A 57,671-nucleotide genomic window follows, 5' to 3' on the forward strand; every position below is an offset into this window, starting at 1 on the left:
AAACTCCTAAAACCGTTGCTTTAAATCCAACAGATGAGGTCAAAGATTTATTTGAAAACGATGTAATATAATTTTGAAAAATAGATATCTTGAAAGATACTCTTTTTGAAAAATGCATGGTAAAATATTTAAAATCTGTATTTTTAAAAATCGAACATAACAAAAGGATTAGATTTTATGCGACAACTCTATTGACAAACACCGTTCTTAAGCAACTATAATATTTTGTTTTGTGAATAACTTGTTAAAAAAGTTACACTTGAGACTATTTTTGAGTAACAGAGCCCGTAGGGATTGTTAGCGACATGAGTCACAGCGTTAGCGAGTAGACGAATTTTATTATAACGAATAGGAAATTATATTCATCTTTAAATTGTGGATAAATATAAATTCCGTTGTGAGTTTCAAAAAAGTCTACATTGAAAATGTACAGAAGGAAGACTTTTTTATATAATAAGATTGTAGGAATATAGACTCAAGGGGTGATAAACATGAAAACAATCCAAAAAATAGATAATGGTAAAATAAAAGTACGAGATATAGGTATTATAGGAGCTATATTGATATTTATAACGCATGTATTTTCTGATTTTTTTATGATACCTATTTATATAATTGAAGAAATATTTTCTTTGAACTCGGATATAGCATTTTATACTGAAAGTATTGGTAGCCTGATAGTTAAAATTATAGTGGTTAAGTGGCTTTTAAAAATATATTCTAAAAAAGAAGATATAGAAGAACAAGAAAATATAAGTATTTCTAAAAAATACTTTGTATATACAATGCTTATAGTATTTTTATTTAGAGTAATATTTGATAATAGCATAGGTGTATTTGTGGATAAAGTACCAGTAAATGAGTCAATTGAAGAAGCCTTTAATGAATTATTTAAATACCCTATAATAGCTATGACGTCTATATGTATAGTAGCACCTATATATGAAGAAATAATTTATAGAGGAATAATACTTAAAGGACTTAGCATTAAGTACAATGATAAATTAGCTGTAATAGTATCGTCTCTTTTATTTGCTATAATGCATATGAATCTACATCAAGCAATTAATGCTTTTTTTCTTGGAGTTGTATTTGGTTATTTATATATAAAAACAAAGTCTTTATATATAACTATGTTTGCTCATTTTATAAACAATGGAATTGGTATAATAGTTTCAGGTATATTAACAGAATCTATTAAACTATCTAATAATGTAGCAGTTTTACAATCTATTATTACTATAGTTGGATCAATACTTATGTATAAGATTATTGTTTGGTTTAAAAAAAATGAAATAATATTGGACGAAGAATGTCAACCAAACTGCTAAAAAAATAATATGCATTTGAATGCATATTATTTTTTTGAGCATAAATCAACCAATTTTATAAAAAATATTATAAAATTAATGTATAATAACATATATGGGCTTTAACAATATTTTATGATTTATATTTCAATTATTAAGACAAAATAATATATAGAAATAAGATAACTATTGGAGGGTATTTATGATAAAAATTATAGCGGATTCAACTTGTGATTTATCTCAAGATTTAATAGATAAGTATGATATTGGGATAGCTCCATTGACGATTAATATAGATGGAAAGCTTTGTAGAGACAGAATAGATATAAAACCAGATGAATTTTATAGTATAATAGAGAATTTAAATGAAGAACCAACAACTGCTATGCCGAGTCCTTTGGAGTTTTTAAATATAATGAATGAAGCTGTATCAAATGGACATACACATATAATATGTATATGTATGTCAAGTGGTACAAGTGGATCTTATCAATCGGCAGTTATAGCTAAAGATTATTTTTATGATGAGAATAAAGACTCGAATGTTAAAATTCATATAGTTGATTCAAGGAGTATGAGTCATGGAAGTGGATGGTTAATTTTAAAGAGTGCTATGTTAAGAGAAAAAGGTATGAACTTTGAAGAAATAGTGAAATTTAATGAAACCTACAAAACAAATGTAAAGCACTTTTTATCAGTTGATGATTTAGACCACCTAATAAGAGGTGGAAGAATTTCAAGGTCAAGTGCTTTTATAGGTAAGATGTTAAAGATTAAACCTATAATGAGTATGAAGAAGGGAAAGGGAGCAATAGTAGCAAAAGAAAGAGGGCGTAAAAGAGTTTTAAAGCATTATGTAGATGAATTTATAAGTAGAAATGATGAAGAAATTACAGATTTTATAATAATAGGGTATACATCTGATATTAGTGTGGCTGAAAATTTGAAAAATAAGATAAATAAAGAAACTGATTTTAAGGGTGATATATATATTATGCAAATCGGAGTAGCTGTTGGAGCTCATGTTGGTCCTGGCGGTATATCTATGTTTTATGTAGAAAAAGGAAATAAAAAAGATAATCTTCTTATAAATGAAATGCAAGGTTTAATGGAGAAAAAAGCTGAGATAATGGAAAAAATTAAAAATGCAAAATTAAATTCTTAAAAAGTAGCTACCTAAATTTTATAAAAATGAAATTTAGGTAGTTACTTTTTGTTATTTATGTGGGGGGATAAAAAGTATCTATGAAAATACCGCAAATACAACGATATTTTGAATACAACTAAGCTTTTATCTTATTAACAATTCTAAAATTTACGAACTCCCTATGGTCAAACACGTAAATTTCTTAACGAATTATTAAACACATGAATTTAGTTATACAACCCAATTACCATTTTCAAATATTTGAATTTCTTTTCCATCATAAGTTAGACCAACTATATTCATATCCTCAGATCCTATCATAAAGTCTTCGTGTATTAATGAATCGTTAGCTCCAGCTTTTTTGAGTTCTTCAGGCGTCATTTCAGTACCATTTTTTATACATGTAGGATAAGGCATTCCAAATGCTAGATGGCAAGATGCATTTTCATCAAATAAAGTATTATAAAATACTATATTTGAATTTGATATAGGTGAGTCATAAGCAACTAAAGCTACTTCACCAATGAAAGATGCTCCCTCATCAGTTTCTAATAATTTTTTTAATGTTTCATGACCAACTTCAGCTTTAAAATCTATAACTTTACCTTTTTCAAAGGTCAAAGTAAAGTTATCTATTAAATTACCAGCATAGTTAAAAGGCTTAGTATTTTTAACAGTTCCATTTAGCCCTGTTTTAAGAGGCATTGTAAACACTTCTTCTGTTGGCAAGTTTGCTACAAAGTATGTTTTATTAGCATTGTATTCCCCGCCACCAGCCCATAAGTGGTCTTTTGGAAGATCTATAGTAAGGTCTGTTACACTTGACTTAAAGTGAAGTGATTTAAAGTTTTTATTATTTAAAAATTCAACTCTATCATTTAAGGTTTTTAAGTGATTATCCCAAGCCTTTACAGGATCATCCTTATCAATTCTAACTATTTTGAATATATTATCCCAAAGCTTTTGAACTGCCTCATCTTCTTGTGAATCAGAGAATACTTTTTTAGCCCAAGCTTTAGTTGGAATAGAAACTACGCACCAAGATATAGTACTGTTCATTATGTACTCTCTATAATTTTTTAGAGCAAGAGACCTTGCTTTATTAGCAGCTGCAATTCTCTTTGGATCTACATCCTTTAAAAGTTCTGGATTAGAAGCTGATATAGATATAACTGCAGCTCCATTTTTAGCTAATTCTTCAAGACCGTCAGCTTCCCATTTAGGAAACTCATTAAAGGCTTCATCTGGTGCATTTAAATATTTAATAAGAGCTAAATCTTCGTCGCTCCATCTTACATGAACATTTTTAGCTCCATTTTCATAAGCGCATTTAGCTACTATTTTAGTAAATTCAGCACACTCTATAGGAGAGTTTATTATAAGGGTTTGTCCGTTTTGAATATTAACACCAACTTTAACTGCCAATGAAGCATATTTTTTTAGATTATTATTAAAATTATCCATTTGATCACTCCTTTGTATAATTAAATATAAATTTCGCTACTTATTATTATTTAAATAATATAAATTAATTATACAGAAATGACCAAAAAAAGGGAATGAAAAATTCGTCTATATACCTTAAGCATAAAAAAATTCGTCTACTCGCTAGCGCGGTGACTCATGTCGCCAACGATCCTTACAGGCTCCGTTGCTCAAAAACATTCTCAAGTGCAGTTTTTCTATCAATGTTATCCACAAATTCAAAATCATATAATAACCTATAGCATAAAAAATGCTTATTATATGATTATAATAAGCATTAAAAGAATTATAGATAAAAATCGTGATTTTGAATTGTTTTATAATAAGTTCTATTTAACATTATCCAATTTTCACTTGAGTTTTTTGGATTGAAGAAGTAAAGACATGATGATACATTATTATGTCCTTTAAGTGCTTGTTTTGCAGCTTGAATACTAGAATTTGAAGGAGTATTATATATTTTACCATTAACAACTGGAGTATATTGAATTCCATATTTATTATCAAATATAACGTCTTTTATATTGTTTGGGAATAAGTCGCTATTTTTTCTATTTATTATAACATTAGCAACGGCCAGTTTTCCTTCGTAGGGTTCTCCTTGAGATTCAGCTTCTACTAATCTAGATAGCCAATATAAGTCTTCACTAGAGTTATTTTGGGTTTGAATATTTACTATATACTCATGTTTATCCCAGTCAACAGAACAGTCAAATGTTTCAGCCACAAATCGAATAGGTACGAATGTTCTTGAATTGTATATATTCACAGGTGCATCAAGATTTACAGAAGAGCCGTTTATAGTAGCTGTACTAGAATATATAGGCAATCTAATAATTTTGTCTTCATATTCTAATATAGCTTCTTGTGAACTTTGATTCCAAGATACATTTGCACCCAAATTTTCGGCTATAAATCTTATAGGAACAAAGGTACGCGAATTTTCTATATAAGGATATTGGTCTGTATAAACTAATTCATTGTCTACTTTGATAGATATCGTTTTTTGATTTTGTATAGGTTTAATTTTTATTAAGCTTCCAGAGTAAAGATTGTACTTGGATTGGTTGTTTAATGAAAGAATACTACCTACGTTGACATTATACTCTTTTGCAATAGAAGTATAGGTATCCCCGTTTTGAACTGTATGCATAAGATATGACTGAGAATAGGAAGTAGAATTACCTAGTATAAGAATAGCAAAAATTAAGCTAGATATTAGTTTTTTCATTATGAATTCCTCCTTTGTAAGTCATTCATAATTTTATCATTATAAGGAAAACGTATACAATGGAATAAAAATGGATAGTTAGGATAAGATTGTAAGATAAACAAATTGGAATCTATTTGTAGATATAGGGTATATAGTACATATATATCCTTATAAAATATGAAAATATAGGATAATATTAAAAAAAGTAACAGTTATAATTCTATGTTTTCTGTGAAACTAAAAAACAGATAGATTAAAAATCTATCTGTTTTTTGAAAATTATATTAAGCTACTTTTTTCTCTTCTTTAGCTGATGTTTCGTTATATGATTTGAACATCATTATTGTTGTGTATACAACAACAAATATTAATAACCATTTTAATACAGAAACGTTCATAGACTTAACTAAATAAGCAGCTATTACAACTCCTATTGGACCCATAATACTAACTCCTATTGAAGCTTTAGCAGAATGAGAATCTTCCTTTATAAATTTCATTCCTGCAAAAGGAAGCAATAATGCACAAGAACCCATCATTATAGGGAAGGCTGCTATTGGAGCCATACCTAACAAATAAACCATAGTCATACATGGAGCAAAAAGTCCTATACCTAAAGTATTTAAAGCTCCGAATACGAAGTTACCGATTAAAGCTATAATAAGTTTTGTGCCTACAACCCCTATAGGTACTCCTGTCATTCTTTTAAATGTCACCATTTGTTTTACGACTTTTCCATCTTTAACTTCTGATATTTGTGTGATTTCTTTTATTTTTAGATTAACAACGTTTTCATCTATTTTGATTCCTGATGTTTCTAGAATTTGCTTTATTTCTGAACTTACAGTTTCAGACATTTCTTTGATAACATCTCCATCTTTAACAACTTTGTTATCTTTAAGAACTTTTGATATTTTTAAACTTGAAGCTTGTGACATCTCTTTTGTTTCTTCTATTTCCATAGTTTTATAAACCAGTCCATTTTTAACTCCATCAAATGGTTCTGCTAATGATTTTCCACCAACAGGGAAAAGATTTAGTTGACCAGCAAGTAAAATTATAGCCATAGAGAAAAGTGCTATTCCCATTGCAAGTTGTATAGTTTTTTTTGGAAGTTTAGATATAAGTCCTGCGCCTATAACTGCACCTGCAAGAGCTGCAAATATCATAGAGAATAATGTTAAAGTATCAACTTTAACAGCTGCTATAAATATACAAGCTTGAAATAAAGTTGGAATTGTTGCACCAACATTTAATGTTCCAGGTAATTTTTCATCACTAACTAGATTAAAGTTTTTGAATAAAGATGTTTCTATAGCGAAACTACTAAGACCTAGAGTGTCAAAAAAGTTTGCTAAAGCTCCTATTAAACCTATCTTAATAAAGCTTTCTTCTTCTAATCTACCTTCTGCCTTTCTTTCCATATAAGCTTTAATAAGCATGAAAGTAAATGGTATTCCAGAAGCAATCATGATTCCTAAAAGTATTTTTGCCATTTAAAAAACTTCCTTTCATAATATAATAATGTGAAATAAATAGAAATTAGTCCATAAGCTTTATATAACTTTCATCAGTAAATAGTTATATAATTATCAATTATGCTGTGAACAAATTAGATTATATATTATTTTTAGATCTAAGTCTACTAAAAAAATAAGTATTTTATAAAAAAATCAATTTATCATTAAAATGGCTAAATTTCAATGGGGAAAACGATGTACTTGATGCGAGATACACTTGTTGCTGTGTTTTGAAATATTAAAAAATTACAAAAATAAATTAAATATAGAATTTTATAAAAAATACAAAAATGCAGAAAATGACGCTATAAATGAGAAAGGTATGTTAAAAAAATAACTAATATTATTTTGAAATTTGATATATAATTTAATATATAGTATCTAATGAGGAGGTGTTTATAATTTTTGATAAAAAATATAAAAAGTATATATCTAAAATAGATTTCAAGAAATTTAAAGCTGAGTTTATAAATTATAAAAATATATTAATTGATTATGTAAATAAAACATTGATTAAATTTAGGGAGATTACTTTAAATACAAATGGATTAGGAGTAAAGGATACAAGTATTAAACTTTATTATGAATTAAAGTTTAAGAATAATCTATTACTTGAACAAGGTAGAGATTATTTATTGTATACAATTAAAGATAAAGAATCAATCAACTGGAATTACAATATATTTAGCATTAAATATAACTTAAATATAGACAATAAAATGGCAGATTGTATAACAATAGTGTTTAAAAAAAATAACAATCTCAATATACAAGATATATTAAGTATTTCACAAAAGTTTTTGCCAAATGATATTATTCTTATATATAATAATAAAGAATATATAAAGCTTGACTTAAATGATAAAGGTAAAAAGATAAAATATAATATAAAGTATGAAAGTAAAAAATTAAGAAAAATTACAGGAAAAAGCAATATATTATTAGAGGTATATAAGGTTGTTGAGCCACTTTTATATAATGATGATAGCAGAGAACAGTTTATAAGAGTAAAAATTTCTAATTTAAATTTTTAAATTAGAAATTTTTACTCTTTACTTTATTGAGATGAAGTGGTAAAGTAATAAAGTGACAAAAATAGTTAGGGGAGGAAATTTAATTATGATTACGAATCCAGTTGTAATATCTGTCATATTAATGACAGTACTATGCCTTATAAGGCTTAATGTTATTTTATCTTTGATAATATCTGCTATTAGTGCAGGAATATTATCAGGAATTTCTATTGATGAAATTATGAATGTATTTATAAATGGAATGGGGGGGAATACAGAAACAGCTTTAAGCTATATTTTATTAGGTGCTTTAGCATGTGCTATTAATAAAACAGGGCTTGCAGATATATTAGCTAGAAAAATTGCTAAATTAATAAAAGGAAAATCTGTTTTATTAGTTATTTTAATAGCTGCTATAAGTATTTTTTCACAAAATCTTATACCTGTTCATATAGCATTTATACCTATATTAATACCACCATTATTAGGTGTTATGAATAATCTAAAAATAGATAGAAGAGCTGTTGCTTGTTCATTGACTTTTGGTCTTCAAATGCCGTATATGTGTATACCTGCTGGGTTTGGACTGATATTTCACAATATTATAAGAGATCAGATGAATGCCAATGGAATGAATGTTTATACTAATATGATATGGAAGGCTATGATTTTACCTGGAATAGGAATGGTTATAGGACTAGTAGTAGCAGTGTTTATAAGTTATAGAAAACCTAGAGAATATACATCTAAAGATATATGTGTAGATGAAATTGCGTGTAGCCTAGATGAGGGCATGAGTAAAAAACACTATGTTTCTATGATAGCAGCATTATCCGCTCTAATAGTACAGTTAAAATTGGGATCGCTTCCTTTAGGTGCTTTAGTTGGTATAATTATAATTGTATTATTTAGAGCTATAAAATGGAGAGACATAGATGATATTGTAAGTGGTGGTATAAAAACTATGGGATTTATAGCCTTTGTTATGTTAGTAGCATCAGGTTATGGAGCGGTTATTAGAGCAACAGGAGGAGTTGAAGCCTTAGTTCAATCGGGATCTATTCTTATGGGATCTAGCAAGTTAATAGCAGCAACAACTATGATTTTACTAGGTCTTATAATAACTATAGGAATAGGAACATCATTTGGAACTATACCTATAATAGCAGCTATATATGTGCCACTTGCATCTTCTATGGGATTTAGTTCTATGGCTACTATAATACTTATAGGAACAGCAGCAGCTCTTGGAGATGCCGGATCACCTGCATCAGATAGTACACTTGGACCAACTTCTGGTCTTAATGTAGATAATCAACACGATCACATATGGGATACTTGTGTTCCTACTTTTTTACACTATAATATCCCTCTTATTTTATTTGGAATCATGGGAGCTTTAATATTTTAATCATAAATCCTTAATTAAATAATATTATTTAATTAAGGATTTATCCGAAAGCTAAGAGTTCTAAGACTCCATCCTCTTCAGGTTGGAGTTGAGAACTCTACAGCTTCTGGATAAGTTCAACTAACCTTCAGATGGAGTTACAGACTCCACCTGAAGATAAGTTTCACTTGATTAGATTGGAAAGGAGTTTTTGTATGTTATCTCCAAGTCTTGAGGATTATTTAGAGGAAGTGTATAGACTTTCTTTGTATAATGAAGAAATTAGAATAAAAGATATAGCTGAGTGTTTAAACTTTTCTATGCCGTCTGTTGTTAAGGGATTAAAAAAATTAGATGAGCTTGGATATATAAGATACAAGCCCTATGAAAAAATAAAATTGTTAGATAAAGGAAATAAAAAAGGTAAGTTTTTAGTTGATAGAAATTATATACTAAAAGAATTTATAACTATAATAGGTGCTAAATGTGATATAGATCAAGAAGCAGAAGCTATGGAACATTATTTTAGCATAGAAACTATAAAATCTATAGAAAAATTGATAGTTGTCTTGAAAGAAAATGAAAATATAGTCAAGCAAATAAAGGATAAAAAAATAGATAGTGTATTAGATATATAGCCGCCCATTCAATGGGTGGTTATTTTTATATAGGATATGAGTAACCTAATTTATATCCATTCATATTATATTATGTACAAAAAATTAGCCGTGGCTAAGGAGGTGCGATATGCAAACAACACTTAAAGACCTAGATATAAACAAAAAGTGTATAGTTCTAAATCTTTTGAATCAAGGGATATCTAGAAGAAGAATGCTAGATTTAGGAATAATACCTGGAGCATCTATAGAGGTTATACGAAAAAGCCCTCTAGGTGAGCCTAAGCTTTATAAAATAAAGGGAGCACTTATAGCACTTAGGAAAGAAGAAACAGTTAATATATTAGTAAAAATTATTGAAAAGTAAAGGGGGGAATGATATGGGATGTAACTGCGATACTTGCAGTAAGTGCCAAGATAAAAATCAAATAGAAAATTTTGATATAAAAATAGATTCAAAAGAATTCTTTGTTATAGCACTTGCAGGAAATCCTAACGTAGGAAAAAGTACAGTATTTAATGCGTTAACTGGACTTAAGCAGCATACGGGGAATTGGCCTGGAAAAACTGTTACAAATGCTAGTGGAAGTTATATTCATAAAAATAAAAAATTTACACTAGTTGATTTGCCAGGGACTTACTCGCTTTTATCCAATTCGGTTGAAGAGGAAGTAGCTAGAGATTTTATATGTTTTGGAAAACCACATGCAACAATAGTAGTTGCTGATGCTACATGCTTTGAAAGGAATTTAAATCTTTTATTTCAAGTCATGGAGATTACTGATAACACGGTATTGTGCCTGAATTTATTGGATGAGGCAAAGAGAAAAGGAATATATATAGATATAGAAAAGTTAGAAGAGGAATTGGGTATACCTATAATTGGAACGTGTGCAAGAAAAAAAGAAGGATTAAATGAACTTGTTGATAAAGTCTACGATATAAGTCTTAATAAAGTAAAATATACTCCGAAGAAGATAAAATACTCAAATTTTATAGAAGAAAAGATACAAGATTTGATTCCAAAATTAGATAATATATTGGGAAAAGAAATTGATTTAAGATGGGTTGCTCTTAGAATATTGGAAGGGGATACTTCTATAATTAATTCTTTAAATAAGTATATCTATACAGGAAAAGAGGTGGATTGAATTATGCAGGATATACAAAAGTTATCTATGTTAATAAATGAATACAGTAAAGAAGAAAAACAAAATGTAAGAGATAATATTGTTTTTAGTATATATGAAGATGCGAAACAGTTATCTAATAAAGTAGTTAAAAAGGATGAATCAAAAATAGATATAGATAAAAAAATAGATAATATACTTACATCTAAAATTACTGGATATCCTATAATGTTTATATTATTAGGATTAATATTTTGGATTACTATAACTGGGGCTAACTACCCATCTAGTATGATAGCTAATTTTTTATTTGTAATAGAAGAAAAATTGACAGATATATTTATATCACTCAATGCTCCTAAGTGGTTACATGGAATATTAGTTCTTGGAATGTATAGAACCCTAGCGTGGGTTATAGCTGTCATGCTTCCTCCTATGGCAATATTCTTTCCATGCTTCACACTTCTTGAAGACTTAGGGTATTTACCTAGAGTTGCATTTAACTTAGATAGATTATTTAAAAAAGCAGGAGCACATGGAAAGCAATCTCTTACGATGAGTATGGGATTTGGGTGCAATGCAGCTGGAATTATAGCCTGCAGAATAATAGAATCTCCAAGAGAAAGATTAATAGCAATGATTACAAATAACTTTGTACCATGTAATGGAAGATTCCCAACTCTTATAGCTGTAGCATCTATATTTGTAGGTGGATATTTTTCAAGTAGTTACAAAAGCTTGACTGCATCATTTTTTGTTGCAGGGCTAGTACTGATTGGAATAATAATGACATTAATAGTATCCTGGGGACTAAGTAAAACACTACTTAAGGGAGTGCCATCTTCGTTTACATTAGAACTTCCACCTTATAGAAGACCACAATTTATTAGAGTAATATATACATCTATAATAGATAGAACAATATTCGTATTGTTAAGAGCAATGGCAGTTGCAGCACCTGCTGGTATTGTAATATGGATACTTGCTAATATAACAATAAAAGATGCAAGTATACTAACTCATATGGCACAATGTCTAGATCCATTTGCAAAATTAATAGGTCTTGATGGGTTTATATTAATGGCATTCATTTTAGGACTTCCAGCTAATGAGATAGTAATACCTATATTAATAATGGCATACATGTCAAAAGGTGCGATGCTTGAACTTGATACTTTGAGTAGTATGAAAAATTTATTCATACAAAATGGATGGACATTTATTACTGCGCTTAATGTTATGTTATTTTCACTTCTTCACTTTCCTTGTGCAACAACACTAATTACTATAAAAAAAGAAAGTGGAAGTTATAAATGGATGTTAATATCGGCATTTCTGCCTACTTTAATAGCGGTAATAGTATGCTTTATAACAAAACAAATAAGTATTCTGATATAATCAATTAGCCACCTAGATTTTGTTTGTAAAGAATCTAGGTGGTTAATTTTATACATTACATGTAAGAAAAGACCTTTTAATTGAAAAAATTTTCTGATATATTAAATAATAAAATCTTAAGACCGATAAATAATGAAGAATATATTGGCGGAATTTTTTGAATATTACAATAATATTGAATTTTATGGAAAATTATAATAAAAACTAAGGAGTGATCAAAATGAAGGTGCTATTTACTTACGATTATGGCGAAGAAAAAATGAATGAAATTAAGAAATTGGGGTATGAAATTGTATATATGAATGAAAAAGAAATTTATAATAATCAAAATATAAATGACATAGATGTTCTTGTTTGTTATAATCCTTTTGAAAAAATTGATATGGACAAGTTTACAAAACTAAAACTAATTCAGTTATCAAGCATAGGAGTAGATCAAGCCCCCATTGATTACATAAAAAGAAACAATATAATCTTATCCAATAATAAAGGAGGATATAGCATACCTATTGGAGAGTGGATAATACTAAAAATACTTGAAATATATAAAAATAGTTTATACTTCTATAAAAACCAAGAAAATAGAGATTGGAAGATAAATACGAATTTATTAGAACTATATAATAAAAATGTAGGATTTATAGGAACTGGAACTATAGCTATTGAAGCAGCTAAGAGGCTTCAAGGCTTTGGTGTTAATATATATGGACTTAATACAAAGGGACGAAGTGTAGAGTATTTTGATAAATGCTTTTCTGTTAATGATATGGATGAATTTTTATTAGAATGTGATATTCTTGTAGTATCTATACCATATACAAAAGAAACCCACCATTTGATAGATGCTAAAGTTATAGATAAGATGAAAGATGGATGTGTTCTAATAAATATAGCAAGAGGAAGTATAATAAATGAGATAGATTTAATAGAAAAAATAAAACAAGGTAAGTTCTTAGGTGTAGCATTAGATGTATTTGAGCAAGAACCTCTAGAAAAAGAAAGCCCTCTATGGGATTTAGACAATGTTATACTTACTCCTCATAATTGCTGGATATCAGAAAACAGAAATAATAGAAGATTTGAAGTAATATATGAAAATTTAAAAAAAATTAAAAATAAAGAAGAATTAATAAATTTAGTTAATTTAAGTAAGGGATACTAAAACTTTACAAAGACATTTTCAGCAAAAAAATTGACAGGAAACTACTCAAAATGATAAAATTTTTATAAATAAACGAACGATTTGAATTTCAAATTAAATTCAATTTTAAAAACGTAAATGGGAGGGCTTATGAATAAAAAGATTGGAATTAAGGAAAAGTTAATATCTCTTATTTTATTACTTGTAATAATACCTATGTTAATTCTAGGTATTTCTACTAAGGTTAAAACTTCTAAAATAGTAAATAGCAATTTTGCAAAAAATACCCAGGCATTAAATAAACAAATAGCATATACAGTTAAAAATTATTTTTCGAAATATGGAAGAGGAGCCAATCTATTAGGTCAAAATATTAATTTTAAAGATATAGCTACTAATCCAGAACATGAACCATATTTATATGATTTGCTAAAAGCATATAAAGAAAGTAGTCCGGAAATACTTCATATATATATGGGGACTGAACAAGGAAATATGAAAATATATCCAAGTGTAGATTTGCCGGAGGGTTATGACCCTAGGGAAAGAGGTTGGTATCAATCAGTAAAGGAAAAACAGTCTGAAAATATTTCAAATCCATATCAGGATGCTGCTGCTGGAGGTCTTGTTGTAACATACTCTGTACCTGTATATGACCTTAATAATAATTTTACAGGAGTTATAGGTGTTGATTTACCTATAAAAGAATTGAATGATGAGATATCTTCTATAAAAATAGGTGAAAAAGGATATCCTTATATACTAGATTCACAAGGAAACTTTATAGTTCATAAAAATGAAAATCTTATAGGTAAGGAAATACCAGTTAAAGAAATCAAAGAAGCTCTAATAAATGAATCTGATATAGCATATTATGAATGGGAAGAAAATGGAAAAATATACTCTAAGTTTTCTGTATTAACTAGAATGCCTGATTTAGGATGGACTATACTTTCATCTACGTACTTAGATGAAGTGGATGAAGACGTTAACTCTATACTTTTATTTATTGCGATAGTTGGAATAGGGACAATAATAGTGGCATCTATAATAGGTTATATATTTACAAATAAAATAACTAATCCTATAAAATCTATAGTTGAAGCTATGAAAAAGGTTAGAAATGGAGATTTTACAGTTAAAACTAATATTAAATCTAGCGATGAAATAGGAGTATTGGCACAAAATTTTAATGATATGATAGAAAATGTCGAAAATCTTTTAGTAGATGCAAAAGAAGTTTCTAAAGAGGTTTCAGATGCATCCACTAATTTAGCAGCTGTATCAGAAGAAACTAGTGCATCTGCTGAAGAAATAGCAAGAACTGTTGAAGAAATAGCCTCTGGAGCTACTAATCAAGCTCAAGATGCTGAAGAGGGAGTTCGACTTATATCAAGACTTAATCAGAAATTTGTGGAGTTAAGTGACAATAGTAAGAATATGTTGGAAACTACATCTCAAATATCTGATGTGAATGAAATTGGTATAAAATCAGTTCATGAATTAAAGGAAAGTAACAATTTAAATAATGACTCTATATCTAAAGTAGAATATGCTATAAATCAGCTTAGTGAAAAATCAAATCATATAGAGGGGATATTATTAACTATAAACTCTATAGCAGAACAAACCAATTTATTAGCTCTTAATGCATCTATTGAAGCTGCTCGTGCAGGTGAGGCTGGTAAAGGATTTGCGGTTGTAGCTGATGAAATAAGAAAGCTTGCAGAAGGATCTGGTAAAGCTACTAATGAAATTAAGGAAATAGTAGATGCTATTCAACAAGAAAGTGCTAATACAGTGAACATTATGAAAGAAGTGAAAGATGTATCCTTTAATCAGACTAAGTCTGTTGAAGATGTTAATGAATCATTTAATAAAATATCAACTTCTATAGATGCTATTACTATGAGTATAGAAGCTGTAAGTGAACATATAAATGATGTAATGAATGATAAAAATTCAATTGTAGAATCTATAGAAAATATATCAGCTGTATCAGAGGAAACAGCAGCTGGGTCAGAAGAGGTAACTGCTTCTGTTCAACAACAGTCTATGGCTATTGAAGAGGTTGCAAAGAGTGCACAAAATCTTAATGAATTATCATTAAAGTTAAATAGTCAAATATCAAAATTTAATATCAGATAATATATTGACCCTTAGTATTGTTTATATGCTAAGGGTCAAATTATGATATAATATAGAGTGAAATTTTGATAAGAGGGGGATTTTTTATGGCACTTGTTGAAGTTACTATAGTTCCGCTTGGAAGTGAGAGCACAAGTCTTAGTTCATATGTAGCTGATGTACACAAGGTACTTGAAAAGGAAAAAGATTTAAAACACATGTTAACTCCTATGGGAACAATAATAGAAGGAGAATTAGATTTAATACTTAAAACTATAAAACAAATGCATGAGAGTGTATTTGAAAATGGAGCTATGAGGGTTTCTACTAGTATTAAAATAGACGATAGAAGAGATAAAGTTGGAACTATGAAACAAAAAATAGAATCTGTTGAGAATAAATTAAAATAATATATCCTTAAATTAGGATATATTTTTTTATTGTGTGAAAGTTATAAGTTTTATAATCTGAAAATATAGAAAATTAAGGGAAAATGAATTATAATGACATATAAGGTGGTTTTTTACAAAAAAATGAATGGGGGATTTATTATGAAAACAATAAAAAATAAACTAGTAAGCATTTTTGTAGCAATAGTAATAGTTCCTATAGTTTTATTAGGTTTTTTATCATATTCTAAATCAAAGGATATACTAGAAAATGAATTAAAAATAAACAATCTTAATATATTGAAAGAAGTAAATAAGTTGTATTTAGAAAATTTCTTAGATGGTATCGAAACGGACGTTCAAGCATTAACTGAAAGAATTAATACTAATGAAATATTTGTAAATAAAGAATATGATGAAATTGTATTTAAAGAGTGGGAGTTGTATAGGAATATTAACCCATATGTAGAATATATTTATGTAGGTACTAGGTATAATCAGATGTTAACTAATCCTGTATATGAAATACCAGAAAATTATAAATGCATAGATAGACCGTGGTACATAACAGGTATAAAGAATTTAGGTAAACCTGCATGGACTAAGGCTTATAATGAAGCATCATCAAATGCTGCAAGAGTATCTGCTACTAAAGCATTAAAAGATAGTAATGGAAATGATATAGGAGTTTTTTCTATGGATATTAGTTTAAATGTACTGACAGAAGTAATTGATAAGCTTAATCTTGGAAAAAATGCAAATGTATTTATTATTAATAATGAGGGAACTGTTTTAACTCACACAAATAAAGAAAAAATCAATGAAAATTTAAGTGGTGAAATATGGATAAAAGATATATTGGAAAATAATGAGGGTTCAAATCTAAAAAACATTGATAATAATTATTACTATGTATGTCATGTGACAGTGAAGAATACAGAATGGAAGCTGGTTGCACTTATACCAAGGGAACAATTATCAGCAAAAGTAGCTTCTATTAAAAATATAACTTTATTAATAGGAATTATTTGTACAATAATTTCAATAATAATAGGTATGCTAATTTCCAATAGAGGCTTTACAAAGCCTATTATTTTCTTACGAGATGCTTCAAGAAAATTAGCAAATGGTAATTTAAATCTGGATATGAATTTAAATTATACTAAAAGAAAAGATGAGATAGGAGATTTAGCAAAATCAATTGAAATGATAGGAGATAATTTTAAAATAATTATAGATCAAATATCAAGTAATTCTCAGAACGTTGAATCTTCAGTAAATAAATTAGAAATAACAAGCCAACAATCAGTAGTAGCTGCAGATGAAGTTGCCAAAACAATACAAGAGATTGCAAATGGAGCAAATGAACAAGCAAAGGATACTGAAGAGGCTGTTTGGAATATTAATGAATTGGGATTATTGATAGAAGATAACAAAAATAAGCTGGATGAGTTAAACGAATCTACTAATAAGGTTATAGAATTAAAAGAAGAAGGTATTCAAAATATACAAGAGTTAGTTAAAAAAACACAAATTAACAAAGAGTCAGCACAAGAAATAAAAGGTGTAATTGTTAATGTAAATGAAAGTTAAGAAAATATATATCAAGCTAGCCAAATGATTAAGAATATTTCTGATCAAACGAATTTATTAGCACTTAATGCAGCAATTGAAGCGGCTAGAGCTGGAGAATCAGGAAAAGGGTTTGCAGTTGTAGCAGATGAAATTAGAAAGCTAGCAGAGCAATCAGATAAGTTCACAGAAGAGATATCAAGTATTATTGAAGAATTAAAAAATGAAACAGAAAATGCTGTTAACACTGTTGAAGGAATAACTAAAGTAGTTAATGAGCAAACTCAGAGCGTAGAAGATACTAAGATAAAATTTGAAGGAATCTCAGCATCCATAGAAAAAACACAAGATGATATATATAACTTAAATAAATCAGGAAAAATAATGGAAAATAAGAAAAATAATATTATAAGTATTATTGAAAGTTTGTCAGCTATCTCAGAAGAAAATGCATCTGGAACAGAGCAAGCAACAGCCTCAGTTGAAGAACAGATGGCTTCAATGGAGCAAATAGCTAGTTCAAGTGAAGAATTATCAAAATTAGCAAATGAGATGAACAATAGTATAAAAAAATTTGAATATTAATAGTATGGAAATATTTTATAATTAATATTAGATAATGTCTATGAAAATAATAAATTGCATCAATTATATTTTCGTAGACATTTTTACTGTATAAGAATTATAAAATTAAGGCTTGCATAACAAAATACTATAAAATATAATCAAATAATATTGAAGTATTGAGGGGGGAGAATGTGAAAGAGGTTTTAGATAAGAAGAAACTGGATAACTACCTTATGATAATAGCGACTGTATTTTGGTCAGGTGCATTTATTGCAGGTAAATTTTCGGTATCTGAGTTTCCGGTGTTTTCACTGACATTTTTTAGATTTTTATTTGCAGTTATTGCAATATTTCTAATTATGATTAAAAAAGGTGAGAATTATAAGATTGAAAAAGAAGATATATTTTTATTTGTACAATTAGGTATAATAGGTATGGTTGGATATCATATATTTTTCTTCTTAGCCCTTAAATATACTACTGCTATAAATTCTTCATTAATAGCAGCAACAAATCCTATAATAACTACTATTTTAGCAGCTGTATTTTTAAAAGAAAATATAAAACCAAAGAATATAATATCGATATTAGTATCATTTTTAGGAGTAACTCTTATAATAACAAATGGAAATTTAAAATTATTATCTGATTTTAAGTTCAATATAGGTGATGTATTGATGATAATTGCAGTTGTATGTTGGGCTACATATGCTGTGATGTCCAAGAAAGCACTTAAAAAGTATAAGCCGATGGTAGTTACAAGTTATAGTTTCTTGGTATGTGTAATATCTCTAATTCCATTCGTTATAATGGAAAAACCTTGGATTTATATTCCAAATACTAGTATAAAAGGATGGATTTCAGTTATTTATATGTCTATATTTGCATCTGTAATAGGATATTCAATACAACAAGTATCTATAAAGAAAATAGGCGCTAGTAAAACATCTTTATATGTAAATTTAGTGCCAGTATTTTCTATGATATTAGCGTACTTTATATTGGGAGAGAGTATAAGTATTATAAAACTAGTATCAGCTATGCTTATAATAACAGGAGTGTTATTGAACACAGGTATTAATATAAGAAAAGCAGAAAAAGGAAATGAACAGAAAAACTGATTATTTACTAAATAATCAGTTTTTTGCTCTGTTGACTACAATAAGTATTATAGTACTATATTCAAGATGATAATAAATTGTATAATTATATAGTAATAGTTATAGATTACGATAATAGTAAATTATAAAGAGAAGAAGGTGAAATTATGAATATTAAGGGTAGAATTGAAGAATTAAGAAAGCTTATTGAGCATCATAATGATAAATATTATAATCAAGATGATCCAGAAATTAGTGATTATGAATATGATAAACTTACACGAGAGTTAAGAGAACTTGAACGAGAACATCCTGAATTGGTAACAGAAAATTCTCCAAGTAAAAAGGTAGGAGGAGCAGTAAAGCGTGAACTTAGAAAAGCACAACATGATGTTCCTGTTATTAGCTTACAAGATGTATTCTCAAAAGAAGAAGTATATAGTTTTGTAAACAAAATGAGAGAAGGATTATTAAACCCAAGTTTTGTAGTCGAAAAAAAAATAGATGGCTTATCTGTTGTATTAAGATATCATAATGGTGTATTAACAGAGGGAATAACAAGAGGGGATGGATATACAGGAGAGTCAGTTTTTGAAAATCTTCTGGAGATAGATAGTATTCCAAAATCTATTCCAACTAAGCTAGAGTACTTAGAAGTTCGTGGTGAAGTTTATATGTCTAGTAAGAACTTTGAATCAATAAATAAAAAACAAGAAGAATTAGGCAAGAAGCTTTTTGCTAATCCAAGAAACTGTGCAGCAGGAACACTTAGACAATTAGATCCTAGTATTGTTAAGGAAAGAAATCTTGATATTTTTATTTTTAACCTTGAAATATCACAAGGAAAAGAATTTAGTTCACATTCAGAAACATTAGAGTGGTTAAAACAACAAGGATTTATTGTTACTCCAGAGTATCAAGTTTGTAATAGTGCAGAAGAAGTTTGGAAAGTTATATCAAAGATTGGTAAAGAAAGATGGAAGTTACCATTTGATATAGATGGAGCTGTTGTAAAAATAGATAATTTAAATGATAGAGAATTACTAGGAATGACAAGTAAGGTACCTAGATGGGCTACAGCTTATAAATATCCTCCGGAGCAAAAGAAAACAACTGTAGAAGATATTAATATTCAAGTAGGCAGGACTGGTAGATTAACACCTTTAGCAGTATTAAAGCCAGTGAGACTTGCAGGAACAACAGTAGGAAAGGCTACATTACATAATCAAGATTTTATTGATGAAAAAGATATAAGAATTGGTGATACAGTACTTGTTCAAAAAGCTGGAGACATTATACCAGAAGTTATTGAGGTTGTAAGGGATAAACGACCTGATAATATACAAAAATATGTATTACCTGATAAATGTCCTATTTGTGATGCAAAAACAGAAAGAGAAAAAGATGGAGCTCATACTCACTGTACAAACCCTGATTGTGCAGCTAAATCTGTAAGAGGGATTATTTATTTTGTTTCTAAAGATGCTATGAATATTGCAGGATTTGGACCAAGTTCTGTTCAAGCACTTATTGATAATAATTATATTAAAGATGTATCAGATATTTACCATCTAACGCCTTATCGTGATGAATTAATAGAAAAAGGTGTTGTTGGTAAGCAAAAATCAGTAGATAAACTACTTAAAGCAATTGAAAAATCAAAGGAAAATGATATTGATAGATTAATTACTGGATTTGGTATTAGAAATCTTGGAAAACAATCTGCACGAGTATTAGCAACAAATTTTGAAGATATGGATGCTGTTATTAATGCTACTTATGACCAATTAATTGTATTACCTGATTTTGGAGATACAGTAGTACAAGATATACTCAATTATTTCAGACAAGAAAAAATTCATATAATACTTGAAAAATTAAAAGAAGCTGGAGTAAATATGAAGTCTAAATCTAATGAAAGTAAAAAAGATGATAGATTTGAGGGAAAAACATTCGTTTTAACAGGAACATTACCAACCCTAACAAGATCTCAAGCATCAGAAATTATACAAAGTTATGGTGGTAAAGTAAGTGGCTCGGTAAGCAAAAAAACATCATATGTTCTTGCTGGTGAAGAAGCTGGAAGTAAATTAACAAAAGCACAAAACTTAGGGGTTTCAATTATATCTGAAGAAGAATTTAAAGAACTTGCAAAATAAATAATATATTAAATTAATTAGGGCTGTCTCAAAATAGAAAGCGATTTCTAGAGCGAGACAGCCTTTTACTGATACTTTATGATTATTTTTAAAGTGATTATTGACTTTAACCCAAGGCTAAGGTTTATACTTTTAATTGAAAGGATATTGTGGAGGTGAAGAAATGAATCAAAAATATAGTATAAACCAAATAGCAAAAATATTAAATATCTCAACAAATAAACTAAGATTTTATGAAAAAAAAGGATTAATTAATCCAATAAGAGATGATAATAATAATTATCGTTATTATACTCAAGAAGATTTGGTTAAAATTCATATGATATTAATGTATAGAGCATTAAATTTAACTATAAAGGATATAAAAAACTTAATGGAAAATTGCACTAAGAACAATATAATAAATCATTTTTATAATCAATGGGAAGTAATTAATGATGAAATCCAAAAAATGAGATTAATAAAAACATCAATTGAAGATATAATGGACTCAATATATGAATCAGATGAACAAAATTATACTACCAATATAATAAAATCTGCTAAAAAACTTAGTAAAATACAAAAAATAAAAGAGAATTGGGAGGATAGATGGAATTTTGACAGTTGGGCTAAAACTTATGATCAAGCAATAAAAGAAGATACGGGAAAATTAAAAATTTATAAAAATTATGAAAAAATATTAGATGAGGTTTTTAAAAAAGTTACAGAAAATATGAAAAATGATATAAAAGTATTAGAAATAGGAGTAGGGACAGGAAATCTAGCTAAAAGATTTTTAGATAAGGATTACAATATTGTTGGAGTAGATCAATCTAGAAAAATGCTGAATATTGCTAAAGAAAAATTTCCAAAATTAAAATTGAGACTCGGAGAGTTCTTAAAACTTCCTTTTGAAAATAATAAATTTGATTGCATTGTATCAAGTTATGCACTACATCATTTAAATGATATAGAAAAAAACGTTGCAATAGAAGAGATGTTAAGGGTACTCAAGGAAGATGGAAAAATAGTAATGGGAGATTTAATGTTTGAAAATGAAAGGAGTAGGAAAGAAATTTTAGCTAACTTTACAGAAGAACAGGTTGCTGAAGTTAAAGATGAATATTATTCGAGTATAGAATTTCTAAAAAATGAGTTTGGAAAGCATAGTAAAAAAGTTGATTATACTAAAATTGATCAATTAAACTATATAGTTCAAGTTTACTAAGGATAAATATATCCTATTTTTGCTATTAGCCTATACATACTATCCCTAAAAAAGTATACTATTATAAATATGATAAGAGTAAACTAGATTATTTGATTAAAAAAAGGTATAATTTTAATTATGAATGCACAATTTAACATAATCTACAGCAAAATGAAAGATTTTGTTTTATGAATAAAAAGGAGTGTGAAAATATGTTAGATAAGGATACTGTAAAGCATGTAGCCAAATTGTCTAGACTTGAAATAAAGGAAGGCGAATTTGAAGCTGTATCAAAAAAAATGGGAGATATACTAAGTTATGTGGAAAAACTTCAGGGTGTAGATACTGAAAATACTGATATAACTTATAATCCTATAAATCTTGTTAATCAATTAAGAAAAGATGAAGTAAGAGAATCTTTAGAAGTTAAAAAGGTACTTCAAAATGCTCCAGAAAAAGAAATGGGATGCTTTAAGGTACCAAAAGTATTAGATTAGAAAGGAGTGAAGCTATTGAAACTTTATGAAATGACGTTAAAAGAAGTAAGTGAAAAAATAAGAAAACAAGAAATAACAGCTCTTGAGCTTACTAAAACTATTTTAGATAGAATAAAAGAGGTTGAGCCGCATGTTGATGCGTATATAACTATAACAGAAGAACAAGCTTTAAGTAGAGCTAAAGAAATAGATGAAAAAATAAAAGCTGGAGAAGAGGTATCTGTTCTTGCAGGTATTCCAATGGCTGTAAAAGATAATATATGTACAGATGGAATTAAAACTACCTGTGCATCTAAGATGCTTGAAAACTTTATACCTCCATATGATGCGACTGTTGTAAAAAAGCTTAATGATGCTGGTGCAGTAATGGTTGGTAAAACTAATATGGATGAGTTTGCTATGGGATCATCTACAGAGAATTCACATTTTAAAAATACTAAGAACCCTTGGGATTTAAATAAGGTTCCAGGAGGATCATCTGGTGGTTCGGCAGCAGCAGTAGCAGCTGGACAAGCTTTTTATGCTCTTGGATCAGATACAGGTGGATCTGTAAAACAGCCAGCAGCTCTTACTGGTCTTGTTGGACTTAGACCTACATATGGAAGAATATCTAGATATGGACTTATAGCATTTGGATCATCTCTTGATCAAGTTGGTATATTTACAAAGGATGTAACTGACTGTTCTATTGTATTAAGAGAATTAGCTGGAAAAGACTGCATGGATGGAACTAGTGCAGAGGTTGAGGTTGTAGATTATGAGAAATACTTAGATAAAGATGTGAGCAATATCAAAATTGGTATTCCTAAAGAGTATTTTGTAGAAGGAATAGATGAAGATGTTAAAGCAGCAGTTTTAGATGGAGTAGAGAAATTAAAAGAATTAGGAGCAACTGTTAAGGAGATATCTCTTCCTCATACTGATTCAGCTATAGCAACTTATTATGTATTAGCACCTAGTGAAGCTAGTTCTAATCTTGCTAGATTTGACGGTATAAGATATGGTTATAAAGCAAAGGATTATAATTCATTAGAAGAATTATATACTAAGACTAGAACAGAAGGTTTTGGAGATGAAGTTAAGAGAAGAATAATGATAGGTACTTATGCTTTAAGTGCTGGATATTATGATGCTTATTATAAAAAATCTTTAAAAGTTAGAACTTTAATAAAGCAAGATTTTGCTGATGCATTTAAAGAGGTAGATGTTATAATAGCTCCTACAGCTCCAAATGTAGCTTTTAATATAGGAGAGAAGACATCAGATCCTATGGCTATGTATATGGAAGATGCGTGTACTATTCCATCGTGTCTTGCTGGTGTTCCTGGAATGTCTATTTCATGTGGATTTAAAGGTGGACTTCCAATAGGAATGCAAATAATAGGAAATTACTTTGATGAAGCTACTATGCTTAAGGTAGCTCATGCATTTGAAAGTGCAACAGAATTTAAAGATCAAAGAGCTAAACTGTAATTGGAGGTGAAACAATGGGTGATAAAATTCTAATAGGACTTGAAATACATGCAGAACTTTTAACTAACACTAAAATATTTTGTGGATGTAAAAATGAGTTTGGATCAGATGTAAACACTAACTGTTGTCCAGTATGCTTAGGACTTCCTGGATCGTTACCTGTGTTAAATGAAAGGGTTTTAGATTTTGCTATTACTGCTGGAATGAGCTTTAATTGTAAAATAGCTAGAAATACTAAAATGGACAGAAAAAATTATTTCTATCCAGACCTTACAAAGGCTTATCAAATATCTCAATATGATATACCTCTTTGCTCGGATGGATATATAGAGGTAGAAACTGAAGATGGAGATATTAAAAAAATAGGAATAGAGAGAATACATATAGAAGAGGATACAGGAAAATCACTTCATGATGCAACTGGAGATACTCTTCTTGACTATAATAGAAGTGGGGTTCCTTTAATTGAAATAGTTTCTAGACCAGATATGAATTCTCCTAAAGAAGCATATCAGTTCTTAGAAAAATTAAAAGAGGTATTACTGTTTACGCATGTTTCTGATGTAAAGATGGAGCAAGGGTCTTTAAGATGCGATGTGAATGTAAATGTAATAAAGGAAGATGGAAGAAAGTCAAATATTGTAGAGCTTAAAAACTTAAATTCATTTAAAGCGGCCCTAAAGGCTATGGAGTATGAAGTTAAAAGACATAATGAACTTCTTGAAAAAGAAGAAAATACAGTATGTGAAACAAGACGTTGGGATGATTCGAAAAATAAAACTATATCTATGAGAAGTAAAGAAAGCGTTCAAGATTATAGATACTTCCCAGAGCCAGACGTTGTAGATATAAATCTTAGTGAAGAGTATATAGAAGGTATAAAGAATGATTTACCAGAACTTCCTGATGATAAAAGAAAGAGATTCATGAAAGAATATACTCTTCCAGAATATGATGCTAAGGTACTTACTACTTCTAAGGAAATTTCAAATTACTTTGAAGATATGGTGTCTAAGTTTAGTGATGCTAAGATGGTAAGTAATTGGATTATGACTGAATTATTAAGAAGAGTTAATGATGAAGGAATAACTCTTAATGATGTTAAGTTTGACAAAGATGATTTTGTATACTTATTAAAGGTTATAGCTGAAGGAAAAATAAATAACAATGCTGGTAAAAAGGTATTTAGAGAAATGTTTGAAACAGGAAAGAAAGCAGAGCAGATAATAAAAGAAAAAGGTCTTATTCAAATACAAGATGAAGGGGCTATAAAAGAAATAGTAGTAGGAATATTAAATGATAACCTTCAATCTGTAGAAGACTATAAGAATGGAAAAGATAGAGCTTTAGGATTCTTGGTTGGTCAAGTTATGAAGGCTAGTAAAGGTAAAGCTAACCCTCAAGTGGTGAATAAATTAATAATAGAAATAATGAAAAATATGTAAGAGTGGGAATTCCCACTCTTATTTTTTTTTATAACTATTTTTGAGCAACAAAGACTGTAGGGATCGTTAGCGAGTAGACGAATTTTTGAATAAAATTGCGGAAAATTTTTAATAATATAATGAAAGCTAAGTTAAAAATATAAATTGTCGAGAAAAGGATATTTTTCAGAAAAAAACAATGTCAAATTAAAAAACATGTAAAAAGACATGTGTCTATGAGGTGTATAAAACTGAAAATTCTTAAAAAATGTTGAAAAATGAATGTAACTGGAAAAAAACAGTTCTTGCATTAAGTGCCAAAATAATATAATATATATAAAAATGAAATTATCGCAAAAAAAAAATCATATGTAAAAAAAATCTGATAATAAAGGAGTGATATTGTGGGGGGTTATATTGTTAAAAGGTTAATATCAATGCTGATAACCTTATTTTTTATCATAACGATTACATTTGTACTTATGCATACTATTCCAGGAGGCCCTTTTACAGGTGAGAAAAAGTTACCTCCAGAAATAGAAGCGGCACTTAATGAAAAATATCATCTAAATGAACCGGTATTTGTTCAGTATACAAATTATCTTAAAAATATTTTAAAAGGAGATTTAGGGCCATCATATCAAATTAAAGGAGAGACTGTAAATCATATAATAGCTCAGACATTTCCAGCTTCAGCACAATTAGGAGTAATAGCTATATCTATAATATTATTAATAGGAGTTCCACTTGGAGTTATAGCAGCATTAAAGCAAGGAACATGGGTAGATAGTGGGGTAATGTTTATTGCCATACTTGGAGTTACCATACCGAGTTTTGTTATAGCAACATTAATGATATATACATTTGCAGTCAAGGTACATATTTTACCTGCTGCTAGATGGGGAACATGGAAGCATATGATAATGCCGAGTATTGCTCTTGCATCGTATTCTTTTGCATTTATAGCAAGACTTACAAGGTCTAGTATGCTTGAGGTTGTATCTCAAGATTATATAAGAACTGCTAGAGCTAAGGGATTAAGTGAAGGCGTGGTTATATTTAAACATGCTCTTAAAAATGCATTAATACCTATAGTTACTTACATAGGGCCTCTTGCGGCAGGACTTTTAACAGGATCTTTCGTTATAGAAAAGATATTTGCAGTCCCTGGACTGGGTAGATCATTTGTTGAGAGTATAACTAATAGAGATTACACTCTTATAATGGGAGTTACAATCTTTTATGCTGTATTCTTAGTTGGAATGATACTTATAGTAGACTTACTTTATGGATTAATAGATCCTAGAATAAAATACGATGACTAAGGGGGCTTTGATTAATGGAAAATCTTAATATAGATAAAAATTTATGGGAACCTTTGAGCCAAGAAGATAGAGATTCTGAAAAAATATCAAGACCCTCTATGACTTATTGGCAGGATGTATGGAGACGTTTGAAGAATAATAAAGTAGCTATGGGGTCTTTAGTATTCTTGATAGTATTATTAGTAGTAGCTATAGTTGGACCTATGATGGCTAAATATTCTTATTCAGATCAAAATTTATTAAATGCAAACCAGGCACCAAGTGCTGATCATTGGTTTGGAACAGATTCTCATGGTAGAGATCTATATGTTAGGGTATTGTATGGAGCTAGAATTTCTTTAACAGTGGGAATTGTGGCATCAATAATAAACCTTGTAATAGGAGTACTCTACGGTGGAATTGCAGGATATTTTGGAGGAAGAGTAGATAATATAATGATGAGAATAGTAGATATATTATATACTATTCCACTTACATTATATGTTATACTTCTTATGGTGGTTATGGGAACAGGGCTTAAGGCTATATTAGTTGCTTTAGGATCTGTTTATTGGATTAATATGGCTAGAATAGTTAGAGGACAAATACTCTCATTAAAAGAACAAGAATATGTACTAGCTGCAAAAACACTTGGAGCCAGTGATTTTAGAATACTTATTATGCATTTAATACCTAATGCTATGGGACCTATAATAATAACTATGACAATGTCAATACCAAGTGCAATATTTACAGAGGCATTCTTATCGTTTATTGGTCTTGGGGTTTCAGCTCCAATGGCATCTTGGGGGGTACTTGCTAATGATGCATTAGCAACTTTAAGTATATATCCATATCAGTTATTCTTCCCATCACTTGCTATATCAATTACGATGTTAGGATTTAATTTCCTAGGAGATGGATTAAGAGATGCACTAGATCCACGTATGCGTAAATAAAAGGAGGAAAAATATATGAAAGATCATTTACTTGAATTAAAAGAACTGAGAACTTCCTTTTTTACTCATGTAGGAGAAGTAAAGGCTATAAGAGGGGTAAGTTTTCATTTGGATAAAGGAGAAGCTTTGGGAATAGTTGGAGAATCTGGTAGTGGTAAGTCAGTAACATCTATGTCTATTATGAGACTTCTTCAGCATCCAGGAAAAATAGTTAGTGGAGAAATAAATTTCAATGGTGAAAATTTAATAGAAAAAAGTGATAAACAAATGCAGAGTATAAGAGGAAATGATATAGCAATGATATTCCAAGATCCTATGACTTCGCTAAATCCTGTTTATACTGTTGGAAATCAAATAATTGAAGCTATAGTTAAGCATCAGAAGATATCTAAGGCGAATGCTAGAAACAAAGCTATAGAAATGCTAAATCTCGTTGGTATACCTAGTCCTGAAAAAAGAATAGATCAGTATCCACATGAGTTTTCAGGAGGTATGAGACAAAGAGCTATGATTGCTATGGCACTTTCTTGTGAACCTCAACTTCTTATAGCAGATGAGCCAACAACTGCTCTTGATGTTACTATTCAAGCACAAATACTTGAACTTATGAAAGGTTTAAAAAATAAATTAGATACATCTATAATACTGATAACGCATGACCTTGGTGTAGTTGCAGATGTATGTTCAAGAATAATTGTTATGTATGGAGGCATAATATTAGAAGAGGGTAAATCAGAAGATATATTCTATAATCCTAAGCATCCGTATACACTTGGACTTTTAAAATCTATACCAAAACTTGCAGATAAAGAAGACAAAGAAAGATTGATTCCAATACCTGGATCACCTCCGGATTTATTAAAACCTCCTAAGGGATGTCCATTTGCAGCAAGATGTGAATATGCTATGAAGATATGCATAGATAAAATGCCAGAATATACTTATGTGAAAGAAGATCACAGATCTATGTGCTGGCTACTTCATAAAGATGCTCCTAAGGTAAATAGTATAAATAAGAACCTGAAGGAGGGTAAATAAATATGAATAAGAATGAAATACTAGTTGATGTACAGAATCTAAAAAAATACTTTCCAGTGAAAAAGGGATTTATAACTAGAGAAACTCAATACGTAAAGGCTGTTGATGATGTAAGTTTTCATATCAAAAAAGGAGAAACCTTAGGTCTTGTTGGAGAATCAGGTTGTGGTAAGTCTACAACAGGAAGAACTATAATAAGACTCTATGATCCTACAGCTGGAAAAATAATGTTTGGAGGAAAGGATATAGCAAGCCTTTCTCAAAAAGAATTAAAGCCGTATAGAAAAAAAATACAAATGATATTCCAAGATCCATATGCTTCTCTTAATACTCGTATGACTGTTGGAGATATTATAGGAGAGCCTTTTGATATACACAATATGTGTAGTGGAAAAGAAAAGCTTGAAAGAATACATCATCTACTTCAAAGAGTTGGTCTTAATCCAGATCACGCTGCAAGATATCCTCATGAATTCTCAGGTGGACAAAGACAGCGTATAGGAATAGCTAGAGCCTTAGCTGTAGAACCAGAATTTATAATAGCAGATGAGCCAATATCAGCCCTTGATGTATCTATACAAGCACAGGTTGTAAATATGCTTGAGGATTTACAAAACGAACTTGGACTTACATATTTATTTATAGCCCATGATTTATCAATGGTTAAATATATATCTAATAGAATAGGTGTTATGTATTTAGGAAAATTAGTTGAGATAGCAGAGAGTGATGAGTTATATAATAATCCAGCTCATCCATATACTAAGGCACTACTCTCTGCAATACCTCACCCAGATCCAAATGCTGCAAAAAATAGTAAGAGAATAGTTCTTGAAGGAGATGTTCCAAGTCCTCTAAATCCTCCATCAGGATGTAGATTTAGAACTAGATGTAAGTATGCTATGCCAAAATGTGCAGAAGTTGAGCCTATACTTAAGGAAGTATCTAGTAGACATAGCACGGCATGTCATCTATATGAGTAAAAATATTTAGAAAATTCAAAAAATAAAAAGGATTTAACTAGAGTATATAGAATATAATTGTTATGTACTTTGGATTTTAATAAAAAAATATCAAGGGGGAGTGATTTATTTGAAAAAGATTTTAGCATTTATGATGGTACTTGTACTAGCACTTGGAACTTTAGCAGGCTGTGGTACAGACACAGAACAATCAGGTGAAGCAAAGAAAATAGTAAAATATAATATAGGAGCAGATCCTAAAACATTAGATCCTGCTTTAAATACAGGAGTTCAATCTTCAGGTATTTTAGCGAACTGTTATGAAGGACTTATGAGACTTGATGAAAATAACAAAGCGATACCTGGTATAGCAGAGTCATATAAGTTATCTGATGATAATACAACTTATACATTTAAATTAAGAGATGCACAGTGGTCTGACGGAGAACCAGTAAAAGCTCAAGATTTTGAATATTCTTGGAAAAGAGCTTTAGATCCTAAGACTGCAGCTGAATATGCATACCAATTATACTACATAAAAAATGGTAATGAATTTAATGCAAATAAAGCTAGTATGGATGATGTAGCTGTTAAGGCTTTAGATGACAAAACTTTAGAGGTTACACTTATGGCACCAACTCCATACTTCTTAGAATTAACAGCTTTTCCAACTTACTTTCCAGTTAGAAAGGACATAGTTGAGAAAAATCCAGATGCATGGTCTATAACTCCAGAGAACGTACCTTTTAATGGACCATTTAAGATGGTTGAATGGACAAGAGGAGATTCTGTAGAAGTAGTTAAAAATGATACTTACTATGATAAAGATAGAGTTAAGCTTGATGGTATTGAATACACTATGATAACAGAAGCAACAACAGCTTTCCAAGCTTTCCAATCAGGAGAAATAGATGGAACTGACGAAGTGCCAGAACCTCAAATACCACAACTTAAAGAAAGTAATGATCCAAACTTTAAAATACATCCATATCTTGGAACTTACTATTATTCGCTTAATATAACTAAGGAGCCAGTTAATAATCCTAAGGTTAGAGAGGCGTTATCTCTAGCAATAGATAGAAATCTTATAACTACAGTTGTTGTTAAGGCTGGACAAAAGCCAGCTAAGACATTTGTACCAGAAGGAATACTTGGTTCTGATGGAAAAGATTTTGTAGAAGGTTCTAAGGATTATGGTATAACTCCAGAGGCTCAAGTTGAAAAAGCTCAAAAATTATTAGCAGAAGCTGGATATCCAAATGGCGAAGGATTCCCAGAAACTACTGTATACTATAATACTAATGAAAATCATAAGGCAATAGCTGAAGCTGTTCAAGAGATGTGGAAGAAGAACTTAAATATAGATATTAAGCTTCAAAACCAAGAATGGAAGGTATTCCAAGAAACTAGAACTCAAGGACATTTCCAAATAGCTAGAAATGGATGGATAGGAGATTATACAGATCCTATGACATTCTTAGATATGTTTATATCTACAAGTGGAAACAACCATTCACATTGGAAGAATCCAGAGTTTGATAAGCTTATAACTGACATTAAGAAGACTGAGGATTTAGAAAAGAGAAATGAAATGCTTCATAAAGCACAAGATATGATTATGGATGATAATATAATGATTCCAGTTTATTACTATACAAATCCTGAGTTATTAAAAGAAAACATTAAAGGCGTTAAGGTATCTCCACTAGGTCAAGTATTTTTTGATAATGCGTATATAGAAGAATAGATTGGTAAAAATAAGAGAGTAAAAATACTCTCTTATTTTTTTTTATTTAATTTAAATAAAAAGTGAATATTAAGTAAAACTAATAAAAGAGTTTTAACAAAAACATTATAAGGAAGTGATTTGTTTGAAAAAAGCTTTATCATGTATGATGATACTTGTATTAGCATTTGGAGTTTTGTCTGGATGTAGAAAAGAAACTGATCAGACTAATGAGGAAATTGAGAAAAAGACAATAGTAAAATACAATATAGGAGCAGATCCTAAGACGTTAGATCCAGCTTTAAATTCAGGAGTTCAATCATCTGGAATTTTAGCAAACTGTTATGAAGGACTTATGAGACTTGACGAAAATAATAAAGCAATACCTGGTATGGCAGAGTCATACGAGATATCAGAGGACAATACAACTTATACATTTAAATTAAGAGATGCACAGTGGTCTGATGGAGAAATGGTAAAAGCTCAAGACTTTGAATATGCTTGGAAAAGAGCTTTAGATCCTAAGACTGCGGCTGAATATGCATACCAATTATATTACATTAAAAATGGTAATGAGTTTAATGCAAATAAGGCTAACATGGATGATGTAGCTGTTAAAGCTTTAGATGAAAAGACCTTAGAGGTAACACTTATAGCTCCGACTCCATACTTTTTAGAGTTAACGGCTTTTCCAACTTACTTTCCAGTTAGAAAGGATATAGTTGAGAAAAATCCAGAGGCATGGCCTATAACTCCAGAAAATGTACCTTTTAATGGACCATTTAAGATGACTAAGTGGCAAAGAGGAGATTCTATAGAAATAGTTAAAAATGATACTTACTATGATGCAGGTAGAGTTAAGCTTGATGGTGTTGAATATACTATGATAACTGAAGATACAACAGCTTTTCAAGCTTTTCAATCAGGAGAAATAGATGGAACAGAAGGAGTATCAGAAGCTCAAATACCTCTGCTTAGAGATAATAATGATCCAAGCTTTAAGATACATCCGTATCTTGGAACTTACTATTATTCACTTAATGTAACTAAAGAGCCAACTAATAATCCTAAGGTTAGAAAAGCTTTATCTCTTGCAATAGATAGAAATCTTATAACTACAGTTGTTGTTAAGGCTGGTCAAAAACCTGCTAAGACATTTGTACCAGAAGGTATAAGTTCTCCTGATGGAAAAGATTTTGTAGAAGAATCTAAGGACTATGGTATAACTCCAGAGGCTCAAGTTGAAGAAGCTCAAAAACTATTATCAGAAGCTGGATATCCAAATGGAGAAGGCTTCCCAGCAACTACTGTATACTATAATACTAATGAATCTCATAAAGCAATAGCAGAAGCTATTCAAGAAATGTGGAAGAAGAACCTAAATATAGATGTTAAGCTTCAAAATCAAGAATGGAAGGTATTCCAAGAAACTAGAACTCAAGGAAACTTCCAAATAGCTAGAAATGGATGGATAGGAGATTATTCAGATCCTATGACATTCCTAGATATGTTCATATCAACAAGTGGAAATAATAATTCTCACTGGAAAAATCCTGAGTTTGATAAGCTCATAACTGATATTAAGAAAACAGAGGATTTAGAGAAAAGAAATAAAATGCTTCACCAAGCACAAGATATGATTATGGATGATAGCATACTAATTCCTATTTATTATTATACTAATGCAGAATTATTAAAAGAAAACATTAAAGGTGTTAGAGTATCTCCATTAGGTCAAGTATATTTTGATAATGCGTATATAGAATAAAATAAAAAATAAGAGAGTAGAAATACTCTCTTATTTCGATTAAAGGAGGATATTGTGGAATTTTTATTTGATGATTATACTAAAACAAAAAGAGTATATCATGTTGTGTCTTTAAAAGATTTGGGATATGTTATGAAAAATGGAATATCATATGATGATAAGATAACTTATATAACTAAATACAAAGGATTTCATGATTATATAGAAGACTTGAAAACGGATAAAATTCCTAGTTGGGTTGATAGAAAAAAATCTATATTTGCAAGCCTTAATTTTAAAAAAAATCATTACTTTCATTCTCATAGTGCTCTTTTATCATTAAAAATAAATGAGGATAAGTGCTGGATTGCAAATGAAAACTTGGCAAATGAAATATATGAACCCTTTGCGCTAAAAAATATAGAAGGATTTGAATACTGTAACAAATATTTAGACACAAAGGCAAAAGATGTTATAACAAGATATTGGGATACATCTTTGAGTTTTAAAGACAATTTAAAGGTTAGAAGAGATTTGAGTGAATACTATGATGCAGAGATATTAATAACTAATCATATACCAAAGGAGGATATAAAGGTTTTAAAAATTTATTCAGATCATAATGCATTTTCTCTTGATGAATTTAGAAATTATTTTACATTATAAAGTAAAACTAGCAAGCCATACAAATATGACTTGCTAGTTTTACTTTATAACATTTTTCCTTTAGCCATTGTAGCAACTTCCTTATAACATTTAAGATCTGTATAAAGTTCGCCTTTGTAAGGGTTACGATTAGTTTTGTTAACCTTGTAGATCATATATAAAAATAATATAACATTAGCTATTAATGCTAAAAAGCTTGCAGTAAATAGAGCCCCTGTATTATGTGAGGATCTTACTGCAAATTGGGACGTATCAATAAAAGCAGGACAAGTCATTGCAAACATACACCATAATGCAAGTGTCTGAGCTCTATGTTGTAGCCAAGCACCTTTTTTGAATGTAAAAGCAGAAAATGTAGGTGCTAAAAGCATTGCAATACCGCAATACCATGAATGACCAGGCAAGCAGTTGTAGGTATAGGCAAAATTCCAAATATCATAGGCTATAATCCAGAACCAGCACATATCAGGCCACAGCATATCTCTACTTTTATCATTACTGATACATATTCCAACCCAACCTGTAATTGTAATGATATTTAAAATACCAGCAATACCATTCATATAATTCCATGAACCACTTACCATAACCATTCCATCGAATATTTGCTTATTAAGATGAAGTGCCCCAATCTGAAAATCACGTGCTACTGCTTCAAGAATATTGATTGCTAAAATAAAGGGTGGAAAACATAAAACCCACTTCTTGCTACTTACCCCTTTTATATGTCTAATCAGCCAAAAACCGATACATCCTGCAAGCGAAGAATATACTTTGGCATAATGGAACCAATCATCTACACTTGTTCCAGCTGTTGTTTTTGGCCATACAAAAATGGTAAGAACAACTGGTAATATTATAAACATGAATATTCCACCAATTTTAGATCTGCGACCTATTTCATTTAATGCAATTAAAACAAAGAATACTAATATAAGCATAAGCCAGTTAGATAAAGGTTGTGCTTCAAAGAAAAACATAAAATCTCCTCCTTTTTAAAATTAAGTGTAACTTTATCTATATTATAAATATATTCCAGTAAATATAAAAAATGTTCCTGAGATTATTAATATTCAAATAAAAACTTATTCATACAAATTTTTTGATATAATAATTGTATGATTTGATTATGGGGGGTTGTTTATGAAAATTGGTAAATTGAGTACAGAAAAGCTAAAAGAGTTGATTTTTTCTAATTTAAATAAAAAAAGAAAAGAAATACTTGTAGCTCCAAATGTTGGAGAAGATTGTGCTTATGTGGATTTTGGAGATTATGTATGTGTTATGAGCACTGATCCTATAACGGGAACTAGTGAGGAAATAGGAAAATTAGCTGTTCACATAACTTGTAATGATATAGCATCTAGTGGAGTTAGCCCTTTAGGTATAATGCTAACTATTATGGCACCAGTTGGAACAACAGAGGAAGATATAAAAAATATAATGATTGATGCATCTAATGAAGCGGATAAGTTAAATGTAGATATAATAGGTGGACATACTGAGATAACTGATGCTGTTAATAGAATAGTCATTTCATCAACTGGTATTGGAAAGCAGGTAAAAAATGAACTTGTTAATAAAGACAAGCCAAAAACAGGGGATCTAATAGTTCTAACAAAAGGAGCAGGTATTGAAGGAACTGGAATTATATGCTTTGAAAAAGAAGAAGAATTAAAGAGAGTATTTGGAGAGAGTATTGTTAAAGACGGAAAATCGTTACTTGATAAGATAAGTGTTGTTAAAGAAGGCATTATAGCTGGTAAATTAGGGACTAGCTGTATGCATGACGTAACAGAGGGTGGAGTTTTAGGTGCTGTTTGGGAGATGTGTGATTTATACGGTTTAGGATGCAGTATATATAATGATAAAATATATATTAATGAAAGTACTAAACTTGTATGTGAGCATTATAATATAAATCCGCTAAGGCTTATATCGAGTGGATCTATGATAATAGGTATAGATAAAAATAAGATTGATATATTAAAGGATAGATTTGATAAAGAGAATATAGAATTTAGCGTAATAGGTGAATTTACAGATAAAGGTCATATTTTAGTAGGTAATAGTAATAAAAATATAGACCCGCCTTATAGTGATGAACTTTACAAGGTTATATAATATTACATTTAAATTAAAAAATTTCATCAAAGTTGACATTATAAATTTTAAAATGATATGCTTAAATAGTGAGACAAGATGTTGGGGGGGATTTTAGTGAAAAGACTTAGTAGTGTATTTACTTTGTTTTTGATTATGTTTTTTTTGTTAGGTAATTTAGGTTATGCTAATGATAATTTGCCAAAAGGTAAATTTGTATTAGATGGTAAAAATGTAGAGCTATATACTACAAGAATTAAGCTTGATGAGAAGTACCTTGAAGGAGATGTTCCTCCAATTATATTAAATGATAGAACTTTAGTTCCGGTAAGACTTGTATCAGAGAATCTAGGCGCAAAGGTTAGCTGGGATGCTAAAGAATATAAAGTGCATATAAATAAAGATGATAAGGAAATAGTCTTAAAAATAGATAGTAATAAAGCTTATGTGAATGAAAAAGAATATATACTTCCTGATAAGGTTCCTGCAAAGCTTGTAAGTGATAGAACTATGGTACCTGTAAGATTTGTATCAGAGCATCTAGGAGTTAATGTAGATTGGGACGATGAAAATAGAGTTGTTCTTCTTGAGAGTCAAGATGATTTTAAAAAGCTTGAAAATATAGAATATAGCTTAGATGAAGTTAAAATAAAGCTTAGTGAGAAGTCTAAGTATAAAGAAATGGTTCTTGTAAATCCTGATAGATTGGTTATAGATATAGAAGGTACTAAAATGGCTACACCTAAGGATAAGTATATAGTAAATGGACCTATTATAAAAGATATAAGGGTTTCGCAATTTACTGAAGATCCAATGGATTCTAGGATTGTAGTAGATCTTAATTATTTAGATGAATATAATATAGATCAAGATGATAATATAATAACTATTAAGTTTAAAGTAAAAGACAATCATGCTAAGTTTGGATTCGAAAAAAATGATAAAGAAGAATTTACAATAAAGAGAGATTTAAAAAATAGGTATAAAACTTTTTACTTAGAAGAGCCAAATAGACTTGTAATTGACTTGTATTATACTAAGATGTATGAGGATAAGGAGAGCGTAGAAGAAGAAGTTGATGAAGAGTATGTAAAAGGTTATAGGGCTTATTATTATAAAGATGAGCATAGAACGAGATTAGTACTTACTTTAAAAGAAGGAATAGATAGAAGTAATATAAAGATTACAGAAGATGAAAATGATATAAATATACTCTTTGACTTTTTAGAGATAGAGGTAGAAAATGAATCTTTAAAATATGATTTTAATAGTTATAATTCAGTGCTTGAAGTCATAAAGAACGTAGAAGATGATGAAAGCGACGAAGATACTATTGAGTATGATGAGTGGGAAAATAAGGTTAAAATAAATATAGACAATGAATATGTAGATTTAAAAGATGAGGAAATAGAAGTTGATGATTATTTTGTAAAAAATATAGAAGTAGACAAAAAAAATAGTTATACAAGAATTAATATATACTTAAAAGATGATGTTATGCATAAAGTTTTAAATAAAGATAATAAAAATATACAAATAAAACTTTATAAAGAGGAAGAAAATCAAGCAAATGGAAAGTATTTAATAGCAATAGATGCAGGTCATGGAGGAAGAGACCCAGGAGCTGTATCTCCTATAGATAAAACAAAAGAGAAGGATTTAACTCTTCAAATATCTAAAATGTTGAATGAAAAGCTTATTCAAAATGGATATGATACTATTATGACTAGAACAGACGACACATATCCTGAGTTAAAAGAAAGAACAGAGATGGCAAACGATAAGGATGCAGACCTATTTATAAGTATACACATAAATGCGGTTGATAAAGCTGATATTCATGGTATACAGACTCTTTATTATCCTAATGATGGAGAATATGCAAATGGAAGAGATAATGAGACTTTAGCTAGTATAATACATGAGGAAATTAAGAATCAAACTGGTGCAGTTGATAGAAAAATAGTCAAAAGACCTAACTTGATTGTAATTAAGTATACACAGATGCCAGCTGTGTTACTAGAATATGGATTCTTAACTAATCCTAATGAGTTAAATCAATTACATTCTAAGGAGTATCAAGAAAAATTAGTAGAAGGAACTTATAAGGGAATACAAAAATATTTTGAGGAACAGCAATAAGCTGTTCCTTTTTGGTTTGTGGATAACTTGTTAGCGAGTAGACGAATTTTTATAATGAATATGTATTAATAATATAGTTATTGTTGTATAATATTAAAGTATCAAGTGAAAATGAAAGGATGATTTAATTGAATAGGATAGATAAAAGAAGAAATGATCAACTTAGAAATATAAAGATAACAAGAGACTACACAAAATACGCAGAAGGTTCTGTTCTTATAGAAATGGGAGAAACTAAAGTTTTATGTAATGCATCTATTGAGGAGAAGGTTCCTCCGTTTTTAAAAAATACTGGAAGTGGATGGATAACTGCTGAGTATTCTATGCTTCCAAGATCTACTCATAGTAGAAAGATTAGAGAATCTTCAAGAGGTAAAGTTGATGGAAGAACTCAAGAAATTCAAAGACTTATAGGAAGAACTTTAAGATCTGTAATAGACTTAAAGGGTATAGGTGAGAGAACTATATGGATAGACTGTGATGTTATTCAGGCTGATGGTGGAACTAGAACGGCATCTATAACTGGTTCTTTTGTAGCTATGATAGACGCAGTACACAAGCTTTATAAAGATAAAAAGATAAAAAAAATTCCTGTAAAATCATTTGTTTCTGCTATAAGTGTTGGAATATATAATGGAGAAAATATATTAGATTTATGTTATGAAGAAGATTCACAAGCTCAGGTTGACATGAATATAGTAATGACTGATAAAGATGAATTTGTAGAGGTTCAAGGAACAGCAGAGGGATTCCCTTTTAAGAAAAAGCAATTTCATGAACTTTTAGAGCTTGGAGAAATAGGAAATAGACTTTTAATACAAGAGCAAAAGAATGCTTTAGGAGATATAACTAAATTAATACTTGGAGATAAAACTGATGTTGTTATAGCCACATCTAATGCTCACAAGCTTGAAGAAATAGGTAAGATATTAAGAGGATTTAAGGTCAAGATACTTTCTATGAAGAGTGTAGGACTTGACGGACTTGAAATTGAAGAAAATGGAACTACATTTGAAGAAAATGCTCTTATTAAGGCTAGAGAAGTTGCAAGAAGAACTGGTAAAATATCTATTGCTGATGATTCAGGTCTTATGGTAGATGCTATAGGAGGAAAGCCTGGAATATATTCTGCTAGATTTGCAGGAGAGGGTGCTACTGATAATGATAATAATGAGAAACTATTGAAAATGATGAAAAATGTAAATATGAGTGATAGAACAGCTAGATTTGTATCAGCTATAGCTGTTGTATTTCCAAATGGGGAAGAGTTTACAGTTAGAGGAACTTGTGAAGGAAAAATAGGATTTGAAAGAAAAGGAACTAATGGATTTGGATACGATCCTTTATTTATAGTTAATAGATATAATAAAGCTTTTGGAGAATTACCATCAGATATCAAAAATAGTATAAGCCATAGAGCTAATGCATTAGAAAAAATGAAAGAAGAATTTGGAAAGAGGTTAAAATAAAAATGAAAATAGGTATAATAGGAGATACACATAGAAACTATAAATATATAGATAAGGCAATACAGTATTTAAAAGAATGTGAGTTAATACTTCATACTGGAGATAATTTTCAAGATTCTAATTATATTCATAAAGTCACAGGAATAGATACTTTGGGAATAAAAGGGAATTGTGATTTTGAAAATGTAGAAGATGAGATTGTATTTGATGTTGAAGGTTATAGAATACTTTTATGTCACGGTCATAAATATGATATAAAACACTCATTAAAAAGTATAAAAAGAAGAGCCTTAGAATTAAACGTAAATATAGTTATATTTGGACACTCTCATATACCTTTAAATTATAAAAAAGATGACATCTTATTTTTAAACCCTGGAAGTATAGCTCTTCCCAGAGGTAATAGCAGTAGGCAATTTATTATGATGAATATAGATGGGATAGTTGACATTCAAGAGATAATTTTAAATTAAGTTTCACTTTATAGGAGGGGACAGAAAATGGAATTGATTTTGGGATATCTTTTTATATTTATGGCAAGATGTACTGATGTATCTATGGCAACAATAAGAACTATAATGGTAGTTAGAGGTAAAAAAATACAAGCTGCTATGATAGGTTTTGTAGAGATAATAATATATATACTTGCTATAAATAAGGTTTTAACTGGTATGGATAACATGCTAAATGTTTTCTTTTATGCAATGGGATTTGCTGCTGGTAACTATGTAGGAATATTAATAGAAGAAAAAATGGCTATAGGAACTCTTATAGCTCAAATAATAACTAAAAGAGATATAGAAAAATTTTCTTCATATCTTAGAGAAAAAGGTTTTGGAGTTACAGTTACAGAAGGTCATGGAAAAGAAGGAAAAATAAGCATTTTAAATGTAGTATTAAATAGAAAAGATATTCGGAATTTTGAGGTTTGTGTAGACAAGTATGATAAAGATGCATTTATAACTATAATGGATGCTAGAAATATAAAGGGTGGATATTTTAGAAAAAGACAGGGAATAGGAATTAAGAAGAAATAAACTAATAGGTTAGATGTTAAGCAAAAAATTATGCCCGGTGAAATAACGATACTTAGATATTTAGGCTTAGCATAAATATAAATTATCTAAAGTGAAATTATGTATTTGATCCCAAAATAAATGGTATCAAAATACCGCTTATGTATTAAATATTTTTAATAAAACTAAGTATTAAATCTTATTAAATATCCTAAAAGTTCTAAGCTCCCGTTGGTCAGACAATGAACTTTCTTAACGGATATTCAAACGCTTTAATACTAGTTTTATACAAAAATATTTAAATCATTCGCTAACATTTTGATACCATTTATTTTGTAAGTTTAGTTCTTAATGGCTGTTTTTTTAGAGGTAATGTTAATCATATAAAAAACTTTTAAAAGACTTAAAGATATTTTCTTCTTTTATTAGATGAGGTAATATGTTATTTGATAATAGGAAGTGAAATTAAAAAATATGTCTATGAAAATGTTAGCGAATGCTTTTAGATATTTTGACTAAGAAAACTTAGGTTTTGTTGTTTAATAATCCGTTAAAAAACTTATGTGTTTGAGCAGAGCAAGTTCAGAAGTTTTAGGATTATTAATAAGACAAAAGCTTAGTTTTCTTCAAAATATAGTTGTATGAGCGTTATTTTCATAGACATATTTTGGATTACCCACATAAAATCTTTAGAATAAGGAGTTTTTAAACATAAAATATCAACAAATATATCGTACTAAATATAATAGATATAATCATCATTGGAAATCCTATCTTCATATATTCTACAAAAGACACCTCATGATTATTTTTCTTAAGAATACCAGCAACTATTACATTTGCAGAAGCTCCTATTAAAGAACCATTTCCTCCAAGACAAGCTCCAAGAGATAGTGCCCACCAAAGAGGCATTACATTCATATTAGATAATAAAGAAATTTTCTTTATAAGAGGAATCATAGTAGCTACAAAAGGTATATTATCAAGGAATGAAGATAATATAGCAGCAGCCCAAAGAAGAAGTATTGTTGCAAGAGGTAAATTATCTTGTGAAAAAGAAACTATAACCTTGGCAATCTCATCTATAACTCCTACCTTTTCAAGTCCTCCAACTAGTATAAATAAAAACATAAAGAAGAAAATAGTAGTCCATTCTATTGAATGAAGTGTTTCTTCAACATTTGCCTTACTTATAATTAGCATCACAGATGCACCTATTAAAGCGATTGACGAAGATTCAAGTCCAAAAATTTGATGTGTCATAAGACCTATTATAACTAAAAACAGTATAGTTAGACATTTTATCAAAAGACTCTTGTTTGTTATAGCCAGCTTTTCATCAAATTTAAATATTTTCTTCTTAACATCATCAGATACTATTAATTGCTTTTTATAGATTATATTAAATAGAAATAGGGTAATAATTAATATTAGAAAAGCAATTGGACCTGTATTTAATAAAAAATCTAAAAACCCAATATTTGCAGCACTACCGATCATTATATTAGGTGGATCTCCGACTAAAGTAGCTGTACCACCTATATTAGAAGAAATAATTTGAGGAACTAAAAATGGAATAGGATTAAGATTTAGTGTATCTGTTATAACTAATGTAACAGGTGCTATTAAAAGAACTGTAGTAACATTATCTAAAAAAGCTGATAAAACTGCTGTTACAAAACAGAATACAATCATTATAGTAAGTGGTTCGCCTTTTGAGAGTTTAGCAGATTTAATAGCTATATACTGAAATAGGCCTGTTGTTTTAAGTATGTTTACAATAATCATCATACCAATTAAAAGTCCTATAGTATTAAAGTCTATAAAGTGAATTGCTTCTTTTTCATTTAGTACACCAAATAATATGAGGCACGATGCTCCAAGAAAAGATATAGCTGTTCTATCGATTTTTTCAGAAACGATAAATGCATAAGTGCTTATAAATATTATTAAAGCTATTAGTGTTTGTGTATCCATTTAGTACCCATCTCCTTATATTTTAACATAGTTAACATATTTACTTTAATATAATTATATGAAAGTTTGAAAAAAAAGTAAATGTCTAAGAAAAAGTTATTTTTGGTAAATCAACAAATTAAGTGTGTCTTGTAAATAAAAATTATTATATGTTATAATAAAGGGGTTATTAAAGAAAATAAAGAAAGTTACATAGGAGGATTATAAAATGAACGCAGAATTAGTAAAGAAAGAACAAAATGAAGTTACATTAAAAATAACTGTAGAAAAAGATGAATTTAAAAAAGCAAATAATAAAGCTTATGATAAATTAAAAGGAAGATTTAATGTTGCTGGATTCAGAAAAGGAAAAGCTCCTAAAAAGTTAATAGAAGCTCAATACGGAAAAGGAGTATTTTATGATGAAGCTATAAATATAGTATTCCCGGAAGCTTACTCAAAAGCTATAGAAGATCTTAAGTTAGATCCTGTAGACAGACCAGAGCTTGATGTAGAAGAAATAGGAGAAGACAAGGACCTTGTTTTAATAGCTAAGGTTACTGTTAAGCCTGAAGTTAAATTAGGAGAATATAAAGGTATAGAAATAGAAAAAATTGAATATACTGTAAAGGAAGAAGACGTAGCTAACAAGATTGAAGAAATGAGAAATCAAAATTCAAGATTAATAAATGTAGAAGATAGAGCTGTTCAAAATGATGATACAGCTGTTATAGACTTTGAAGGATTTGTAGACGGAGAAGCTTTTGATGGCGGAAAGGGAGAAAACCATAACTTAGTTATAGGTTCAGGATCTTTCATACCAGGGTTTGAAGAGCAATTAGTTGGAGCTAATGTAGGAGATGAAGTAAAAGTAAATGTAACTTTCCCAGAAGAGTACCATGCAGAAAATTTAGCTGGAAAAGAAGCTTTATTCGTAGTTAATGTAAAAGAAATAAAAGTTAAAGAAATGCCAGAACTTGATGATGAGTTTGCTAAAGATGTAAGTGAATTTGATACATTAGAAGAACTTAAAAATGATGTAAAGGCTAAATTAGAAGAAAATGCTAAGAAAAATGAAGAAGCAGAATTAAGAAATAAGGCTGTAGAAAAGGCTGCTGAAGCTGCTGAAATAGATATTCCAGAAGTTATGGTTGATAATCAAGTAAACAATATGTTAAGAGATTTCGATCAACAATTACAAATGCAAGGATTAAACCTTGAAAATTATGTTAAATTCACTGGAATGAAGATAGAAGATTTAAAAGGTCAAATGAGAGAAGATGCTCAAAAGAGAGTTAAGACTTCTTTAGTTCTTGAAGCTATATCAGCAAAAGAAGAAATTGAAGTTTCTGAGGAAGAATTAAACAATGAGATAGTTCAAATGGCATCTATGTACAAAATGGAAGCAGATAAGTTTAAAGAAACACTTAGAGAGCAAGATATGGGTTACTTCAAAGAAAACGTAGTAGTTAAGAAGACAATAGACTTATTAGTAAATAGTGCTAAAATAAACTAATCTGACAGTAGCCTTTAAAAAGGCTACTGTATCTATATATAGATATAGTGAAACTTAAGTTCTAGTTGAATCAATCTAGAACTTTTAGATTTCGTATAAAAAAGGAGGGGTAATATATGGCTTTAGTACCTATGGTAGTAGAACAAACAGGAAGAGGAGAAAGATCTTATGATATATATTCTAGATTATTAAAAGATAGAATAATATTCCTAGGGGATCAAGTGAATGATACTACAGCTAGCTTGATTGTTGCACAACTTTTATTTTTAGAATCAGAAGATCCTGATAAAGATATATATTTATATATAAATTCACCAGGAGGAAGTATAACAGCAGGTATGGCGATTTATGATACTATGCAGTACATAAAACCAGATGTAAGCACTATTTGTATAGGTATGGCAGCTTCAATGGGAGCTTTTTTACTTAATGCAGGAGCAAAAGGAAAGAGATTTGCACTTCCTAATGCTGAAATTATGATACATCAGCCACTTGGAGGAACAAGAGGTCAAGCTACTGACATTGAAATACACGCACAAAGAATAGTTAAAATGAAAGAGAAGTTAAATCAAATAATGGCTGATAGAACTGGACAGCCACTTGATAGAATAAAGCAAGATACAGAAAGAGACTATTTTATGGAAGCAGACCAAGCTAAAGAATATGGAATCATAGATGAGGTTATAAGCAAGAGACCTTAGGTTAAATTAAAGAGAGGTGTTAAAATGTCAAAATACGAAGATAAGAAACATCTGAAATGTTCTTTTTGTGGTAAGAATCAAGAACAAGTTAAAAGACTTATAGCAGGTCCTAACGTATATATTTGTGATGAATGTGTAGAGTTGTGTGAAGAAATAATAAAAGAGGAATTCCAAGAAAGTATTGAAAATGATATATCCGAGTTACCAAAGCCAAAAGAAATAAAAGGTATTTTAGATGAATATGTTATAGGTCAAGATGAAGCTAAAAAATCTTTATCAGTTGCAGTATACAATCACTACAAAAGGATATATTCAGGAAGTAAAAATAGTAAAGGTGTTGAAATTCAAAAAAGTAATATAATGATGCTAGGACCAACAGGTTCTGGTAAGACGCTTCTTGCTCAAACTCTTGCTAAAATACTTAATGTTCCATTTGCAATGGTAGATGCGACATCTTTAACAGAAGCTGGTTATGTTGGAGAAGATGTTGAAAATATACTTCTTAAATTAATTCAAGCATCTGATTACGATATAGAAAAAGCAGAAAAAGGTATTATATACATTGACGAGATAGATAAAATAGCAAGAAAATCAGAAAATCCATCTATAACAAGAGATGTAAGTGGAGAAGGAGTACAACAAGCACTTCTTAAAATATTAGAAGGAACTACTGCGAATGTACCTCCTCAAGGAGGAAGAAAGCATCCGCATCAAGAATTCTTGCAAATAGATACTACTAATATACTATTTATAGTAGGTGGAGCTTTTGATGGAATAGATAAGATAATAAACAAGAGAATCGGACAGAAAACTCTAGGGTTTGGAGCAAAAATTGAGAGTAAAAAAGAAATGGATATAGGCAAAATCTATAAAAAATCTGAACCAGAAGATTTACTTAAATTTGGTCTTATACCTGAGTTTATAGGTAGGGTTCCAGTAGTGGTAACTCTAGACTTATTAGACGAGAGTGCTCTTATTCAAATACTTAAAGAACCTAAAAATGCTTTAACTAAGCAGTATTCAAAGTTATTCCAAATGGATAATGTGGAACTTGAATTTGACAAAGAAGCACTAACTGCAATAGCTAAAAAAGCTATTGAAAGAAAGACTGGAGCAAGAGGACTTAGAAGTATATTAGAAAAAGCTATGATGGATATTATGTTTGAAATACCATCAAGAGATGATATAGAAAAGGTTGTTGTGACAAAAGAAACTATTTCTGACAATAAAGAACCTTTAGTTATATGTAAATCTGGTCAAAAACCTGAAGAGAGTGCATAAAAAAGGGGCTTATGCCCCTTTTAAAATTATTCCGATAAATCCTGAAAATATAATTATATATACAGGATGTATTTTTTTTGAATTAAGAAGCAGGAATGAAATAAAAAATATAGATATAGAAAAAAAATCGGATATACTTTTTTCATATGTAGAATAAAATGCAGATAATATAAACCCTATTGTTATAGGTCTTAACGTTTTAAATATAGTAGCTATATTTTGGTTATCTTTGTATTTTTCAAGGGATGGGGAAACTATATTGATAATTATTATAGAAAACCCTATAACTCCTAAAGTTGCAAATAAAGAACCTAGTACAAAATTATATCTATAGCCTATAAATGTAGCTGAGTTTATAGCGATTGGGCCAGGAGATACTTGAGATATAGCTAGTACATCTAAAAACTCCTTGGTAGATAACCATCCTTTGACATTTACGATTTCTCTTTCTATAAATGGAAGCATAGCGTAACCGCCTCCAAAACTGAATGCTCCTATTTTAAAAAATGCTATGAAAATTTCAAATAAATCTAATAATTTATACATAATCCTAATATACCTCCAATTATAATTATATAAATCGGGTTAATAGAAAAAAATGTTACTAACGTAAAGGATATTCCTAAAAATAATATATTTAGCGTATTTTTTTCTACTTTTTTAGATAATCTAAAGAAGGAATACAATAATAACGAGGCAACTACGGGCCTTACACCTAAGAAAAATCCATTTAGATAAGAGGAAGAATTGTTTTTATTGTAAAAATAGGAAAGTATTAATATTGAAATAAAGGATGGTAGAGTTGTACCCAAAACACATACTATACTTCCTAAAAATTTATTGAATTTATAGCCAAGTAGCAGAGAAATATTGACAGCTATTGCACCAGGAAAGCTTTGAGCTATAGATACGTAGTCTAAGAACTCATCTTCTGATACTAGTTGCTGTTTAAGGACAAGTTCTTTTTCTATCAAGGGAATCATTGCATATCCGCCACCGAATGTAACTAAACCTATTTTAAAAAATATTAAAAATAATTTAAGCATATATACCTCCCAAGAACAGCATTATGTAGAATATTATAACACTAAACTCAAAATAAATTTATAAAATTTAGATTATATTGAAAAAAAATTATGGTAAATATATAATGGTATAGTATTTATTACAAATTAGGTATATATTTATATAAAGGAGTGATGATATGGAGCAAAATTATAGCACTAAAGAGCATAAATTACCTGTAATCCCTCTTCGAGGATTAGCGGTATTCCCATATATGGTTTTACATTTTGATGTTGGTAGAGAAAAATCTATAACTGCATTAGAAGAAGCTATGGTAGATGAGCAACTTATATTCTTGACTTCTCAAAAAGAAGCTGAGATTGATTTACCAACCCCTGATGATTTTTATCATATAGGAACTATATGTAAGATAAAGCAGATGTTAAAGCTACCAGGTGATACTGTAAGGGTTCTGGTAGAAGGTATATCAAGAGCAAAGATAAAAGAAATTGAAGATGATGAAAAAGGATTTAGCGCTACTTTAGAAGAGGTTGTATATAACGAAGAGTTATTAAAGGAAGACAAAGAAGTAGAGGCCTTAATGAGAAATGTATTTGATTCTTTTGAAGAATATATCAATATAAGTAATAGAATATCTCCAGAGATACTTCTCACTTTAGCAGATATAGATGAGCCGAGCAGATATATAGATACGATAGCATCTAATATGTTCTTAAAGCCTCTACAAAAGCAAGAAGTACTTGAAATATTTGATCCTAAGGAAAGACTTGAGAAGGTATATAAAATTCTTCTTGAAGAGCTTGATATTCTTAAAATAGAGAAAAAAATAAGCTTGAGAGTAAAAAAACAGGTTAATAGAGTTCAAAAAGAGTATTACTTGAAAGAACAATTAAAAGCTATTCATAAAGAACTTGGAGAAGATGAAGAAGCAACAGACGATATAGCAGAATATAAGAAACAATTAAAAAATATTAAAGTAAAAAAAGAAATTAAAGAAAAGATATCAAAGGAAATAAATAGATTATCTAAAATGAGTCCATCATCAGCAGAATCTGGAGTTATTAGAAATTATCTTGATACAATCTTTGCCCTTCCTTGGAATAAAGAAAGTAAGGACAAGGTTGACTTGAAGGAGTCTGCGAAAATACTTGATGAAGACCACTATGGATTAGGTAAGGTTAAAGAGAGAATTCTTGAGTACTTAGCTATAAGAACATTATCTAAGTCTATGAAAGGTCCTATAGTTTGTCTTGTTGGCCCTCCTGGAGTTGGTAAAACATCAATAGCAAAATCAATAGCAAAATCTTTGAATAGAAAATTTGTAAGAGTTTCTTTAGGTGGAGTTAGAGATGAATCAGAGATAAGAGGACATAGAAGAACTTATGTTGGAGCTATACCTGGAAGAATAATAAATGCTATGAAGGAAGCAAAAACAAAAAATCCTGTATTCTTATTTGATGAAATAGATAAGATGGCATCTGATTTTAGAGGAGACCCAGCTTCAGCTATGCTTGAGACACTAGATCCTGAGCAAAATAAAGAGTTTGTAGATCACTATTTAGAAATACCATTTGATTTATCAAGAGTTTTATTTATAACTACAGCCAACAGCTTAAACACAATACCAAGACCTTTACTGGATAGAATGGAAGTTATACAAGTATCTGGATATACAGAAGAAGAAAAGCTTAAAATATCTAAAAAATATTTACTTCCAAAACAGATAAAGGAACATGGACTAGAAGAAGGGTTCTTGAAAATATCAGATGAAACGATAAAAGATATAATAACATATTATACTAGAGAATCTGGAGTTAGAAACCTTGAAAGAACTATAGGTAAGGTTTGCAGAAAAGCAGCTAAGAGATATGTAGAAAATAGAGAATTAAAGAATATTAGAATAAATAAAACTAATTTAGAAAAATACTTAGGAAAGAAGATATACAGCTATGAACCAATAAAGGAAAATCCTGAAGTTGGAATAGTTAGAGGGCTTGCGTGGACAAGTGTTGGAGGAGACACTTTATCTATTGAGGTAACTCCTATGAAAGGAAAAGGACAACTTGTTTTAACAGGTCAGCTTGGGGATGTTATGAAGGAATCAGCAAGAACAGGAATATCTTATATAAGATCTAAGTATGAGGAGTTTAAGATAGATGAAAATTTCTATAAAGAACAAGATATCCATATTCATATACCAGAAGGTGCTATACCAAAAGATGGGCCATCTGCTGGAATAACTATGGCAACTGCTGTTATATCTGCTTTATCTAATGTTCCCGTTAATAATCTTGTAGCTATGACTGGAGAAATAACTTTAAGAGGAAGAGTACTTCCTGTTGGAGGAATAAAAGAAAAAGTACTTGCAGCTAACAGAGCAGGAATTAAAAAAATATTACTACCAATAGATAATAAAAAAGATATGGATGATATACCAGATAATATAAAGAAAAAAATAGAATTTGTATTTGTAAAGAACATGGACGAAGTATTGGAACATGCTTTAATTAAGGAAGGTGAATAGTTTGAAAATAAGATCATCAGAGATAGTGATGAGTGCAGTAAACAGAGATCAATATCCAGTAGAAGGAATTCCAGAAGTAGCATTTGTAGGAAGATCTAATGTGGGAAAGTCTTCTAGCATAAATTCGCTTTTAAACAGAAGAAATTTTGCAAGAGTAAGTCAAACTCCAGGAAAAACAAGAACTATAAATTTTTACTTAATAAATAACGAGTTTTTCTTTGTAGATTTACCAGGATACGGATATGCAAAGGTTTCAAAAACTGAAAAAGCTGGTTGGGGCAAAATAATGGAGAGATATTTAACGGGCAGAGATGAGCTTTGCCGTATATATCTTCTTGTAGATATAAGACATGAGCCTACTAACGATGATAAGGCTATGTATGATTGGATAAAATATTTTGGATATGATTGTACTGTAGTTGCCACAAAGGCAGACAAAATAGCTAGAGGTAAGCATCAAAAACATATGAGCATTATAAAGAAAAAATTAGGACTTACAGTTGAAAAGATAATACCTGTATCATCACTTAAAAAGACAGGCTTTGATATTTTATGGGAGGATATTACTGATACTTATAGTGAACATGGATATGAAATAACAAAAGATTAAGACCTTGGAATTCCAAGGTCTTATTTTTTTGTTTCCTCATCGATAATTTCTTGGATTCTAGATTGACAACCGCCACATCCAGTTCCAGCACTTGTTTCTTCACCAACAGCCTCTACTGTATTAGCTCCGTTTTTTACTGCTTCACGAATTTCTTCCTCACTTATTCCAAAACAATTACATACTACTGACATAAAAATTAACCTCCTTGATATATTAAAGAATCAATATATAGTATCTTCTATTATTAATAAAATATTCGTAAGATATTTAGTACAAGCACAAAACATTATAAAAATTAATAAAATAAAAGTAGGTTAGAAGTATGAGAATGAATATTAGTTGAAAGAAGGAGATATTATGACAGCAAAAATTAAGAGAGTGTTCCCTGGCGGAAACACAGCAGATGGTTTTTTTTCTTACTATGATTATATAATTGAACAACAGGATGCAAAACATATATTTTGTATAAAAGGTGGACCGGGCGTTGGGAAATCTTCTATGATGAAAAATATAGGAAATGAAATGCTAAAGCTTGGATATGATGTTGAATTCCATCATTGTTCATCAGATAATAACTCTATAGATGGACTTGTTATACTTGATCTTAAGGTTGCTATGGTTGATGGAACTGCTCATACTACAAAATGGCAAATTAATATTTTACTCATTGGTTACTTATTGGTTACTATCTTCAAAAGAAGTGCGTACTTTACACGGCCTCATATAGTAAGTATACTTGTACTATAAAAGAATTTTGGAGGTAATGATATGAAAAAATTAATAGTAATAACAGGAGCAAGTTCTGGATTTGGAATGGAATTGGCAAAGGAATTTGCAAAAGATGGATATCCGATGCTTTTATTAGCAAGAAGAGTAGAAAAAATGGAGGCATTAAATCTACCTAATACAATATGCAAAAAGGTAGATGTAACAGATAAAGAAGCTTTTGAATCAGCAGTTAGAGAAGCGGAAGCAAAGTATGGAAAGACAGATTTAATTATAAATAACGCAGGTGTTATGTTATTAGGTGATATTGCAGTACAAGATTCAAAAGAATGGAAAACAATGCTTGATGTAAATGTAATGGGTGTAATGAATGGAATGCAAATTGTAATGAATGATATGAAAGAAAGAAAATCTGGAACTATTATCAATTTATCATCAATTGCAGGGTTAAAGCCATTTCCTAATCATGCAGCATATTGTGCAAGTAAATATGGAGTAGCAGGATTAACAGAGGTAGTTAGAGGTGAGTTATCATCGTATAATGTAAGAACATTATATATATGCCCAGGTGCTGTTAGTACAGAATTATTAGGACATACAACAAATAAAGATATTATTGATGGATATAATGAATGGAAAGAATCAATAGGAGCAGTTAATATTACAGCAAATGATGTTGCTAAAACGATTAAGTATGCATATGAATTGCCACAAGCAGTTTCATTAAGACAAATAGTTATTACAGATACAATGCAAGATGCTTAAAAAAGGAAAATAAAATTAAAAAACAGCACTAATTCTATTAAATGTAATTAGTGCTGTTTTTTTTATGATTAAGGAAATTATAGCATTTTTTGTTCAAGCAAATGGATTTCAAGTTTTTTACCATCCCAAGTTATCTTATCTATTAAAACTTTAAGACATAGCTTTTTTTCTTCAAAAGTTAAAGCATGAATATTAGAAGAAAAATCTGTTAATAACTGTGTACATGAATCTATATCTATCTTTTTCAATGATGAAATCTCCGTATCATCTGTTATATTAGCAAGTTCTTTTTTTGTTTGATTTATTTTCTTATCAAATTCTTCAATTTGATTAATCAGGTATTTACTGGCTGAAGAGTTTTTATTTTGTGAAATTTGCAGTGTAAGGTTCGATATATTTTGTTCATATAATTTCAACTCTTTTTCTAAGTCATCTTTTTTAATAATATTTTCTTTGTAAATACTATTAATATTTTGTTTATGATGATTTAATTTATCATAGAGGCTACTTTGCTTTAGTGATATATTCTTTATCTCTTCTATAACCATTTCATCAGCTATATAACCTAGTAAATTCTTCACCTTACACCTAGTACCTTTTGATTTTTCTTTCATCAGGCATCGGTAATAATAGTAGGTACTAGCTTTTCTTTTATATACACTTACTCTCATTTTTGAGCCACATTCTTTACATGTTAATAAAGGTGTTATCAAACCAACGCTTCCTGTGTTTAGACGAGGAGCTTTTTTTGAGTTCTCTTGTAATAAATACTGAACTTTGATCCAAGTATCAGATGAAATTACCCCCTTATGTTTTCCAATAGCGATAATCCAATCGGATTTATCTCTTCTTATAGTCGAATTATTTTTTTTAGTCTGTTTATTATAGGTGAGTATTGAATATTTTCCATTAAAGTCTGATTTAGGAGAAGCTATATCACAATTATTTTCTTTAAAATACTCATATACTAATTCATCAGCTACAGCATATACAGGATTAGTAAGTATTAATTTAAGAGAGCTTTTATCAAAATCTTTATTATTCTTTGTTTTTATATTATTTTGCAATGTAAAGCTTTCGAGTTTACTTAAGCTTTTTAATTCAATATATTTACTATATAATTTTTTTACTAGGTCTAACTCATCTTCTAGGGGAGATAGTTTATACATTTTCTTTTTATTCATATCCGAGTCATAGTAAATGATAGGTTCACTCTTAAATCCAGTAGGGGTTTGACCTCCTAGCCATCTTCCACTTCTTGCAAGAGAGAGCATATTATCTCTAATTCTTTCTGCTATAGTTTCCCTTTCAAGCTGAGCGAATACAGACGCTATATACATCATCGCCCTTCCCATTGGAGTAGATGTATCAAACTGTTCTTTAACAGATATAAAAGCTATATTGTGATTATTAAGAAGTTCTATAATACCAGAAAAATCACATATATTTCTACTTATACGGTCTAATCTATAGCATATTAGTATATCAAACTTATTTTTCTTTGCATCTTCAATCATCAGTTGAAACTTTGGTCTATTAGCATTTCCTCCTGAATATCCTTCATCTTCATAAATAATAAACTCACAAGCATTAAATTTATTATTAATATGCTGTTTACACAAATCTATTTGATTTTGAATAGAATCTCCTTTTTCCGTAAGCTTTGACTTACGAGAATAAATAGCAATTTTATACAGGTTAATCACCTCATTTAAAAAAGTCAAATATAATCTATATTAAATGAGATATTACAGAACTAAGAATAATATGATTAGTTTTTTGCTTTCGTAATTGAATAGGACGAGTGCTATTCTTCATAGTTTATTAAGAGGAGAGTGATAAATATGAGGAATAAAATTGAGGTTGTAATGAATATAGATAATAAAGAAAAAGCTAGAGAATTAATGGAAGATAGTTTGGTTCAAATTATTGTAGATAGAATAAACAAGTATCCAGAATATCAACATACATATATATACAATAAGATTTTAGATGAGTTAAATGAAAGTTAAATATTTAAACTGCTAACTCAATGGAAGTGTGCCTTCTGATAAAAATCCAAATAATATTTACAAATGTAATTACATATGTTAAAATTTAATTAACAAATGTAAAGGGGGGCGTTTAAAATGAATGTTGCTTTATGGAAGAGAATGTTATTAAAATCTGCATATTTACTTAAATCAAATATAAAATATTTATGTGAACTAGATAGCATCGCTGGTGATGGAGACCACGGAATAACTATAGGACGTATTGGAGAATGTATAGAAGAAAGAATTTCTAATAATTATGAAAATGATTCAATCAAGAAAATAAATGATGATTTAAGTTTGAAACTTATGAATGTAAATGGAGGATCAGCAGGCCCACTTTATGGAACAATTTTTGAAGGAATGTCTGAGGGAATAGAAGATAAAGAAATTTTAATTATTAAAGATATAAAAAATATGTTTAAAGAATCAAAGGAAGCTTTTCAAATGATATCAAAAGCAAAATTAGGAGATAAGACATTAGTAGATGCTTTTTATCCAGCGGTGGATGCTATAGTAGATAGCGAAGGAACTTTATTAGAAATGCTTGAAGCAGGGGTTAAAGCATCTGAAGAAGGAGCAAAGAATACAAAGAACTATATAGCCAAATTTGGTAGAGCTAAGAATGTTGGTGAAAGAAGTATAGGACATAAAGACCCAGGAGCAGTATCTATTTCATTATTTTTTAAAGGCTTATATGAAGGTGCAAAATAAATAAAATGAAAGAGGGGGAGAGCGTATTATGACAATGAAAAAATTTATTAACAAGCCTGAGAATTTAACAAGGGAACTTCTTGAAGGGTTAGAATTATCTAATCCAGACATAATCAAATTAACAGATACAAACTTAGTTGTAAATAAGAAGCTTGAAGAAACTGATAGAGTTACAATTGTAACTCTTGGTGGAACAGGTCATGAACCAGCTTTAAGTGGTTTTGTAGGTGATGGAATGATAGATGTTTCTGTACCTGGAGATATCTTTGCAGCACCTGGTCCTGGTGCATGTATTGAAGCTATTAAAATGGCTGATAGAGGTAAGGGAGTTTTATTTGTTGTTTTAAATCACGCAGGTGATATGCTTACTGGTAATCTTACTATGAAACAGGCTAAAAAACAAGGTTTAAATGTATTAAGGGTTATAACTCAAGAAGATATTTCAAATGCTCCAAGAGAAAATGGGGATGATAGAAGAGGCTTAGTTGGATGCGTACCTCTTTATAAAATTGCAGCAGGTGCAGCTAAAAAAGGCAAATCTTTGGAAGAAGTGGCTAATATTGCCCAAAGATTTGCAGATAATATGGCTACAATAGCTGTTGCATGTTCTGGTGCAACACATCCCGCAACAGGTATGCAAATATCACAATTATCTGATGATGAAATGGAAATAGGTATGGGACAACACGGAGAAGGCGGCGGAGGTCGCATGAAAATGAAGTCAGCAGATGAAACTGCTCAGATAATGCTTGAAGCACTACTTAAAGATTTAGATGTAAAATCTGGAGAAAAGTTAATGGTTATTATTAATGGTTCAGGAGCAACTACATTAATGGAACAACTAATAGTTTATAGAAAATGTCATAAATATCTAGAAAGTAAAGGTATTGAAGTAGTTGCAAGTGTTGTTGATGAAATTCTTACAGTACAGGAAGCTGGTGGATTCCAAATGTTTATTGCTAGAATGGATGATGAATTATTAGAATATTGGAATGAACCATGTAAAACACCTTACTTAAAAAAATAGGTAGGAGGAAATAAAATGGCAGATAAAGATGGAATTAATTTACCAAAAGATTATGCAATAGATATAAAACCACCAACTCAACATTTTCATGTAAAAGGAATGGAACATGTTGATTGGGGAATGAAAAATAGATTATCTAAAATATTTAATCCTAAAACAGGAAAAACACTTATGTTAGCTTTTGATCATGGATATATCATGGGCTCGACATCAGGTCTTGAAAGACTTGACTTATCAATTCCTCCACTTATTGAAGATGCAGATTGCCTTATGGCAACAAGAGGTGCTCTTAGATCGTGTATTATGCCAGATCATAATAAAGCAATTGCACTTAGATGCTCAGCAGGAAGCTCTGTATTAAAAGATGATATGAGCCATGAAGTCATAGGTGTTGATATTGATGATGCTATTAGAATGAATGCTTCATGTATAGCGGTACAATCTTTTATAGGAGCTAGTGGTGAATGTCAATCTATTAATAATATTGTTAAAGCAGTAGATAATGGAAATCGTTATGGTATTCCTGTTTTAGGTGTTGTTGCTGTAGGTAAAGAAATGAAAAGAACGCCTAAGTATTTTTTACTAGCAACTCGAATGCTTGCTGAATTTGGTGTAAGCATAGTTAAAACCTATTATTGCGATGACTTTGAAAAAATAACAGCTGCTTGTCCAGTACCTATTGTAATAGCTGGAGGTAAAAAGGTATCTGAAAAAGAGGCATTAGAAATAACTTATAAAGCTATACAACAAGGGGCAGCAGGAGTTGATATGGGTAGGAATGTATTCCAAGCCGAAAATCCAAAAGCAATGATTAAAGCTGTAAGATCTGTTGTTCATGATAAATTTTCAGTAGAAAAAGCATTTAAATTATATGAGGACATGAAAAGATGTACAACTTATTAAATGTAGTTTAAATAAATTCTATCCTAAATAAAAAAATAAGGAGTGTATTTATATGGAATTTATGCATATTGGTGTTGTAACAGATAAGGTTCAAAAAGATGAAATATATGCTGAAGATATAAAGGTATATATTACTGAACCTGAAGCAAGCGAATTTAAGTTTGAGTATTTAAGATTTGAAGAGAACAGCCCTCTACCTGAAATTATGCAAAAAAATCCTCATGTAGCATTCAAAGTAGATAAATTAGAGGATTATTTGGAGAAGAATCAAGTTATTGTAGAACCTTTTATGGCAGATGAAAATTTGAAAATAGCATTTATTATTAAAGATGGTTTGATATTGGAATTAATGCAATATTGTTAGAAAAAATATATAACCAAAAACTCCGCTGAAATGCGGAGTTTTTTTGTTAAGATAGACTTGACAAATGTTATAACATAAGATAAGGTATGTGGTGATATTTACAGTTATATTTGTAAAATAAATAAACAAAATTTATTTCTATATATGTGGTTTAGAAGAGGTGAAGATGTGTCAGATGTAAATGAAATAGCAAAATTAGTAGAAGTTTCAAAAATGTATTTTGAGGATAATATGACCCAAGCTGAAATAGCAAGAAAAATTGAAGTATCAAGACCTCTCGTAAGTAAAATGCTTAGTAAAGCCAAAGAGATTGGTATTGTAAAAATTGAAATCAGATCCTTATTTTCTAGTAATGATTTAATTATGGGTCAAGTTAGAAATTTATTTAATATAAAAGGTGGCCTGATTGTACCAGAAGGAAAAACAGAGTATATTACTAAGCAAACTGTACTGAATCATTGTATTCACTATGTAAAGGATATGCTTCCTGAAATAAATAAAATAGGTTTAGGATGGGGATATACTATAG

Annotated in this window: 52 protein-coding genes and 1 pseudogene (1 of these 53 running past the window's edge); 44 read left to right on the forward strand and 9 right to left on the reverse strand. The window is 29.6% G+C overall.

The window, feature by feature from the left end; genetic code table 11:
* The first annotated feature begins 491 nt into the window (after nucleotides 1-491).
* Both N4A48_RS11555 and N4A48_RS11560 read left to right on the forward strand, forming a co-directional pair.
* On the forward strand, nucleotides 492-1,331 hold the full coding sequence (locus N4A48_RS11555) for a CPBP family intramembrane glutamic endopeptidase (protein ID WP_293666182.1): 840 nt from the start codon (nucleotides 492-494) through the stop codon (nucleotides 1,329-1,331).
* Nucleotides 1,332-1,512: 181 nt separating this feature from the next.
* Nucleotides 1,513-2,475, forward strand: a complete 963-nt coding sequence (locus N4A48_RS11560; protein ID WP_293666183.1) for a DegV family protein — start codon at nucleotides 1,513-1,515, stop codon at nucleotides 2,473-2,475.
* A 213-nt stretch (nucleotides 2,476-2,688) separates the two neighbouring features.
* Here the strand turns inward: N4A48_RS11560 and N4A48_RS11565 are convergent, their stop codons facing one another.
* The 3 genes from N4A48_RS11565 to N4A48_RS11575 all read right to left on the reverse strand — a co-directional run bounded on the left by N4A48_RS11565 (nucleotide 2,689) and on the right by N4A48_RS11575 (nucleotide 6,651).
* On the reverse strand, nucleotides 2,689-3,921 hold the full coding sequence (locus N4A48_RS11565) for an aminopeptidase (RefSeq protein WP_293666184.1): 1,233 nt from the start codon (nucleotides 3,919-3,921) through the stop codon (nucleotides 2,689-2,691).
* Between the two features lie 307 nt (nucleotides 3,922-4,228).
* On the reverse strand, nucleotides 4,229-5,173 hold the full coding sequence (locus N4A48_RS11570; protein ID WP_293666186.1) for a stalk domain-containing protein: 945 nt from the start codon (nucleotides 5,171-5,173) through the stop codon (nucleotides 4,229-4,231).
* A gap of 266 nt (nucleotides 5,174-5,439) precedes the next feature.
* The gene (locus N4A48_RS11575) at nucleotides 5,440-6,651 is read right to left on the reverse strand and encodes a sulfite exporter TauE/SafE family protein (protein WP_293666188.1); all 1,212 of its coding nucleotides are present in this window, start codon (nucleotides 6,649-6,651) and stop codon (nucleotides 5,440-5,442) included.
* Nucleotides 6,652-7,067: 416 nt separating this feature from the next.
* Between N4A48_RS11575 and N4A48_RS11580 the strand changes: the two genes are divergently transcribed.
* From N4A48_RS11580 to N4A48_RS11695, 24 genes and pseudogenes are all read left to right on the forward strand, one after another.
* Nucleotides 7,068-7,709: a hypothetical protein gene (locus tag N4A48_RS11580; RefSeq protein WP_293666189.1), complete on the forward strand. Its 642-nt coding sequence runs from the start codon at nucleotides 7,068-7,070 to the stop codon at nucleotides 7,707-7,709.
* Nucleotides 7,710-7,794: 85 nt separating this feature from the next.
* Nucleotides 7,795-9,099 carry a Na+/H+ antiporter family protein gene (locus N4A48_RS11585; protein ID WP_330665114.1) on the forward strand — a complete coding sequence of 435 codons (1,305 nt, stop codon included), beginning with the start codon at nucleotides 7,795-7,797 and terminating at the stop codon, nucleotides 9,097-9,099.
* 194 nt (nucleotides 9,100-9,293) lie between these two features.
* Nucleotides 9,294-9,716, forward strand: a complete 423-nt coding sequence (locus tag N4A48_RS11590) for a metal-dependent transcriptional regulator (protein WP_293666190.1) — start codon at nucleotides 9,294-9,296, stop codon at nucleotides 9,714-9,716.
* A 109-nt stretch (nucleotides 9,717-9,825) separates the two neighbouring features.
* Nucleotides 9,826-10,062 (forward strand): FeoA family protein, encoded by a 237-nt coding sequence (locus N4A48_RS11595; protein WP_293666191.1) that lies wholly within the window; start codon nucleotides 9,826-9,828, stop codon nucleotides 10,060-10,062.
* A 13-nt stretch (nucleotides 10,063-10,075) separates the two neighbouring features.
* Nucleotides 10,076-10,846: a FeoB small GTPase domain-containing protein gene (locus tag N4A48_RS11600; protein ID WP_293666192.1), complete on the forward strand. Its 771-nt coding sequence runs from the start codon at nucleotides 10,076-10,078 to the stop codon at nucleotides 10,844-10,846.
* A 3-nt stretch (nucleotides 10,847-10,849) separates the two neighbouring features.
* Nucleotides 10,850-12,223 (forward strand): nucleoside recognition domain-containing protein, encoded by a 1,374-nt coding sequence (locus N4A48_RS11605; protein ID WP_293666194.1) that lies wholly within the window; start codon nucleotides 10,850-10,852, stop codon nucleotides 12,221-12,223.
* A gap of 220 nt (nucleotides 12,224-12,443) precedes the next feature.
* Nucleotides 12,444-13,385 carry a phosphoglycerate dehydrogenase gene (locus tag N4A48_RS11610; protein ID WP_330665115.1) on the forward strand — a complete coding sequence of 314 codons (942 nt, stop codon included), beginning with the start codon at nucleotides 12,444-12,446 and terminating at the stop codon, nucleotides 13,383-13,385.
* A 129-nt stretch (nucleotides 13,386-13,514) separates the two neighbouring features.
* Nucleotides 13,515-15,512 carry a methyl-accepting chemotaxis protein gene (locus N4A48_RS11615; RefSeq protein ID WP_293666196.1) on the forward strand — a complete coding sequence of 666 codons (1,998 nt, stop codon included), beginning with the start codon at nucleotides 13,515-13,517 and terminating at the stop codon, nucleotides 15,510-15,512.
* An 86-nt stretch (nucleotides 15,513-15,598) separates the two neighbouring features.
* The gene (locus N4A48_RS11620) at nucleotides 15,599-15,901 is read left to right on the forward strand and encodes an MTH1187 family thiamine-binding protein (protein WP_293666198.1); all 303 of its coding nucleotides are present in this window, start codon (nucleotides 15,599-15,601) and stop codon (nucleotides 15,899-15,901) included.
* A 141-nt stretch (nucleotides 15,902-16,042) separates the two neighbouring features.
* Nucleotides 16,043-17,473: a methyl-accepting chemotaxis protein gene (locus N4A48_RS11625; RefSeq protein ID WP_293666199.1), complete on the forward strand. Its 1,431-nt coding sequence runs from the start codon at nucleotides 16,043-16,045 to the stop codon at nucleotides 17,471-17,473.
* Between the two features lie 27 nt (nucleotides 17,474-17,500).
* Nucleotides 17,501-18,037, forward strand: a pseudogene (locus N4A48_RS11630) (methyl-accepting chemotaxis protein); the annotation flags it as partial.
* Nucleotides 18,038-18,210: 173 nt separating this feature from the next.
* Nucleotides 18,211-19,140 carry a DMT family transporter gene (locus N4A48_RS11635; RefSeq protein WP_293666201.1) on the forward strand — a complete coding sequence of 310 codons (930 nt, stop codon included), beginning with the start codon at nucleotides 18,211-18,213 and terminating at the stop codon, nucleotides 19,138-19,140.
* A 146-nt stretch (nucleotides 19,141-19,286) separates the two neighbouring features.
* Nucleotides 19,287-21,278, forward strand: a complete 1,992-nt coding sequence (ligA, locus tag N4A48_RS11640; protein WP_293666203.1) for an NAD-dependent DNA ligase LigA — start codon at nucleotides 19,287-19,289, stop codon at nucleotides 21,276-21,278.
* Nucleotides 21,279-21,441: 163 nt separating this feature from the next.
* Nucleotides 21,442-22,488 (forward strand): MerR family transcriptional regulator, encoded by a 1,047-nt coding sequence (locus N4A48_RS11645; protein ID WP_293666204.1) that lies wholly within the window; start codon nucleotides 21,442-21,444, stop codon nucleotides 22,486-22,488.
* 194 nt (nucleotides 22,489-22,682) lie between these two features.
* Nucleotides 22,683-22,967, forward strand: a complete 285-nt coding sequence (gene gatC / locus N4A48_RS11650; protein ID WP_293666206.1) for an Asp-tRNA(Asn)/Glu-tRNA(Gln) amidotransferase subunit GatC — start codon at nucleotides 22,683-22,685, stop codon at nucleotides 22,965-22,967.
* Between the two features lie 15 nt (nucleotides 22,968-22,982).
* Nucleotides 22,983-24,440, forward strand: coding sequence for an Asp-tRNA(Asn)/Glu-tRNA(Gln) amidotransferase subunit GatA (gene gatA / locus N4A48_RS11655; protein WP_293666208.1), 1,458 nt, complete (start codon nucleotides 22,983-22,985; stop codon nucleotides 24,438-24,440).
* 14 nt (nucleotides 24,441-24,454) lie between these two features.
* Complete coding sequence (gene gatB / locus N4A48_RS11660) at nucleotides 24,455-25,885, forward strand: Asp-tRNA(Asn)/Glu-tRNA(Gln) amidotransferase subunit GatB (protein WP_293666210.1); 1,431 nt, start codon at nucleotides 24,455-24,457, stop codon at nucleotides 25,883-25,885.
* A gap of 383 nt (nucleotides 25,886-26,268) precedes the next feature.
* A complete protein-coding gene (locus N4A48_RS11665) occupies nucleotides 26,269-27,189 on the forward strand; it encodes an ABC transporter permease (RefSeq protein ID WP_293666212.1) in 921 nt (306 codons plus the stop codon).
* 14 nt (nucleotides 27,190-27,203) lie between these two features.
* Nucleotides 27,204-28,127 carry an ABC transporter permease gene (locus tag N4A48_RS11670; protein ID WP_293666213.1) on the forward strand — a complete coding sequence of 308 codons (924 nt, stop codon included), beginning with the start codon at nucleotides 27,204-27,206 and terminating at the stop codon, nucleotides 28,125-28,127.
* Nucleotides 28,128-28,142: 15 nt separating this feature from the next.
* Complete coding sequence (locus N4A48_RS11675) at nucleotides 28,143-29,165, forward strand: ABC transporter ATP-binding protein (RefSeq protein WP_293666214.1); 1,023 nt, start codon at nucleotides 28,143-28,145, stop codon at nucleotides 29,163-29,165.
* Between the two features lie 2 nt (nucleotides 29,166-29,167).
* Nucleotides 29,168-30,148 (forward strand): ABC transporter ATP-binding protein, encoded by a 981-nt coding sequence (locus tag N4A48_RS11680; RefSeq protein ID WP_293666216.1) that lies wholly within the window; start codon nucleotides 29,168-29,170, stop codon nucleotides 30,146-30,148.
* A 109-nt stretch (nucleotides 30,149-30,257) separates the two neighbouring features.
* Nucleotides 30,258-31,874 (forward strand): peptide ABC transporter substrate-binding protein, encoded by a 1,617-nt coding sequence (locus tag N4A48_RS11685; protein ID WP_330665116.1) that lies wholly within the window; start codon nucleotides 30,258-30,260, stop codon nucleotides 31,872-31,874.
* Nucleotides 31,875-31,998: 124 nt separating this feature from the next.
* A complete protein-coding gene (locus tag N4A48_RS11690; RefSeq protein WP_330665117.1) occupies nucleotides 31,999-33,621 on the forward strand; it encodes a peptide ABC transporter substrate-binding protein in 1,623 nt (540 codons plus the stop codon).
* A 54-nt stretch (nucleotides 33,622-33,675) separates the two neighbouring features.
* Entirely contained in the window at nucleotides 33,676-34,266 is a 591-nt protein-coding gene (locus N4A48_RS11695; RefSeq protein ID WP_293666220.1) for a hypothetical protein, read from the forward strand.
* A gap of 44 nt (nucleotides 34,267-34,310) precedes the next feature.
* Here the strand turns inward: N4A48_RS11695 and N4A48_RS11700 are convergent, their stop codons facing one another.
* The gene (locus tag N4A48_RS11700) at nucleotides 34,311-35,246 is read right to left on the reverse strand and encodes a DUF5692 family protein (RefSeq protein ID WP_293666222.1); all 936 of its coding nucleotides are present in this window, start codon (nucleotides 35,244-35,246) and stop codon (nucleotides 34,311-34,313) included.
* Between the two features lie 163 nt (nucleotides 35,247-35,409).
* Here N4A48_RS11700 and N4A48_RS11705 point away from each other — a divergent pair, with 163 nt between their 5' ends.
* The 5 genes from N4A48_RS11705 to N4A48_RS11725 all read left to right on the forward strand — a co-directional run bounded on the left by N4A48_RS11705 (nucleotide 35,410) and on the right by N4A48_RS11725 (nucleotide 41,017).
* A complete protein-coding gene (locus tag N4A48_RS11705) occupies nucleotides 35,410-36,390 on the forward strand; it encodes an AIR synthase family protein (RefSeq protein ID WP_293666223.1) in 981 nt (326 codons plus the stop codon).
* A gap of 96 nt (nucleotides 36,391-36,486) precedes the next feature.
* On the forward strand, nucleotides 36,487-38,511 hold the full coding sequence (locus tag N4A48_RS11710; RefSeq protein WP_293666225.1) for an N-acetylmuramoyl-L-alanine amidase family protein: 2,025 nt from the start codon (nucleotides 36,487-36,489) through the stop codon (nucleotides 38,509-38,511).
* A gap of 128 nt (nucleotides 38,512-38,639) precedes the next feature.
* Nucleotides 38,640-39,980, forward strand: a complete 1,341-nt coding sequence (rph, locus tag N4A48_RS11715) for a ribonuclease PH (RefSeq protein ID WP_293666226.1) — start codon at nucleotides 38,640-38,642, stop codon at nucleotides 39,978-39,980.
* Between the two features lie 2 nt (nucleotides 39,981-39,982).
* Nucleotides 39,983-40,453: a metallophosphoesterase family protein gene (locus N4A48_RS11720; RefSeq protein WP_293666228.1), complete on the forward strand. Its 471-nt coding sequence runs from the start codon at nucleotides 39,983-39,985 to the stop codon at nucleotides 40,451-40,453.
* Between the two features lie 27 nt (nucleotides 40,454-40,480).
* On the forward strand, nucleotides 40,481-41,017 hold the full coding sequence (locus tag N4A48_RS11725; protein ID WP_293666230.1) for a DUF2179 domain-containing protein: 537 nt from the start codon (nucleotides 40,481-40,483) through the stop codon (nucleotides 41,015-41,017).
* A gap of 684 nt (nucleotides 41,018-41,701) precedes the next feature.
* On the opposite strand, the gene N4A48_RS11730 is transcribed toward N4A48_RS11725, so the two are convergent.
* Nucleotides 41,702-42,973 carry an ArsB/NhaD family transporter gene (locus N4A48_RS11730; protein ID WP_293666232.1) on the reverse strand — a complete coding sequence of 424 codons (1,272 nt, stop codon included), beginning with the start codon at nucleotides 42,971-42,973 and terminating at the stop codon, nucleotides 41,702-41,704.
* 208 nt (nucleotides 42,974-43,181) lie between these two features.
* On the opposite strand from N4A48_RS11730, the gene tig reads away from it, so the two are divergent.
* The 3 genes from tig (at nucleotide 43,182) to clpX (ending at nucleotide 46,450) form a co-directional block, all read left to right on the forward strand.
* Nucleotides 43,182-44,468, forward strand: a complete 1,287-nt coding sequence (gene tig / locus N4A48_RS11735; protein WP_293666234.1) for a trigger factor — start codon at nucleotides 43,182-43,184, stop codon at nucleotides 44,466-44,468.
* A 116-nt stretch (nucleotides 44,469-44,584) separates the two neighbouring features.
* Nucleotides 44,585-45,169, forward strand: a complete 585-nt coding sequence (clpP, locus tag N4A48_RS11740; protein ID WP_293666236.1) for an ATP-dependent Clp endopeptidase proteolytic subunit ClpP — start codon at nucleotides 44,585-44,587, stop codon at nucleotides 45,167-45,169.
* A gap of 24 nt (nucleotides 45,170-45,193) precedes the next feature.
* Nucleotides 45,194-46,450 (forward strand): ATP-dependent Clp protease ATP-binding subunit ClpX, encoded by a 1,257-nt coding sequence (clpX, locus tag N4A48_RS11745; protein ID WP_293666238.1) that lies wholly within the window; start codon nucleotides 45,194-45,196, stop codon nucleotides 46,448-46,450.
* Between the two features lie 9 nt (nucleotides 46,451-46,459).
* Here the strand turns inward: clpX and N4A48_RS11750 are convergent, their stop codons facing one another.
* Both N4A48_RS11750 and N4A48_RS11755 read right to left on the reverse strand, forming a co-directional pair.
* Complete coding sequence (locus N4A48_RS11750; protein ID WP_293666240.1) at nucleotides 46,460-46,996, reverse strand: chromate transporter; 537 nt, start codon at nucleotides 46,994-46,996, stop codon at nucleotides 46,460-46,462.
* The gene (locus N4A48_RS11755; RefSeq protein ID WP_293666242.1) at nucleotides 46,981-47,496 is read right to left on the reverse strand and encodes a chromate transporter; all 516 of its coding nucleotides are present in this window, start codon (nucleotides 47,494-47,496) and stop codon (nucleotides 46,981-46,983) included. Before N4A48_RS11755 ends, N4A48_RS11750 begins: the two co-directional genes overlap by 16 nt.
* Nucleotides 47,497-47,654: 158 nt before the next feature.
* On the opposite strand from N4A48_RS11755, the gene lon reads away from it, so the two are divergent.
* Together lon and yihA are read left to right on the forward strand one after the other, a co-directional pair.
* Nucleotides 47,655-50,000 carry an endopeptidase La gene (gene lon / locus N4A48_RS11760; RefSeq protein WP_293666244.1) on the forward strand — a complete coding sequence of 782 codons (2,346 nt, stop codon included), beginning with the start codon at nucleotides 47,655-47,657 and terminating at the stop codon, nucleotides 49,998-50,000.
* A 1-nt stretch (nucleotide 50,001) separates the two neighbouring features.
* Entirely contained in the window at nucleotides 50,002-50,610 is a 609-nt protein-coding gene (yihA, locus tag N4A48_RS11765) for a ribosome biogenesis GTP-binding protein YihA/YsxC (RefSeq protein WP_293666246.1), read from the forward strand.
* A 20-nt stretch (nucleotides 50,611-50,630) separates the two neighbouring features.
* Here the strand turns inward: yihA and N4A48_RS11770 are convergent, their stop codons facing one another.
* A complete protein-coding gene (locus N4A48_RS11770) occupies nucleotides 50,631-50,801 on the reverse strand; it encodes a (2Fe-2S)-binding protein (protein WP_293666248.1) in 171 nt (56 codons plus the stop codon).
* Between the two features lie 166 nt (nucleotides 50,802-50,967).
* Between N4A48_RS11770 and N4A48_RS11775 the strand changes: the two genes are divergently transcribed.
* Nucleotides 50,968-51,357, forward strand: coding sequence for a hypothetical protein (locus N4A48_RS11775; RefSeq protein WP_293666250.1), 390 nt, complete (start codon nucleotides 50,968-50,970; stop codon nucleotides 51,355-51,357).
* 21 nt (nucleotides 51,358-51,378) lie between these two features.
* Nucleotides 51,379-52,101, forward strand: a complete 723-nt coding sequence (locus N4A48_RS11780) for an SDR family oxidoreductase (protein WP_293666252.1) — start codon at nucleotides 51,379-51,381, stop codon at nucleotides 52,099-52,101.
* Nucleotides 52,102-52,178: 77 nt separating this feature from the next.
* Here the strand turns inward: N4A48_RS11780 and N4A48_RS11785 are convergent, their stop codons facing one another.
* A complete protein-coding gene (locus tag N4A48_RS11785; protein ID WP_293666253.1) occupies nucleotides 52,179-53,807 on the reverse strand; it encodes a recombinase family protein in 1,629 nt (542 codons plus the stop codon).
* Nucleotides 53,808-53,945: 138 nt separating this feature from the next.
* On the opposite strand from N4A48_RS11785, the gene N4A48_RS11790 reads away from it, so the two are divergent.
* The 6 genes from N4A48_RS11790 to N4A48_RS11815 form a co-directional block, all read left to right on the forward strand.
* Nucleotides 53,946-54,113 carry a hypothetical protein gene (locus tag N4A48_RS11790; protein ID WP_293666255.1) on the forward strand — a complete coding sequence of 56 codons (168 nt, stop codon included), beginning with the start codon at nucleotides 53,946-53,948 and terminating at the stop codon, nucleotides 54,111-54,113.
* A gap of 117 nt (nucleotides 54,114-54,230) precedes the next feature.
* Nucleotides 54,231-54,848 carry a dihydroxyacetone kinase subunit DhaL gene (gene dhaL, locus N4A48_RS11795; protein WP_293666257.1) on the forward strand — a complete coding sequence of 206 codons (618 nt, stop codon included), beginning with the start codon at nucleotides 54,231-54,233 and terminating at the stop codon, nucleotides 54,846-54,848.
* Between the two features lie 28 nt (nucleotides 54,849-54,876).
* Nucleotides 54,877-55,875 carry a dihydroxyacetone kinase subunit DhaK gene (locus N4A48_RS11800; RefSeq protein ID WP_293666259.1) on the forward strand — a complete coding sequence of 333 codons (999 nt, stop codon included), beginning with the start codon at nucleotides 54,877-54,879 and terminating at the stop codon, nucleotides 55,873-55,875.
* Between the two features lie 15 nt (nucleotides 55,876-55,890).
* Complete coding sequence (lsrF, locus tag N4A48_RS11805; protein WP_293666261.1) at nucleotides 55,891-56,778, forward strand: 3-hydroxy-5-phosphonooxypentane-2,4-dione thiolase; 888 nt, start codon at nucleotides 55,891-55,893, stop codon at nucleotides 56,776-56,778.
* Between the two features lie 52 nt (nucleotides 56,779-56,830).
* Complete coding sequence (locus tag N4A48_RS11810) at nucleotides 56,831-57,142, forward strand: hypothetical protein (protein ID WP_293666263.1); 312 nt, start codon at nucleotides 56,831-56,833, stop codon at nucleotides 57,140-57,142.
* A 168-nt stretch (nucleotides 57,143-57,310) separates the two neighbouring features.
* Nucleotides 57,311-57,671, forward strand: partial view of a sugar-binding transcriptional regulator gene (locus N4A48_RS11815; RefSeq protein WP_293666265.1) — the beginning only. 575 nt of this gene lie beyond the right edge of the window; only the first 361 of its 936 coding nucleotides appear in the window; it begins with the start codon at nucleotides 57,311-57,313; its stop codon lies off the right edge, out of view.

The organism is Tepidibacter sp. (genome assembly GCF_025210165.1).
Taxonomy (GTDB): domain Bacteria; phylum Bacillota; class Clostridia; order Peptostreptococcales; family Peptostreptococcaceae; genus Tepidibacter_A.

Coding starts and splice junctions, on each gene's coding strand:
- N4A48_RS11575 (WP_293666188.1), bottom strand. CDS start 6,651: ATGGCAAAAATACTTTTAGGAATCATGATTGCTTCTGGAATACCATTT.
- N4A48_RS11605 (WP_293666194.1), top strand. CDS start 10,850: ATGCAGGATATACAAAAGTTATCTATGTTAATAAATGAATACAGTAAA.
- N4A48_RS11770 (WP_293666248.1), bottom strand. CDS start 50,801: ATGTCAGTAGTATGTAATTGTTTTGGAATAAGTGAGGAAGAAATTCGT.
- dhaL (WP_293666257.1), top strand. CDS start 54,231: ATGAATGTTGCTTTATGGAAGAGAATGTTATTAAAATCTGCATATTTA.
- N4A48_RS11800 (WP_293666259.1), top strand. CDS start 54,877: ATGACAATGAAAAAATTTATTAACAAGCCTGAGAATTTAACAAGGGAA.
- N4A48_RS11675 (WP_293666214.1), top strand. CDS start 28,143: ATGAAAGATCATTTACTTGAATTAAAAGAACTGAGAACTTCCTTTTTT.
- N4A48_RS11700 (WP_293666222.1), bottom strand. CDS start 35,246: ATGTTTTTCTTTGAAGCACAACCTTTATCTAACTGGCTTATGCTTATA.
- N4A48_RS11645 (WP_293666204.1), top strand. CDS start 21,442: ATGAATCAAAAATATAGTATAAACCAAATAGCAAAAATATTAAATATC.
- N4A48_RS11810 (WP_293666263.1), top strand. CDS start 56,831: ATGGAATTTATGCATATTGGTGTTGTAACAGATAAGGTTCAAAAAGAT.
- N4A48_RS11705 (WP_293666223.1), top strand. CDS start 35,410: ATGAAAATTGGTAAATTGAGTACAGAAAAGCTAAAAGAGTTGATTTTT.
- N4A48_RS11755 (WP_293666242.1), bottom strand. CDS start 47,496: ATGCTTAAATTATTTTTAATATTTTTTAAAATAGGTTTAGTTACATTC.
- N4A48_RS11560 (WP_293666183.1), top strand. CDS start 1,513: ATGATAAAAATTATAGCGGATTCAACTTGTGATTTATCTCAAGATTTA.
- N4A48_RS11790 (WP_293666255.1), top strand. CDS start 53,946: ATGAGGAATAAAATTGAGGTTGTAATGAATATAGATAATAAAGAAAAA.
- N4A48_RS11780 (WP_293666252.1), top strand. CDS start 51,379: ATGAAAAAATTAATAGTAATAACAGGAGCAAGTTCTGGATTTGGAATG.
- N4A48_RS11725 (WP_293666230.1), top strand. CDS start 40,481: ATGGAATTGATTTTGGGATATCTTTTTATATTTATGGCAAGATGTACT.
- N4A48_RS11750 (WP_293666240.1), bottom strand. CDS start 46,996: ATGTATAAATTATTAGATTTATTTGAAATTTTCATAGCATTTTTTAAA.
- N4A48_RS11620 (WP_293666198.1), top strand. CDS start 15,599: ATGGCACTTGTTGAAGTTACTATAGTTCCGCTTGGAAGTGAGAGCACA.
- N4A48_RS11610 (WP_330665115.1), top strand. CDS start 12,444: ATGAAGGTGCTATTTACTTACGATTATGGCGAAGAAAAAATGAATGAA.
- N4A48_RS11570 (WP_293666186.1), bottom strand. CDS start 5,173: ATGAAAAAACTAATATCTAGCTTAATTTTTGCTATTCTTATACTAGGT.
- N4A48_RS11680 (WP_293666216.1), top strand. CDS start 29,168: ATGAATAAGAATGAAATACTAGTTGATGTACAGAATCTAAAAAAATAC.
- N4A48_RS11615 (WP_293666196.1), top strand. CDS start 13,515: ATGAATAAAAAGATTGGAATTAAGGAAAAGTTAATATCTCTTATTTTA.
- clpP (WP_293666236.1), top strand. CDS start 44,585: ATGGCTTTAGTACCTATGGTAGTAGAACAAACAGGAAGAGGAGAAAGA.
- ligA (WP_293666203.1), top strand. CDS start 19,287: ATGAATATTAAGGGTAGAATTGAAGAATTAAGAAAGCTTATTGAGCAT.
- clpX (WP_293666238.1), top strand. CDS start 45,194: ATGTCAAAATACGAAGATAAGAAACATCTGAAATGTTCTTTTTGTGGT.
- N4A48_RS11600 (WP_293666192.1), top strand. CDS start 10,076: ATGGGATGTAACTGCGATACTTGCAGTAAGTGCCAAGATAAAAATCAA.
- N4A48_RS11595 (WP_293666191.1), top strand. CDS start 9,826: ATGCAAACAACACTTAAAGACCTAGATATAAACAAAAAGTGTATAGTT.
- N4A48_RS11625 (WP_293666199.1), top strand. CDS start 16,043: ATGAAAACAATAAAAAATAAACTAGTAAGCATTTTTGTAGCAATAGTA.
- lon (WP_293666244.1), top strand. CDS start 47,655: ATGGAGCAAAATTATAGCACTAAAGAGCATAAATTACCTGTAATCCCT.
- N4A48_RS11775 (WP_293666250.1), top strand. CDS start 50,968: ATGACAGCAAAAATTAAGAGAGTGTTCCCTGGCGGAAACACAGCAGAT.
- gatB (WP_293666210.1), top strand. CDS start 24,455: ATGGGTGATAAAATTCTAATAGGACTTGAAATACATGCAGAACTTTTA.
- gatC (WP_293666206.1), top strand. CDS start 22,683: ATGTTAGATAAGGATACTGTAAAGCATGTAGCCAAATTGTCTAGACTT.
- N4A48_RS11720 (WP_293666228.1), top strand. CDS start 39,983: ATGAAAATAGGTATAATAGGAGATACACATAGAAACTATAAATATATA.
- N4A48_RS11585 (WP_330665114.1), top strand. CDS start 7,795: ATGATTACGAATCCAGTTGTAATATCTGTCATATTAATGACAGTACTA.
- N4A48_RS11730 (WP_293666232.1), bottom strand. CDS start 42,973: ATGGATACACAAACACTAATAGCTTTAATAATATTTATAAGCACTTAT.
- lsrF (WP_293666261.1), top strand. CDS start 55,891: ATGGCAGATAAAGATGGAATTAATTTACCAAAAGATTATGCAATAGAT.
- N4A48_RS11590 (WP_293666190.1), top strand. CDS start 9,294: ATGTTATCTCCAAGTCTTGAGGATTATTTAGAGGAAGTGTATAGACTT.
- tig (WP_293666234.1), top strand. CDS start 43,182: ATGAACGCAGAATTAGTAAAGAAAGAACAAAATGAAGTTACATTAAAA.
- N4A48_RS11555 (WP_293666182.1), top strand. CDS start 492: ATGAAAACAATCCAAAAAATAGATAATGGTAAAATAAAAGTACGAGAT.
- N4A48_RS11670 (WP_293666213.1), top strand. CDS start 27,204: ATGGAAAATCTTAATATAGATAAAAATTTATGGGAACCTTTGAGCCAA.
- N4A48_RS11565 (WP_293666184.1), bottom strand. CDS start 3,921: ATGGATAATTTTAATAATAATCTAAAAAAATATGCTTCATTGGCAGTT.